The organism is Bacillus sp. 22190 (genome assembly GCF_052045575.1).
Taxonomy (GTDB): domain Bacteria; phylum Bacillota; class Bacilli; order Bacillales; family Bacillaceae; genus Bacillus; species Bacillus altitudinis.
Window position 1 is genome coordinate 1 of the sequence record NZ_JBQEPF010000002.1, and the last position, 57,671, is coordinate 57,671.

The following is a 57,671-nucleotide window of genomic DNA, read 5'->3' on the forward strand; positions in this document are numbered from 1 at the left end:
TCTAAAAAGTGTTCTTCTACAAAGGTGTCGCCGCCAAAATTTGTATCATCAAGTGTCCCAGAAACACCTTCATGAAAGGCTTTTTGTTTATCAATGAAGCTAATAAACATGTCCACATTTCCGGCGAGTTCTTTGTAGAAGCTTTTAATGTTATCGGCACCTTTTCCAGTGAAGTCGTCACCGAGGTTGGCAACACCTTGTAATGCCTTTTTTAAATCTATCATTTGTTCGCGGAGTTCCTGATAGTGTTTTGCCCTTGTATCCATGGCACTGGTTAGTGCTTTTGCATCAAGTATCTTGCCCAGAAAGGTTCACTCCCTTCTCAAATAAGTATGTTTATTCTAACAATATAAAAAAATGTAATGAATAGGAAAAAAGTAGTGAGTGCTAAAGCTCTAAATACTAGATTGGTCAACACACTGCTGAAGTAATTTGACCTTTCCATCCTGGCAAAAAACGTGATGCCGGCGAAGGTCCAGGGTTTTATGAAATTGACGAGCATGACAACAACAAAGGTCCTTTTGAAAGTAAAAAGGACTATGTGGTATTCAACAACATTCTCATGTTCGAAGTGAATAAATATAAAAAGTAAAGTAACATCAAAGCCATCTAGTCCAACTAGGTGGCTTTTGCGTTAGTTCGACAGCTTTCAGCAATTTTAAGGTAAATTTAAGCTTCCATTTCATTTCAATTATATTAAATTTTTGTTACAATAAGACAGGTTTGCCCGAAGACACGTTCATACTTTGGACATCTTTTTTTCATCAATTCTTAAAATTTTTATGTTTTGATATGAAACTCTTTTGATGGTCCATGCGTCTTTATAAGTGTCAAAAGAAAAGAGGTTATCAATATGCTATTCAAAAAGCTATCAGAAAATAAGTCTGTAAAATGGATAGGATATACAAGCTTTTACTTACTTATTTTGCTATTATTGTTTTTTATTTACGGATTCCATACAGCAAATACGGGATCATTCATTTACAACGATTTTTAATTGGAGATTAAACTATGAAACTATTACACACGATTCATGAATACCAACAAACGAAACCGACACAGCCAGCATTTGTTTCTCAACATGCTTCGATCACATATGATGAGCTTTGGCGTCTATCAGACCAAATGGCTGGTGCGATCGATGCAGTCGCAACTGACAGTGCACCTGTCATTGTCTACGGTCATATGGAGCCAGAGATGCTGATTTCTTTCTTAGGCACTGTGAAATCAGGCAGACCTTATATTCCGGTCGACATCTCAATACCTGTCGAGCGCATCGTCTCAATCATTGAAAGCTCAAAAGCCAGTCTATTGATATGTGCAAATGAGCAGAATGTATTAGATGTAGAAGAACACATTGAAGTAAAGAGTGCGGCATCGCTGTTATCGCTTGAAAAAGAAGCACCGCCATCCACGCAGTGGGTTCAACAAGATGATGTTTTCTACATTATTTATACGTCTGGCAGTACCGGGAAACCGAAAGGCGTTCAGGTAACAGCCAGCAATTTAGAAAGCTTTACAGGATGGATGTGCCGCGATTTCCCAATTGGTGAGGGGCGCACGTTCTTAAATCAAGCACCATTTTCTTTTGACTTATCAGTGATGGATTTGTATCCAGCGCTTCAATCAGGCGGCACGCTGTACTGTTTAGTGAAAGATCTTGTGAATAAGCCGAAGGATATGTTTGCAGCACTTGGTCAATCTGACGTTGAAGTGTGGATATCAACACCTTCCTTTGTGCAAATGTGCTTAATGGACCCATCCTTTACAGGTGAGCTTTTACCAAAGCTAAACGTTTTCCTTTTCTGCGGTGAGGCGCTTCCTGTCTCTGTAGCAAGTGCGCTTCTTGAGCGTTTTCCTAAGGCGCAGGTTTTTAATACGTATGGTCCAACTGAAGCAACTGTTGCGATTACATCGATTGAAGTCACGCAGGAGATTCTTGATCAGCACGATTCTTTACCAGTCGGTTATGCCAAACCGGATACAGATATCGTCATTTTAGATGAAGAAGGCAAGACACTCCCTGATGGGGAAAAAGGGGAAATTGTCATCGTGGGGCCAAGCGTCACGAGAGGCTACTTAGGTGAACAAGCCTTAACGGATAAAGTGTTTTTTGAACATGAAGGACGCCCTGCTTACCGCACAGGTGATGCAGGTGTGGCGCAGGATGGTTTGATTACGTGCCACGGTCGTCTGGACTATCAAATTAAGCTACATGGATACCGGATGGAGCTTGAAGAAATTGAATATCATGTGAGCGAGACAATGTATGTCAATGCTTGTGTGATTGTGCCATTCCAGCCAAACGGTCATGTGGAGTACTTGATTGCAGCCATTGTTCCAGCAGCGCATTCCTTTGAAAAAGAATATCAGCTGACAAGTGCGATTAAGAAAGAAATGGCGGATTCACTTCCTGCGTACATGATTCCAAGAAAGTTTGTTTATCTTGAGCAGCTGTACATGACGCCAAACGGGAAGGTTGACCGTAAAAGAATCGCGAAAGAGGTTCTTCTATGATCCCGTTTAGTTCATTCTTTTTCTTCATTCTAATTGGTATTCTTCTTTTGCCGACGATGATTCTTGGTCTACGCGGCAAAAGAATGCAGGGCTACAACATGTTTGCAACGGTTGTGGCACTCGCGCTTATTTTCTCAAAGGATGCACATGGCGCTTTGTTGCTGTTCTTGTTTACAGTGTGGCAAGTCTTGATCATCCGCCTATACCTTGCGTACCGGCTGAAGGCGAACCGTGCGTCTGTCTTCTATATGGCAGTGGTGGCATCGATTTTGCCGCTTGTACTATCAAAGATTTTACCGTTCTTTTTAACTCATCAGCCGCATCAACCGCCGCCAATGAACTGGCTGAGCTTTTTGGGGATCTCGTACTTAACATTTAAAGGTGTTCAGTTAATTATCGAGACAAGAGACGGCTTGATTAAAAAGAAAATCCCGATTCACCGTTTGGTCTATTTCATCGTCTTTTTCCCGACGATTTCGTCAGGTCCAATTGACCGTTACCGCCGGTTTGAAAAGGATATGGATACACCGCCTGAAAAAGAAGTGTACAGTGATCTTTTATATGCAGGGATTCATAAAATTTTTATCGGGTTCTTATATAAGTTCATTATTGGTTATCTCATTCACACATATATTCTCATGAATATTCATCACATTAGCAGCAGTCACTTTGTTCAACAGTTAACGTATATGTATGCGTACAGTATGTATTTGTTCTTTGACTTTGCTGGATATACAGCATTTGCTGTAGGTGTGAGTTATATCATGGGTATTAAATCACCAGAAAACTTTAATAAACCGTTTATCAGCCGTAATATTAAAGACTTCTGGAATCGCTGGCACATGTCGCTATCCTTCTGGTTCAGAGATTATGTGTTTATGAGATTTGTGTTCTTTATGACAAAGAAGAAGTGGATCAAGAACCGGATGGCTGTATCAAATATTGGGTACTTTGTCCTCTTTCTATTGATGGGTGCTTGGCATGGTCTCGCCCTTCAATACATTATTTACGGACTATACCATGCAGTTGTGATGTCCGGTTACAATTTATTTGAGAAGTGGAATAAAAAGCACAAGTGGTGGCCGGATAATAAGGTCACAATGGTTGTGTCGATCATTATTACATTCCACGTCATTTGTTTCGGTTTTTATATTTTTTCAGGAAAACCATTTCATCATTAATGGATAAGGGAGTAGAAAATTATGGAATTTAAAAATCAAGTATTCGGTATTATTGCAGAGGTTTGTCAGGATGACGTTGTGAAAGAAAATCCAGAGATTGCGATTTTTGAAGAAGGTCTTCTTGATTCATTTGGTACAGTTGAATTGCTCATGGCAATTGAAAGTCAGCTAGGAATTATGGTTCCGATTACAGAATTTGATCGTGATGTGTGGGATACACCGAATCACATTGCTGAGCAGCTGGCAGAGATGAAGTAATGAAAAAGCGTTTTTTTGGGCCGCTTATTTTAGCGGCTGTTCTATTCATTGGTGTTCTTCTTGTACCAAATACATGGCTCTCACATCTGATCCCAAAAGACAAATTACAAAAGTCAGCCACAGAATTAGATCCAGGGATGTTCCAAGGGCTTTATTTACAAGATGAAATGCTAAAAGATCCAACTTATTTGCCGATCTATGGATCTTCTGAACTTTCCCGTTTTGATCCATATCACCCTTCGAATTTCTTTCATGAGAATCCTCAAGGGTTTACACCTTATCTTGTTGGAAAAGGTGGATCGCAATCATTAATTCATGCCATGAACTTTGCAGCGCATATGGATGAATTAAAAGGGAAAAAGCTTGTGTTTATCGTGTCCCCGCAGTGGTTTGTCAAAGGGGGATCAGACGAGAATCACTTTGCTCCTAACTATTCAGCGCTTCAGGCGCTTGATCTTGCTTATAATAAAGAAATTGATCCAGCTGTGAAAAAAAAGCTCATCAAAAGAATCATGAAGTTTAAGGCAGTAAAGAACGACATGGTCATCACAGAGCTTTTTAAAGCAGAGCTTTCTGGGAACAAATTCGCTTATGGCGCGATTTCTCCTATTGCAAAAATGTATTATGGCATGCTTCAAAAGAAAGACATGTACTATACAATCGGATCTGGGCATGAGCGCAAGCTTCGTCCGTCTCCTTCAGTGAAAGGGAAAACATGGACTGAGCTTGAAAAAGAAGCGAGTGTCTTAGGATCCGAAAAAGCAGGGGACAACCCGTTTTATATTGATCAGAGACTGTTTGATCGTAAGCTGAAGCCGATCATGAAAAAGATGAAGGATTCTCGTCGCGACAATTCTTATGCAGCATCACCTGAATATAAAGATTTCCAGATCATGCTGGATATTTTAAAACAGGCAGGGGCGAAGCCTTTATTTGTGACGATTCCCGTCAACGGAAAATGGTATGATTACACTGGTTTTCCGAAAGAGGGACGTACAGATTATTATCAAAAAATCAATCGTCAAATTCGAGATAATGGGTATGAAGTCGCAGATTTGACTTCGCATGAGTATGACCCATATTTCTTTAAGGACACGATACATGTGTCGTATAAAGGATGGGTATACATCGATAAGGCGATCGAAAAGTTTTACAAAGAGCAGTAGATTGCAGTAGATTGCAGCAGCTTTCTGCTGCTTTTTGTTTGTCGAATGAGTGGATTTCTTGTATAAATAAGGTGGAAGGGCTATGCTGAATATGGAGGCGATACGATGAATCGTTCTGAGAAAAAAGAACTATTAAAGCGTTCAAAGAAGCATTTTAATGATCATGCCTTTTGGGAAAAGTTAAAAAAGACGGCACAAAAAGCTGGAGTTTCTCTTGTCTATGCTGTGTTATTACTTTATTATACATTGCAAAAACCCGAAGTACCGGTTAAAGCGAAAACCCTCATCATTGGGGCGCTAGGGTACTTTATCCTTCCGATTGATCTGATCCCTGATACATTGGTGGGGATCGGCTACACAGATGATCTAGGCGCCATCACATTTGCTCTGCTTCAAGTGGCAATGTACATTGATGACGATGTCAAAGGAAAAGCGAAAGACAGACTGGGAAAATGGTTCGGTGAAAAAAGCGATACGTCTTTCATTGATCAAAAGCTTGAAGATGGCGGTATGCCGTCTGCTTAAAGAAAAGCCTCCTAAACGGAGGCTTTTTTCATTATCCTAAAAATTTCACGCAAACCGGATGCGGAACGGTGATGTCTGATTGTAAGACAGTGAGTCGACCGGTTTCTTTGTCACGTTTGTATAACACAAGGTTGCTAGATTCTTGGTTTGAACCAACGAGAAATTCTTCTGTTGGATCAAGGACAAAGTCTCTAGGCCAATTTCCTTCAGATGAAGTAATTTCAACGAGGCTTAGTTTGCCGTCATGATCTGCTTTGAAAATGGCAATGCTGTCATGTCCACGATTTCCTGCATACACAAATTGACCGTCAGAAGACACATGAATGGCGCTGCCTTGATTATTCTCTGTGAAGTCATTAGGAATGGTTGCGATCGTTTGGATCTCTTCGAAATGACCATCTTCAAAGTAACGAAGTACAATGACCTCTGAGCTGAGCTCTGTCATGACATATGCCACAGGTTTCGTTGGGTGGAATGTGATATGACGAGGGCCGCTGCCTGGTTTTGTTTCAAATGTATGGGCAAGCTCAAGTTTGCCGTTTTCTTTCTTATACGTATAAATACCGTCTGTGCCAAGGTCAACAGCCACTGCAAATTGTTCATCAGGTGTCAAACCCATAAAGTGAGTGTGCGGTTTTTCTTGACGGTCTTCGTTTGGTCCAGTGCCTTCATGCTGCGCCTGTGACAGCGTGCGGATCACTGAGCCGTTTTCAGCATCAATTTCATACATCTCTGCTGTTCCTTTATGATAGTTTGCTGTAAACGCCGTTTTTGTTTGGCTGTCCACGCTGACGTGACAAGGAGAAGCCCCATCGGCAAGCTCTTGGTTGATGAAACGAAGTGCGCCGGTGTCGGCATCAATTTGATACGCAGCAAGACCGCCCTGTGCTCCTTCTTTCACAACAGCATACACAAACTTTTGAGAATCTGAGACAGTTAAATATGTAGGATTTTCAAGTTCTGCAGCCACTTCTACTTGTTCAATCTGCTGCTTGTCCGTATTTAAAGTAAAAGAATAGATTCCTTTGCTGTCTCCTTTTGTATACGTTCCGATATAACCTCTGATGTTAGCCATGTATTGCCCTCCTTCTATTAGATGCTCTCATTCTATCACAAATTCATAGGAAAACGCTTTAGAAAGGCATGCTGAAGGAAAAAACAAACGCAATAAAATCTCACAATATTCTTCAAAAACCGTGTGAAAAAATATCACAAAAGCTTGTTCAAAAGAAAACCGTTCATGTAGAGTAAATAAATTGAAGAAAAAATACAAAAAATTTTAAGTTTTTTCATTCCTTGTCTAGCAAAGGTGTAAGCGTATACATTTTATTTTGATTAGTCTAAATTGTCTAATAATTTTAAAAATGCTGTTGACACTGTATGGAAAGCGGCGTAAGATGGGTTCAACAAAAGCAAACAAACACGAAAGAGCAAGCGTGAGACACTTCAATATAAAGTGTCTGAAAATTCAACTACTTTTTGTTTGAAAGAGAGGGTGCTCACTGAAGATGGAAGACCAAAAGGAACAGTGGATCTTTTTAAACGATGAACTCGTGAAAAAAGAGGATGCGAAAATTTCAGTTTATGATCATGGCTTCTTATATGGTGACGGTGTGTTCGAAGGAATACGTGTATATAACGGAAATATCTTTCGAATGAAAGAACACTTAGATCGCCTGTATGATTCCGCTAGATCCATTATGCTGAACATTCCATATTCACTTGAGGAGCTCACTGAAAAAATGATTCATACAGTTGAAAGGAACGGCCTAAAAGATGCCTATATCCGCCTTGTTGTCTCAAGAGGAGCCGGTGATCTTGGCTTAGATCCAAACAACTGCGGGAGAGCCAACACAGTGATCATTGTAGAACCGCTGGCCATCTTTCCAAAGCACCTATATGAAACAGGTATTGATATTGTGACAGTACCGACAAGGCGAAATCGTCCTGACGTATTGAGTCCGAAAGTGAAATCATTAAACTATTTGAATAACATTCTTGTCCGAATTGAAGCCCATATGGCCGGTGTCAGTGAAGCGCTCATGCTGAACGATCAAGGGTATGTGGCTGAAGGTTCAGCGGACAACGTGTTTATTTATAAAAAAGGCAAGCTTTATACACCGCCAGGTTATATCGGCGCACTTGAAGGCATCACAAGAAATGCCATCATGGAAATCGCAGAAGACTTAGGCTACGAAGTGAAAGAAGAACCTTTCACAAGGCATGATGTGTATACAGCTGAAGAAGTCTTCCTGACAGGAACCGCTGCCGAAGTCATCGCTGTTGTAAAAGTTGACGGCCGTATCATTGGCGAAGGAAAACCAGGGTTCCACACAAACAAACTTCTTGAACAATTCCGCAAGCGAGTCGTTGAAGAAGGAGAAAAAGTAGTCTTTACCGATGAGAACATTCACGCAAGCTAAATAGATATCGATAAACGTTGAAGAGGACTAGTAGCTTTAGAGTCAGTATCTACAGAGAGCCGGTGCTAGCTGGAAACCGGTGTTACTTTCTAAAGTGAACTCACCTCTGAGTGTCTGCTTGAAATGATAGTAGGGCAGACCGAGTGACATTGCATCACTCGTTACCAAAATGGATGAAAGATGTCCATGAGACGGCAGCATGATTTGCCGTGAACAAGGGTGGTACCGCGAAAAACAAAGCTTTTTCGCCCCTTTGACCTAGTGAAAAGTAGTGTCATTGTGGGGTGAGAAGGCTTTTTTATATGGTCTCATATCTCTATCTTGAATGGAAAAGGGTGAAAGGACTTGACTGAAGCAAGACAAAGAGGAGGAAATCAAATGGGGACAAATGTACAAATGGAGACGGAAAAATCAAATGCACCACAAACGATGAACGGTGCACTCATGTTAATTGAAGCACTCAAAAGAGAAAAAGTAGAAGTCATTTTTGGTTATCCTGGCGGAGCCGTTTTACCGATCTACGATAAAATTTACGATTCTGGTTTATTTCATGTCCTGCCAAGACATGAGCAAGGAGCGATTCACGCAGCGGAGGGATACGCAAGAGTATCTGGTAAACCAGGCGTTGTCATTGCCACATCAGGACCGGGGGCAACAAACCTAGTCACTGGAATTGCAGATGCGATGATTGATTCACTACCTATGGTTATCTTTACTGGACAGGTGGCAACCTCAGTCATTGGATCAGATGCTTTTCAAGAAGCAGATGTACTTGGTATCACAATGCCAATCACAAAACACAGCTATCAAGTGAGACGTCCAGAAGAGTTACCGGGTGTCATTAAAGAGGCATTTCACATCGCAACAACCGGCAGACCTGGTCCAGTCTTGATTGATATTCCAAAAGATGTCGCTGGCATTGAAGGGACATTTGAATACGATCAGCCAATCGATTTGCCAGGTTATCAGCCGAAAATTGAGCCGAATTATTTGCAAATTCGCAAGTTAGTAGAAGCTGTAAGCAGAGCAAAGAAACCAGTTATTCTTGCAGGAGCTGGCGTTCTTCACGGCAAAGCGTCGGAAGAATTAAGGCAATATGTAGAGCAGCAACAAATCCCTGTCGCTCATACATTGCTTGGACTTGGCGGATTCCCAGCAAAGCATGCTCTTTTCCTAGGAATGGCGGGTATGCACGGCACATATGCAGCGAACATGGCACTACATCAATGTGACTTACTCATTTCAATCGGAGCGAGATTTGATGACAGGGTAACCGGCAACCTCAATCATTTTGCAAAGCATGCGAAGGTGGCTCACATTGACATCGACCCAGCGGAAATTGGTAAAAACATTCACACCCATATCCCAGTTGTTGGTGACAGTAAGCTAGTGCTTCAAGAACTGATCAAGCAGGACGGGAAACAAGGTGAATCAGACGAGTGGAAGAGCCAGCTAAATCAGTGGAAGGAAGAATATCCACTCTGGTATGTCGAAAACGAAGCTGAAGGCTTTAAGCCTCAAAAGCTGATCGAATACATTCATCAATTTACAAAAGGTGAAGCCATTGTGGCAACCGATGTTGGGCAGCATCAAATGTGGGCTGCACAGTTCTATCCATTTGAAAATGCCGATAAATGGGTGACATCTGGTGGGCTTGGCACAATGGGATTTGGTTTACCGGCAGCGATTGGCGCGCAGCTAGCTGATCAAGAGGCAACGGTTGTGGCGATTTTAGGAGACGGAGGTTTCCAAATGACCCTGCAAGAACTTGCCGTTATCCGTGAGCTGAACCTTCCGGTGAAAGTGATTGTTCTCAATAATCACAGTCTTGGAATGGTAAGACAATGGCAAGAAATTTTTTACGAAGAACGCTACTCACATTCTAAATTTTCAGAGCAGCCAGACTTCGTGAAATTATCTGAAGCTTATGGCATTAAAGGGATCAGAATCTCATCAGACGAAGAGGCGCAAGAAAAGCTAGAAGAAGCATTAACGTCTAGAGAGCCTGTTTTCATCGATGTCAATGTAGCGAGAGATGAGAAAGTATTCCCGATGGTAGCACCGGGGAAAGGACTTCATGAGATGGTGGGGGTGAAACCTTGAAAAGAATTATTGTGTTGACTGTATTAAATCGATCAGGCGTACTGAACAGAATCACAGGCCTTTTTACGAAAAGACACTACAACATTGAAAGCATTACGGTCGGCCATTCTGAGATTCAAGATGTATCACGCATCACGTTCGTCGTCCATGTAGACCAGGAGAAAGACATCGAACAGCTGACAAAACAGCTGAACAAACAAATCGATGTTCTGAAAGTAACAGACATTACAAACCAATCAATCGTTCAGCGAGAGCTGGCTTTGATAAAAGTCGTATCTGCACCAGCATCTAGAATGGAGATCACGGGTGTCATTGAACCGTTTAGAGCTTCTATTGTAGATGTGAGCAGAGAAAGTGTCGTCATTCAGGTGACAGGTGAGTCTTCAAAAATTGAAGCACTCATTGAATTACTTAAGCCATACGGCATTAAAGAAGTCGCCAGAACTGGCACCACGGCCTTTGCGAGAGATAATCAGCAAAAGCCGCAAACAAATAAAACAATTTCAATTGTCTAAACAAAAGGAGAGAGTCAAATGGTAAAAGTATATTATAACGGTGATATTCAAGAAAACGTATTAAACGGTCAAAAGGTAGCTATCATTGGTTACGGATCACAAGGTCATGCACATGCATTGAACTTAAAAGAGAGCGGCGTAGATGTCATTGTCGGCGTAAGAAAAGGCGGATCTTATACAAAAGCACAAGAAGACGGTCATCAAGTATTCACAGTAAAAGAAGCAGCAGCACAAGCAGATGTCGTCATGGTATTACTTCCAGATGAGCAGCAAAAGAAAGTATATGATGAAGAAATCAAAGATCAATTAGAAGCAGGGAATTCACTTGTATTCGCACACGGATTCAACGTTCACTTCCATCAAATTGTTCCTCCAAGTGACGTAGATGTGTATCTTGTGGCTCCAAAAGGTCCAGGACATCTTGTAAGAAGAACATATGAGCAAGGCGCTGGTGTACCTGCACTATTTGCTATCTATCAAGATGTATCAGGTCAAGCGAAAGACAAAGCACTTGCTTATGCAAAAGCAATCGGTGGAGCAAGAGCGGGCGTTCTTGAAACAACATTTAAAGAAGAAACAGAAACGGATCTATTCGGTGAGCAGGCAGTTCTTTGTGGAGGTCTTACTTCATTAGTAAAAGCAGGTTTTGAAACATTAACAGAAGCTGGTTATCAGCCGGAGCTTGCATACTTCGAGTGTCTGCATGAACTGAAATTGATCGTTGACCTTATGTATGAAGAAGGATTAGAAGGTATGAGATATTCAATCTCTGATACAGCGCAGTGGGGTGACTTCGTATCAGGACCACGCGTTGTTGATGCAAAAGTAAAACAATCAATGAAAGCAGTCTTGACTGACATCCAAAACGGAACATTCGCGAAAGAATGGATTGTTGAAAACCAAGTGAATCGTCCACGTTTCAATGCGATCAATGCAAATGAAAATGAGCACCAAATTGAAATCGTCGGAAGAAAGCTTCGTGAAATGATGCCTTTCGTTAAACAAGGAAAGAAAAAGGAAGCGGTGAGCGTCGGTGCGAAAAATTAATTTTTTTGACACAACACTTCGAGATGGAGAGCAATCACCAGGAGTGAACTTAAATGCACAAGAAAAGCTAATCATTGCTAAGCAGCTTGAGCGCCTTGGGGTTAATATCATTGAAGCGGGTTTTCCCGCTTCATCCCGAGGGGATTTCTTAGGCGTACAAGAAATTGCAAGAACGATTAAGAACTGTTCAGTTGCAGGACTTGCACGATGTGTGAAAGGTGACATTGATGCTGCATGGGACGCATTAAAAGATGGAGCTCAACCAAGAATACACGTCTTTATTGCGACTTCTGACATTCACCTCAAGCATAAACTAAAGAAAACACGTGAAGAAGTGGTTGAACAAGCTGTTTCAATGGTGAAATACGCGAAAGAGCGCTTCCCAGTTGTTCAGTGGTCAGCAGAAGATGCATGCCGGACAGATCTTTCTTTCCTAGCAGAAATTGTAGAAAAAGTGATCGACGCAGGTGCAAGTGTCATTAACTTACCTGACACTGTTGGATACCTAGCACCAAAAGAGTACGGAAATATCTTTAAATATATGAAGGAACACGTTCCAAATATCGATCAAGTCATCTTGTCAGCACACTGTCATGATGATTTAGGAATGGCTGTAGCGAACTCACTTGCTGCCATTGAAAATGGAGCAGATCAAATTGAAACAGCTGTCAACGGTATTGGAGAGCGCGCAGGAAATGCTGCTTTAGAAGAAATTGCAGTTGCCCTTCATATTCGCAAAGACTTTTACCAAGTCGAATCAACCATTCAGTTGAATGAAATTAAGCGCACAAGTGATGTAGTGAGCAAATACTCAGGTATGATTGTACCGCGTAATAAAGCAGTCGTTGGAAACAATGCATTTGCCCATGAATCAGGTATTCACCAAGATGGATTCCTCAAAGAAAAAACAACCTATGAAATTATCTCTCCAGAGCTTGTAGGCGTCACAACAGATGTGCTTGTCCTTGGTAAACACTCCGGAAGACACGCGTTTAAAGACCGCTTAAAAACACTCGGCTTTAAATTGACTGAAGAAGAAATCAATAAGTTCTTCGAAACGTTTAAGAACTTAACAGAGAAGAAGAAAGAAATCACAGATGATGATTTAATCTCTATTATATTAGAAGAAAAAGTAGCAGACCGTAAAATCGGCTATGAATTTGAAAGTCTTCAAGTTCATTATGGGACAGAGCAAATGCCGACAGCAACAGTCTCTCTTAAAAATCAAGAAACGCAGGAAGTCATTCAAGAAGCAGCTACAGGTGCAGGCAGTGTAGAAGCTGTGTACAACACGCTTGAGCGCTGTATGGAGGAAAGAATTCATTTGCTAGATTATCGTATTCAATCCAATGGAAAAGGCAGAGACGCACTAGCGGAAGTATATGTCACTGTTTCAATAGAAGGAAAAGAAACAGCAGGACGCGGTGTAGCGCAAGATGTGCTGGAAGCATCGGCTAAAGCTTACGTCAATGCAGTGAATAGACATTTAATCTTTAAATCAAACCTAATAGAAATTGAGAAACATCACGCCATCTCATAAGAAAGGAGGAAGGGACTCATGAAAAAGAAAATTGCACTTTTGCCCGGCGATGGAATCGGACCGGAAGTCGTCACATCAGCCGTCGCTGTTCTGAAAGAGACAGCGGATCAATTTCAACACGAATTTGAATTCGAAACAGCTCTCATTGGCGGTATAGCGATAGATGAAAAAAACAATCCGCTCCCTAAAGAAACAGTAGAAGTGTGCAAAAGCGCAGATGCGATTTTATTAGGAGCCGTTGGCGGACCAAAGTGGGATCAAAACCCACCAGAGCTTCGCCCAGAAAAAGGCTTGCTCTCCATTCGCAAGCAGATGGACTTATTTGCGAACATCCGCCCTGTCAAAGTATTTGATAGCTTGAGTGAGGCTTCACCGTTAAAACAAGATCACATTAGCGGAGTAGATTTTGTCATCGTTCGTGAATTAACTGGAGGCCTCTACTTTGGCGAACCAAGTGAGCGCTACACGGATGATGAAGGAAAAGAAGCTGCGGTTGATACACTTCTTTATACAAAGGAAGAGATTGTTCGTGTATTAAAAGAAGCGTTCGACATGGCGTTAACGAGACGGAAAAAAGTAACGTCTGTGGATAAAGCGAATGTTCTCGCTTCGAGTAAATTATGGCGGGATGCGGTAGAAGAAGTTGCATCCCAATATCCAGATGTCGCATATGAGCACATGCTCGTCGATAATGCCGCGATGCAGCTTATTTATAAGCCCGCTCAATTTGATGTCATCGTGACAGAGAATATGTTTGGTGACATTTTAAGTGACGAAGCATCTATGATTACTGGCTCACTCGGCATGCTGCCATCTGCTAGTTTATCAAGCACCGGCCTTCATTTATATGAGCCGATTCATGGTTCAGCACCCGATATTGCGGGGCAAAATGTCGCAAACCCTCTGGCTACTATATTGTCAGCAGCCAGCTTGCTTAGAACATCCTTTGCTTTAGAAGAAGAAGCGGCTGCAATTGAAGCAGCTGTGGAAGCCGTTCTTGCCTCTGGCAAACGAACAAAGGACCTAGCATCAAAAGAGGGAACGTATGAAACGACTGATGATATCACGAAAGCCGTTGTAGATGCACTCAAACAACGTACGAAATCAATTGTATAAATAGAAATCTTGTTGAATTAGGTAGAGGGAGGAAAAAGGGTTATGCCTCGAACAATCATCGAAAAAATATGGGATCAGCATGTTGTCAAAAATGGCGAGGGAAAACCAGACCTTTTATATATTGATCTGCACTTGGTGCATGAGGTGACGTCACCTCAAGCATTTGAAGGATTAAGACAAAAAGGGCGCAAGGTGCGAAGACCACAAAACACATTTGCGACGATGGATCACAACATTCCGACTGTGAATCGATTTGTGATCAAAGATGAGATTGCGAAGAAGCAAGTCAGTGCTCTAGAGCGCAACTGTGCTGAATTCGGGGTCCGTCTAGCTGACCTTCACAGTGTAGACCAAGGAATCGTTCATGTCGTTGGACCAGAGCTTGGTTTAACACTTCCGGGGAAAACAATCGTGTGTGGAGATAGTCATACATCTACTCATGGCGCATTTGGTGCACTTGCCTTTGGGATTGGCACAAGTGAGGTTGAGCATGTGCTTTCCACACAAACACTTTGGCAGCAGCGTCCGAGGACACTAGAAATTAGAGTAGACGGAACGCTTCAAAAAGGGGTAACAGCCAAAGATGTCATTTTAGCAGTCATTGGCGCACATGGCGTGAAGTTCGGTTCAGGTTATGTCATTGAATACACTGGGGAAGTATTCAGAAACATGTCAATGGATGAGCGGATGACCGTTTGTAATATGTCAATTGAAGCAGGCGCAAGAGCAGGGTTGATCGCACCTGATGAAGTGACCTTTGAATATTGCCGCGGACGCAAATACGCACCGCAGGGTGAAGATTTCGAAGCAGCGATCAAAGAATGGAAAGAACTAAGAACAGATCCGGGTGCGACCTATGATAAAACCATTGTTTTAGATGGAAATCATATTTCACCAATGGTCACGTGGGGAATTAACCCAGGAATGGTGCTCCCTGTGGATGCAGCAATTCCAGGACCTGAAGATTTTGCACAAGAAGATGACCAAAAAGAAGCAAAGCGTGCTTATGAATACATGGGGGTTCACCCGCATCAGCGTATTGAAGATATTACGATTGAGCATGTGTTTATTGGCTCATGTACGAACTCAAGAATGACTGATTTACGCCAAGCCGCTTCTATGATTGAAGGACAAAAAGTAGCTGATCATGTCAGAGCGATTGTGGTTCCTGGCTCACAAAGTGTCAAACTGCAAGCAGAAGAAGAAGGTCTTCATGAAATTTTCCTAGAAGCAGGATTTGAATGGAGAGAATCTGGCTGTAGTATGTGCCTCAGTATGAATAACGATGTGGTCCCAGAAGGTGAACGCTGTGCATCTACATCAAACCGTAACTTTGAGGGACGTCAAGGGAAGGGTGCAAGAACGCATCTAGTCAGCCCGGCAATGGCTGCAATGGCTGCCATACATGGCCGATTTGTCGATGTCAGGAAGTTTAATCAAGAGAAAACAGTCGTGTAAGGAGTTGTGTCATAGATGGAGCCTTTAGTCACTCATAAAGGAAAAGCCGCTGTGCTTAACCGTATTAATGTAGATACAGATCAAATCATTCCGAAACAGTTTTTGAAAAGAATCGAACGAACAGGATATGGCCGATTTGCCTTTTTTGACTGGCGATATTTAGCAGATGGCAGTCCGAATCCAGATTTTGAACTCAATCAGCCGATTTATGAAGGAGCCTCTATTTTGATCGCAGGCGAAAACTTTGGCTGCGGATCATCAAGGGAACATGCGCCTTGGGCACTTGATGATTATGGCTTCAAAATTGTCATTGCCCCATCTTTCGCCGATATTTTTCATCAAAACTGTTTTAAAAATGGGATGCTTCCAATCCGCCTTGATTATGATGTGTGGAAAACGTTTGCTGCATCATATGAAAACAAAGGATATGAAATGACAGTTGATCTGGAAAAACAACAGATTCAAGACCATGAAGGGAATGTTACTCCTTTCGATGTAGATCCACACTGGAGAGAAATGCTCCTGAATGGCTATGATGAGATTTCATTAACATTGTTACTAGAAGATGAGATTCAGGCATTTGAAGAGAAACGTAGCAGCTGGCTGCGTGCATAAACAACGAGAAGCCGTCCCCGTGGTGTGACGGCTTCTTTTTTGCATGAAAACCTCTCGTTACTTGTGTTTACTAACCTTCGTTGGTAAACTGATAAAAAATATGCGCCCGAAAGGAACGTAAGCATGAAACATGACAAGAAGAAAGATAATGTCATTTTGTTTCCTGGTCTGAAAGAAAGACTGATTGAAAAAGGAATGGCAGCATTAAAAGATAAACAGTATCAAGAGGCGCTTCACTTATTTTCAGAAGCGAAATCGTATGATGACGATGAAGAATCCGATATTCATCTCGGTATGGCGATTTGTTTTCTAGAGCTTGGTGAGCTGCAGGATGCAAAGCGAGTATGTGAAAAGATGCTACATGAAGGATATGGACACTATTTCACTGTGCTTCAAGTGTATATGACCATCTTAATTCAGCTGAAAGAGTACGAGGAAGTCAAACAAACAATTGAGGCTGTCCTTGAAGAAAATCACCTTCCAGCAGAAAGCGCGGAGCATTTTTATAAGCTGCTTGAATTTAGCAGAAAGATGATTGAATCACCAGAAGAGATTTTAGACGAAGACGAGGAAGGCAGCGGAGAAATCAATATAGATGAAATGCTCGAGCGGCCAGAAGAGCAGGTGCAGTTCATCCATTCGCTGAAAGACCGAAACATCACGCCGCATATGGGTCTATTAAATACGATCCTACAAAAGCCTGATGGAAACCCTTTGGTCAAATCATTGATCCTGCAACTTCTGTCAGATCATGATGTGGCAAAGCCGGTTCATGTGACGAAGTTCGGTGATTCTTTAACGCTTGTTCCTTCTGAGGCTGTCAAGCCAGAGCAAATGCCACTGCTTCAGCAAGTCCTTCGAAAGCTCGATGACACACTCGGCAATGAGAACCCAACCCTTTACCAAGGGGTTGAAGAGTTATGGCGCCGGCACTTATTTGTGCTATATCCATTTCTTCCAAAATATACGGATCCGAATCTTTGGGCTGCGGCACTTCATAAAGTCGGCTATGAAATGCATGGAATCGAGATTGACCTCGAAGAATTGCATTTATTGTATGATTTTAACGAACGAGAGCTGAGAGAAGCTTGTACAATGCTGAAAGATATTGAAGAAATTTCTTATTTGTAATTTGTCGATTTAGTTGAAAGACGGACTTGTTATGTTATAATATAATGGTTGTATTTGTGCATATATCGTGCGGTTGTAAGATTCCAACGGTTGAAAGACGTTATGTATAATCAAGTCAAATGTTGTATACATAAGACCGCTTCTTTAGCGGAGTGCGTGGTTTTTGATTGGACGAAGTCTTTATGATGCTTTAGAATGTAACAACGCACAATCTGAATAGATTTTTGGAGGGAAACACACATGTCAGTAAAATGGGAAAAACAAGAAGGTAACGAAGGTGTCTTAACAGTAGAAGTTGACGCTGAAACATTTAACAAAGCACTTGATGATGCATTTAAGAAAGTAGTTAAGCAAGTATCAATCCCTGGATTCCGTAAAGGGAAAGTACCACGTGGTCTTTTCGAGCAGCGTTTTGGAGTAGAATCTCTTTATCAAGATGCACTAGATATTCTTCTTCCAGTTGAATATCCGAAAGCAATCGACGAAGCTGGTATCGAGCCGGTTGACCGCCCTGAAATCGATGTTGAGAAAATCGAAAAAGGCGAAAGCTTAATCTTCACTGCAAAAGTAACAGTGAAGCCAGAAGTAAAACTTGGTGACTACAAAGGTCTTAACGTAGAAAAAGACGACACATCTGTATCTGATGAAGATGTCCAAGAAGAGTTAAAAGCTATGCAAAACCGTCAAGCTGAGCTTGTTGTCAAAGAAGAAGGCGCAATCGAAAACGGCGATACAGTTGTTCTAGATTTCGAAGGATTCGTTGATGGAGAAGCATTCGAAGGCGGAAAAGCTGAGAACTACTCTCTTGAAGTAGGTTCTGGTTCATTCATCCCTGGTTTCGAAGAGCAATTGGTTGGTCTTGAAGCAGGTGCAGAAAAAGACGTTGAAGTGACATTCCCAGAAGAATATCATGCTGAAGACCTTGCAGGTAAACCAGCTGTATTCAAAGTGAAAATTCATGAAATCAAAGCAAAAGAACTTCCAGCACTTGACGATGAGTTCGCTAAAGATGTTGATGAAGAAGTAGAAACGATTGCAGAATTAACTGAAAAAACGAAGAAACGTCTTGAAGAAGCAAAAGAAAACGAAGCAGAAGGCAAACTTCGTGAAGAGCTAGTAGCAAAAGCTTCTGAAAATGCGGAAGTTGACGTTCCTCAAGCGATGGTTGACACTGAGCTAGACCGCATGATGAAAGAATTCGAACAACGTCTTCAAATGCAAGGGATGAACCTTGAGCTTTACTTCCAGTTCTCTGGACAAGATGAAGATGCGCTAAAAGAGCAAATGAAAGAAGATGCTGCTAAACGCGTAAAATCTAATCTTACTCTTGAAGCAATTGCTGCTGCAGAAGACCTACAAGTGTCTGATGAAGAAGTGGAAGAAGAACTTTCAAAAATGGCTGAAGCATACAACATGCCAGTTGAAAATATCAAACAAGCGATCGGTTCTACTGAAGCAATGAAAGAAGATTTAAAAGTTCGTAAAGCAATTGATTTTCTTGTAGAAAACCGTTAATATGGTGCATAATAATAAAACAGGGCGCGAGTGACTCGTGCCTTGTTTTGTACAATTTTTGACTTATCATCGCTTCTTTTGGAAACGATAGTGTAAGTCGCATCTTTCTGTCATACATATCTCAATGTGCAGTGTTACAAACACATCATTACCGTCTTTTAGGAAAGTATGGTAAAATGCATACATACTGGACCCAGAAGGGTAGCTGACTGTTAGCTACAGGCAAGTGAAGAAGAATAAGGGGTGAAAGAATGTTTAAATTCAACGAGGAAAAAGGTCAATTAAAATGCTCGTTTTGCGGAAAAACGCAAGATCAAGTGCGTAAACTGGTCGCAGGACCTGGCGTATATATATGTGATGAATGTATCGAGCTTTGCACGGAAATAGTTGAAGAAGAGCTCGGTACTGAGGAAGAAGTTGAATTCAAGGATGTTCCGAAACCTCATGAAATCCGGGAAATTCTTGATGAATATGTCATCGGACAAGAGAATGCGAAGAAATCCTTAGCTGTAGCGGTTTATAACCATTACAAGCGGATTAATTCCAACAGTAAGATTGATGATGTTGAGCTTTCGAAAAGTAACATTTCTATGATTGGGCCAACAGGAAGCGGTAAAACATTACTTGCTCAAACGCTTGCACGTATTTTAAATGTTCCATTTGCGATTGCAGATGCGACGTCTTTAACGGAAGCAGGTTACGTTGGGGAAGACGTAGAGAATATTTTACTAAAGCTGATCCAAGCAGCAGATTATGATGTAGAAAAAGCTGAAAAAGGCATTATCTACATTGATGAGATCGATAAAGTAGCAAGAAAATCAGAAAACCCTTCTATCACTCGTGATGTATCTGGGGAAGGTGTACAGCAAGCCCTTTTGAAAATTCTTGAAGGAACGGTCGCTAGTGTACCGCCTCAAGGTGGACGTAAGCATCCTCATCAAGAATTCATTCAAATTGATACAACAAATATCCTCTTCATTTGTGGTGGAGCCTTTGACGGCATTGAGCAAATCATCAAACGCCGCCTAGGTCAAAAAGTGATTGGATTCGGTGCGGAAAATAAAATTGAAGATCTTGAAAAAGAAGTCCTTCTATCAAAAGTTCTGCCAGAAGACTTACTTCGCTTCGGTTTAATCCCAGAATTCATCGGTCGTCTTCCGGTTATTGCAAGCCTAGAGCCGTTAGATGAAAAAGCACTTGTAGAAATCTTGACGAAGCCTAAAAATGCGCTCGTTAAGCAATATACAAAAATGCTTGAGCTTGATGATGTTGAGCTTGAGTTTGAAGAAGATGCTCTTAGCGAAATTGCGAAAAAAGCAATTGAGCGTAAAACAGGAGCACGTGGTCTTCGCTCCATCATTGAAGGCATCATGCTTGATGTGATGTTTGATCTTCCATCTCGTGATGATATTGAGAAATGTGTCATTACTGGTGAAACGGTTGCTGATGGTGAGCCGCCACGTCTTGTCTTAAAAGACGGTACAGTCGTGAATAAAGATACAAAAACATCGGCATAAGCCCATTTGAATGACTCCTGAATCTTTTGATTCAGGAGTTTTTTATTTATCGTGGAAGTTGTGTTTATTCCGTCCAGCTCTAGGAAATACTAGCAGACAGAAACCAATACATAACGATAGATGAAGGAGGGAGCACCGATTGAGCTGGACAGGAATCGTATTATTCATACAACTGTTCTTTGGTATCGTCATCGGGTTGTACTTTTGGAACTTACTGAAAAATCAGCGCACACAAAAGGTGACGATCGATAAAGAATCAAAGAAAGAAATGGAAGCACTCAGAAAGATGCGATCCATTAAACTGAGTGAACCTTTATCAGAGAGAGTCCGGCCAAAGGGGTTTCAAGATATTGTAGGGCAGGAAGACGGTATACGTGCACTTAAAGCTGCCCTGTGTGGACCGAACCCGCAACATGTCATCGTCTATGGACCGCCTGGTGTTGGAAAAACAGCTGCTGCTCGTCTAGTGATGGAAGAGGCGAAGCGTCACGCTGATTCACCATTTAAAAAAGATGCAGTATTTGTTGAACTTGATGCCACAACGGCAAGATTTGATGAACGAGGCATCGCAGACCCCTTAATTGGTTCCGTACATGATCCCATTTATCAAGGAGCAGGGGCCATGGGACAGGCAGGCATTCCGCAGCCGAAACAAGGAGCCGTCACACATGCTCATGGCGGCGTTCTCTTTATCGATGAAATTGGAGAACTTCATCCGATTCAAATGAACAAAATGCTCAAAGTGCTAGAAGATCGAAAAGTGTTTTTAGACAGTGCTTATTACAGTGAAGAAAATACGCAAATCCCGAATCACATCCATGATATTTTTCAAAATGGGTTACCCGCTGATTTTCGACTGATTGGCGCCACGACAAGAACACCAGACGAAATTCCGCCGGCTATTCGATCAAGATGTTTGGAGATTTTCTTCAAGGATTTGGATCAGCATGAGCTGAAAATTGTTGCAGCTAAAGCAGTCGAGAAAATACAGAAGGAATTAAGTGACGAAGGACTGAACCTGTTAACATCTTATGTGAAAAATGGACGTGAAGCGGTCAACATGGTACAGATCGCCGCAGGTATGGCTGTCACTGAAAACCGAAAAGATATTACGATCGCCGATGTAGAATGGGTCATTCATTCAAGCCAGCTGACACCAAGATATGAACAAAAAGTACCGGAAAAGCCAAAGGTAGGAGTAGTAAATGGTCTTGCCGTGTATGGACCGAACAGCGGGGCTCTGCTTGAAATTGAAGTGAACATTTGTAAAGCGCTTGAAAAAGGCAGTATCAATATTACTGGTATTGCGGAAGAAGAAAGCATCGGCAATCAGTCTAAATCGATCAGACGGAAAAGTATGGCGAAGGGCTCAGTTGAAAATGTATTAACCGTGCTTCGAAACTTAGGCATACGAACAAATGAATATGATATCCACATTAATTTTCCGGCTGGTGCCCCGATTGATGGGCCGTCTGCTGGAATTGCGATGGCCACAGCCATTTTCTCAGCCATTCATCAAATCCCGATTGATCATTTAACGGCGATGACCGGTGAGATTGGATTACAAGGTCAGGTGAAGCCGATCGGCGGTGTCATACCAAAAATCAAGGCAGCCAAACAAGCAGGTGTCAAAACAGTGATCATCCCTTATGACAATCAGCAGTCGATCTTAAAAGAGATTGAAGGGGTGACGATTGTGCCTGTGAAGCACTTCCAAGAAGTGCTGGATCAGTGTTTGGTGAATCCGCCAGATGAGAAGAAAGATGGACTAGAAGAAGAAATGAAAAGGAAATCTGTTTAATCCCCATCTCATATGGGGATTTTTTAGTGAAATAGATCTTTTTTTCTTTTTCAAGATAAAAAGAAAGGGTATACTACGGTAAGATCATCATTTCTCAAGTCTTTTACATTGTACAAGACTGAAACAGGTATATTATAATGATTCATACTAGTGACGGAGGTGTCTATCAACATGGCAGATGAAATCAAAAAGAATGTTCCGCTCCTTCCACTGCGAGGCTTGCTTGTTTATCCAACAATGGTCTTGCATTTGGACGTTGGGCGCGAAAAGTCTGTTCAAGCATTAGAACAGGCCATGATGAACGATCATATGATTTTTCTAGCAACACAGCGGGAAATTTCAATAGATGAACCAGGTGAAGAGGAAATTTTCAAAGTCGGCACCTACACAAAAATTAAACAAATGCTGAAGCTGCCAAATGGAACGATCCGTGTGCTCGTCGAAGGCTTAAATCGAGCGCAGATCGAATCCTACATGGAGCTAGAAGACTATACGTCAGTTGATATTAAAGAGTTGACAGAAGAAGAATTAAAGGACGCAGAAGCAGAAGCACTCATGCGCACTTTGTTAGATCACTTTGATCAGTACATAAAAATTTCAAAAAAAATCTCAGCTGAAACATATGCAACGGTGACGGATATTGAAGAACCTGGAAGAATGGCGGATATCGTCGCTTCCCACCTGCCTTTGAAATTAAAAGACAAGCAAGAAGTGCTGGAAACAGTCGATGTCAAAAAACGGTTGAACCGGGTCATCAGTCTCATTCACAATGAAAAAGAAGTGCTAGAGATTGAAAAGAAAATTGGCCAGCGTGTCAAACGTTCAATGGAGCGAACGCAAAAAGAATATTATTTGCGCGAACAAATGAAAGCTATTCAAAAAGAGCTTGGAGACAAAGAGGGGAAAACAGGCGAAGTCAGTACGCTTATGGCTAAAATTGAAGAGTCCGGCATGCCAGATTCCGTTCGTGAAACGGCTTTAAAAGAACTGAACCGTTACGAAAAAATCCCTTCAAGCTCTGCTGAGAGTTCTGTCATTCGCAATTATATTGATTGGCTGATCAATCTGCCGTGGGGCACATATACAGAAGATCGTCTAGATTTAAAGCTTGCAAGCGAAATTTTAGATGACGAGCACCACGGGCTTGAAAAAGTAAAAGAGCGGGTACTCGAATATCTTGCTGTTCAAAAACTAACAAATTCATTAAAGGGACCGATTCTTTGCTTGGCAGGACCTCCTGGGGTAGGGAAGACGTCACTTGCTAAATCCATTGCCAAATCACTCGATCGAAAGTTTATCCGTATCTCTCTTGGCGGTGTACGTGATGAATCTGAGATCCGTGGTCATCGAAGAACCTATGTAGGTGCGATGCCTGGCCGTATCATTCGCGGGATGAGCAAGGCGGGCACGATGAATCCGGTCTTTCTTTTAGATGAAATTGATAAAATGTCTTCTGACTTTAGAGGAGATCCGTCTTCTGCGATGCTTGAAGTGTTAGATCCAGAGCAAAATCATAACTTTAGCGATCACTATATTGAAGAGACATTTGATTTGTCTCAAGTGTTATTTATCGCAACTGCCAACAATTTAGCAACCATTCCAGGTCCACTTCGTGATAGAATGGAGATTATCACGATTGCAGGGTATACGGAAGTTGAAAAAGCAGAAATTGTGAAAGATCACCTTCTGCCGAAGCAGCTAAAGGAGCACGGATTAAAGAAAGGGAACTTGCAGCTTCGTGAAGCAGCGATTTACGATATGATTCGCTATTACACGAGAGAAGCAGGAGTCCGCGGATTAGAGCGTCAGCTTGCGGCGATTTGCCGAAAAGCGGCAAGAGCAATTGTGGCTGAAGACCGCAAACGCATCACAGTGACGGAAAAGAACTTATCTGAATTCCTCGGAAAAAGACTTTACCGTTATGGTCAGGCGGAAACGACCGATCAGGTCGGCGTTGTCACAGGCCTTGCATATACCACAGTTGGCGGAGACACCTTGTCCATCGAGGTCTCACTCTCGCCGGGTAAAGGCAAGCTTTTGCTAACAGGTAAGCTCGGTGATGTCATGAGAGAATCTGCGCAGGCGGCATTCAGTTATATTCGTTCAAAAGCAGATGAACTGAACATTGATCCTCAATTTAATGAAAAGCACGATATTCATATCCATGTTCCAGAGGGTGCGGTTCCAAAGGACGGGCCATCAGCTGGTATTACCATTGCGACGGCTCTTGTATCAGCACTCACAGGACGTCCTGTTTCAAAAGAGGTTGGCATGACAGGAGAAATTACGTTAAGAGGAAGAGTGCTTCCGATTGGCGGATTAAAAGAAAAAGCATTAGGCGCACATCGTGCAGGACTGAAAACGATTATTCTTCCAAAGGACAATGAGAAGGATATTGATGATATTCCTGAAAGTGTGAGAGAAGGATTAACTTTTATTCCGGTTTCACATTTAGATGAGGTGCTTGAGAAAGCGTTAGTAGGAGAGGGAAGATGAAAGTAACAAAATCAGATATCGTCATTAGTGCGGTGAAACCAGAGCAGTACCCGAGCGGGGGACTGCCTGAGATCGCACTTGCTGGACGATCAAATGTTGGAAAGTCCTCGTTCATTAACTCATTGATTAATCGGAAAAATTTAGCGCGTACGTCTTCTAAACCAGGAAAGACCCAGACGCTTAATTTTTACATTATTAATGATATGCTTCATTTTGTGGACGTCCCCGGTTATGGCTTTGCGAAAGTATCAAAAACAGAGCGCGAAGCATGGGGGAGAATGATCGAAACGTATATTACAATGCGTGAAGAGTTAAAAGCAGTCGTCCAAATTGTGGATCTGCGTCATAAACCATCCGCAGATGATGTGAACATGTATGAATTCCTTAAATACTATGGAGTTCCTGTGATCATTATTGCGACAAAGGCCGATAAAATTCCAAAAGGCAAATGGGAAAAGCATGCGAAAGTCGTCAAACAGACACTCGACATCGATCCATCAGATGAATTAATCCTTTTCTCTTCTGAAACAAAAAAGGGAAAAGATGAAGCCTGGAATGCGATCCTTGCGAAGATTAACAGCTAAAAAAAGGCATCTGCTATGTGCAGATGCCTTTTTATTGTATAAGTTATTTCCTTTTTAAAAATAATAAGAGGAGACTGACGGCAATCAATACATATGGCCAGTACAATTCAAAACCGGAAGTAGGGATCGAAAGTGTGCTAAGTTGCTTCGTAATTTGTTGAAAGAAATAAAGGAATAGACCGAGTGCAATGAGAACAATACTTTCTATTCGATATTCCTTTTTCTGTGATGACTTCATCAAAAGTGCAAGGCCGACGATGAACACAATCATCGTAAATGTATCTGGCCAGTGTTCTAATTTCGGCTGAAGGATAAAGTGTAGCGCAAGGCCTGTCATGAGCATACCGATAAACACATGAGAGGTTTCCTGTTCCTTCTTTCCTTGATATAAGAAAGCAAGGCCAAAAAGCAGTACAAGTGTATACCATTTCTCCTGATCTTTCCAAATGTCAAATTGATCTCCTGAGAGAATGGCATATAGCGCTACAGCCAGCAAAGTGAGCGGCAGCAAAATAGATTTCTTCTTCAAAGATGTCACCTTCTTATAAGCAGATCATTTGTCCGCACGCGCCAAATCTGATAAATTGCTTGAAGTGATGATATGGCATTCGATGTCGAACATTTTTCTACTATATCACAACATTTTTGAAATCTGTTCACAATTTTTATCCAGTTAAAAATGAATATATGTTATAATCATTATAAATAATAAATTCTATATTGTAATTATTATAAATTAGACAGGGCGTTGGGGGTGCAAGCTGAAGTTATGCATATTCTTGTTGTGGGTTTAGATTATAAAACAGCCCCTGTTGAGATACGGGAACAGCTGAGCTTTGAACCGAGCGAGCTCGGAACAGCGATGTCCAAGCTTAAAGAAGAAAAAAGCATTCTAGAGAATATCGTCATCTCAACATGTAATCGAACAGAGATCTACGCAGTTGTAGATCAGCTTCATACTGGTCGGTTTTATATAAAAAGATTTTTAGCAGATTGGTTCGGTTTAGAAAAAGAAGATGTCTCTCCATATTTGAAGTTTTATGAAAATGATGGAGCGGTTGAGCATTTATTCCGAGTTGCCTGTGGACTTGATTCTATGGTCATTGGTGAAACACAAATACTCGGTCAAGTGCGCTCAAGCTTTAAAGTCGCTCAAGAGGAGAAGACCATTGGTACCGTTTTCAATTATTTGTTTAAGCAGTCGGTAACAGTTGCGAAGCGCTCTCATGCGGAAACAGATATTGCGTCTAATGCTGTATCTGTCAGCTATGCGGCAGTGGAACTTGCCAAAAAAATCTTTGGACGTCTTTCTGATAAACATGTCCTTATTCTTGGTGCGGGTAAAATGGGCGAGCTGGCGGCTCAAAACCTTCAAGGTCAAGGGATTGGCCAGGTAACAGTCATCAATCGAACGTTCGAAAAGGCCAAAGAACTGGCCGGCCGTTTTTCAGGAGAGCCTAAGAGCTTGAATCAATTAGAAAAAACTTTATCTGAAGCGGATATTTTAATTAGCTCTACTGGGGCTAAACAATTTGTGATCACAAAAGAAATGGTCGAAAAAGCGAACAAACAGAGAAAAGGCAGACCTCTATTCATGGTGGATATTGCAGTACCACGTGATTTAGATCCAGCTATTTCTGAAGTAGAAGGTGCTTTTTTGTATGACATTGATGATCTTGAGGGTATTGTGGCAGCCAACCTGAAAGAGCGACGTGCAGTAGCTGAAGAGGTGGAGCTTCTCATCGAAGCTGAAATTGTGGAATTTAAGCAATGGCTTAATACGCTCGGAGTGGTTCCTGTGATTTCTGCTTTAAGAGAAAAAGCACTCTCGATTCAAGCGGATACGATGCAAAGCATCGAACGAAAGCTTCCAAACCTCACAAATCGTGAAATGAAGCTGTTAAATAAACATACGAAAAGCATCATCAATCAAATGCTGAAAGATCCTATCTTAAAGGCCAAAGAAATTGCCGGGGAGCCGAATGCAGAGGAAAAACTTTTACTCTTTAAAGAAATCTTTGATTTACAGGTTGAAGATGAAGAGCAAAAGGCAGAGCCGATGCAGGTGGAGCAAGGGGCATTTCAGCTGTTTAAAACAAATATGGCACAAGGCCTTGCTACAGTTGCCAGTGAGTGATTAGGCGATGATGGAATCCATTGTAGCGAGACTAGGTGAAGCGACGATCTTGATCTATGCACTCAGTGTCTTGTTCTATTTCATAGATTTTCTTCAACACAACCGGAAGGCTGGAAAAATGGCTTTCTGGTTGCTTTCTATTGTCTGGCTGCTGCAAACAGTCTACATGTTTTATATTATGATGGAAACAGACCGATTCCCTGTGTTGAATGTAGCAGAGGGGTTATATTTTTATACGTGGGTGCTTGTGACATTGTCACTTGTTTTGACAAAAGTATTACGTGTTGAATTTATTGTGTTTTTTACAAATGTGATTGGTTTTTCCATGATGGCGATTCACACCTTTACACCATCCGATCTTCATTCTGCCGAACTGACGGGAAAGCTGACGAGTGAGCTGCTCGTCATTCATATTACGATGGCCATTTTATCATACGGCGCTTTTTCACTTTCATTTGCTTTTTCACTCCTCTATCTATTTCAATATCGTTTGCTGAAAAAGAAAAAGTGGGGAAAATGGCTTTTGAGAATTGAAGACTTATCAAAGCTTGATCACATGGCGTATGTCTTAAATATTATTGGCGTGCCGATGCTCTTGCTTAGTTTAATTCTTGGCATTATATGGGCATATATTTCGTATGATACGTTGTACTGGACAGATGCAAAGGTGCTCGGTTCGTTTATTATGCTGTTTTTATACGGCTTTTACTTATACATTAGACTGGTGAGAAATATGCAGGGCAAAATCGTGGCGCGATGGAATGTCGCTTCATTTCTTGTGCTGATGATCAATTATTTTCTGCTTGGTAGCTTATCAACCTTTCATTGGTTTCAATAATGATGAGTCTTAAGGGCATTGTCGGGAGGAAGACGTAATGCGTACAATTAAAGTAGGTTCTAGACGAAGCAAACTTGCGATTACACAAACAAAATGGGTCATTCAAAAGTTGTCTGAACTAAACCCTTCTTATTCTTTTGAAATTAAAGAGATTGTGACAAAGGGTGATCAAATTTTAGATGTGACCTTATCAAAGGTTGGCGGAAAAGGTCTGTTTGTTAAAGAGATTGAACAGGCAATGCTGAACCATGACATTGATATGGCGGTACACAGCATGAAAGATATGCCGGCCTCTCTTCCGGAAGGTTTAGTCATCGGCTGTATTCCTGAGCGTGAAGATGTGCGGGATGCATTGATTTCAAAGGATCATCTTCGTCTTCATGAACTACCAAAGGGAGCGGTTGTGGGAACGAGCAGCTTACGGCGCAGTGCTCAGCTTCTTCAGGAGAGACCAGATCTTGAGATTAAATGGATCCGCGGAAACATTGATACGAGACTCGAAAAACTGAAAAATGAAGAGTATGATGCGATTATTCTAGCGGCTGCCGGATTGTCTAGAATGGGTTGGAGTCAAGAAGTCGTGTCGGAATTTTTATCTCCTGATACTTGCCTTCCTGCTGTGGGGCAGGGCGCATTGTCGATAGAATGCCGCGGAGATGACGAAGAGCTCTTGCAGCTGTTAGCTCAATTCACAAATGAGTATACAAAGAAAACGGTCCTTGCTGAAAGAGCCTTCCTTAAGAAAATGGATGGAAGCTGTCAAGTGCCGATCGCTGGTTACGCAACGATGAATGAGCGTGATGAAATTGAATTGACAGGTCTTGTGGCATCTGCGGATGGGCATACGATTATTCGAGAAACCGTAACAGGTACTGACCCTGAGGCAATCGGAACAGCATGTGCGAAGCAGATGGCTGATAAGGGAGCAAAGGATTTGATCGACAAGGTGAAAAAGGATCTGTCTTCCCAATGACGATAGCCAAATCGCTTTACGGACAGACGGTGCTTGTCACTCGAAATGAACGTCAAGCGGGTGCGTTTCAGCAGAAAATTGAAGCGCTGAACGGCCATGCTGTTTTAACCTCTCTTATCAGGTTTGAACCAACGCTGACAAAAGAAAAAGCGAAGGCATTTTTAGAAGATTTAGAAGCAAGCCATTGGCTTGTGTTTACAAGTGTAAATGGTGCGTCTTTTTTTCTCAGTTATATAGAGAAGCATCAATTACATCAAAGCTTATCCCACTTGAAAGTGGCGGCCGTAGGTGAAAAAACATCTGCCTATCTGATGCAGCACGGCTTAAAAGTGGATGTGGTTCCAGAGCGATTTATAGCAGAAGAACTGGCAGATGCTTTAATTGATCATGTACACCCAGAAGAATGTGTCTTTGTAGCAAAAGGCCACTTGTCACGAGATGTGGTGAAGAATACCCTCGTTCCGCTTGGCATTGACGTAAAAGAGTGGATTATATATGAAACAGTGAAGGATGAGGACGGAATTATCGCACTCAAGTCGGCAATGATGGAGCAATCATTTGATTTTATTACATTTACAAGCTCCTCCACTGTTCATTCTTTTATGCACGCCATGGAGGCTGATATCGATAGATTAGCTGCATCAGACACATGTTTTGTGAGCATCGGTCCTCTTACACAAGAGGCACTGCTTCAATACGGGATTTCTTCTGAAACCCCAGATACTTATACGATAGACGGGATGCTTGATTTGATGTGCCGTTTATCTGAAAGGAAGTTGAACCAATGATGAAATTTAACAGACACCGCAGATTGCGTACAAGCGCAGGAATGAGAGAATTGGTGAGAGAAACATTTTTAAGACCCTCTGATTTCATTTATCCCATCTTTTTTGTAGAGGGAGAGAATGTCCGGAAAGAAGTCCCTTCAATGCCGGGTGTCTATCACATTTCAGTTGATCTTGTGAAAGAAGAAGTCCAAGAGCTTGTTGACCTTGGGATTAAATCTATCATTGTTTTTGGGGTACCAGACCATAAAGACCATGTAGGCAGTGAAGCTTATCACGATCATGGGATTGTTCAAAGAGCAACGCTTGAAATCAAAAAGCATTTCCCAGAGCTTGTGGTCATTGCTGATACTTGCTTATGCCAATATACAGATCACGGACATTGCGGAATCGTTGAAGATGGAGAAGTTTTAAATGATGAATCTCTTCAGCTCTTAGCGAAAACTGCTGTCAGTCAGGCTCGTGCAGGTGCAGATATCATTGCTCCATCAAACATGATGGATGGCTTTGTTATCGCAATTCGTGAGGCGCTTGATGAGGCCGGCTTTGTTCATGTGCCTGTGATGTCATATGCTGTGAAATATGCAAGTGCTTTTTACGGTCCGTTTCGTGATGCGGCGCATAGCACACCGCAGTTTGGAGATCGTAAAACGTATCAAATGGACCCTGCAAACCGCTTAGAAGCACTGAGAGAAGCGCAGTCTGATGTAGAAGAAGGCGCTGACTTCCTGATCGTGAAGCCGTCACTTTCATACTTAGATATCATGCGTGATGTGAAAAATGAATTTACACTTCCTGTTGTTGCGTACAATGTGAGCGGAGAGTATGCAATGGTCAAAGCAGCAGCTCAAAATGGGTGGATTTCTGAAAAAGAGCTTGTTCTTGAAATGCTGACTAGCATGAAACGTGCAGGCGCAGAATTAATCATTACGTATCATGCAAAAGATGCAGCGAAATGGCTCTCAGAATAAAGAACGGATAGACAGGAGGACGTTGAAATGGGACGTAGCTATGAAAAGTCAAAGCAAGCATTTAAAGAAGCGCAGCAGTTAATGCCGGGTGGTGTGAACAGCCCTGTGCGCGCATTTAAATCAGTCAATACAGACCCGATTTTTATGGAACGAGGCAAAGGCGCAAAAATATACGATATTGACGGAAATGAATATATTGATTATGTCTTATCGTGGGGACCGCTTATTTTAGGGCATACAAATGACCGTGTGGTTGAAAGTATTCAACGAGTAGCTGAACATGGTACAAGCTTCGGTGCTTCTACTTTAGTTGAAAATGAATTAGCTAAGCTTGTATCAGAACGAGTTCCTTCTATTGAGGTCATTCGTATGGTCAGCTCTGGAACAGAGGCGACGATGAGTGCGCTTCGTCTAGCACGTGGTTTTACAGGCAGAAACAAAATTGTGAAATTTGAAGGCTGTTATCATGGCCACGGTGATTCTTTGCTTATTAAAGCTGGTTCGGGTGTGGCAACGCTTGGACTTCCGGATAGCCCTGGTGTCCCTGAAGGTACAGCAAGCAATACGATCACCGTTCCATACAATGATTTAGAAAGCATCAAAGTCGCTTTTGAAGAATTTGGAGACGACATTGCAGGTGTCATTGTAGAACCAGTTGCAGGAAATATGGGGGTTGTCCCTCCGCAAGAAGGTTTCTTGCAAGGATTGAGAGACATCACCGAGCAATATGGCTCTTTACTCATTTTTGATGAGGTCATGACAGGCTTCCGTGTGGATTATCATTGTGCCCAAGGCTATTTTGGCATTACGCCTGATCTGACATGTCTTGGTAAAGTCATCGGAGGCGGCCTGCCAGTTGGTGCTTATGGCGGTAGAGCGGACATTATGAGACAAATTGCGCCAAGCGGCCCGATATATCAAGCAGGAACGTTATCCGGTAACCCGCTTGCGATGACAGCAGGTCTTGAAACATTAAAACAGCTGACACCTGAGTCTTATGAAGAGTTTAGACGCAAAGGAGATCGTTTGGAAGAAGGCATTTCAAAAGCGGCGAAAGCACATGGGATTCCACTAACATTTAACCGTGCAGGTTCCATGATTGGATTCTTCTTTACAAACGAACAAGTCGTCAATTACGATACAGCGAAAACAGCTGACCTCGCTTTATTCGCTGAATTCTACAAGGAAATGGCTGATCACGGCATCTTCCTTCCACCTTCACAATTCGAAGGGCTGTTCCTATCAACTGCTCATACGGATGAAGACATCGAGTATACGATTGAGACAGTTGAAAAGGTATTTCAAAAATTAGCTCAGTAACCAAAAGCCGATATGGAGACATATCGGCTTAGATCGTTGACAAAGGGTTAAAATGAACTTTATTTTAGCCCTTTGTCTTTTTTTCAGCGTGAAAGAAAACCTTTGCAGTCTAGGAAGGACGAGTACTGGAGCGGAGCGAATTTGACATTCGTGAGCACCAGCGCGCAGGACTGACATCGAATGCGAGGGTTTGTCTACACGCTGAGCCGATATGGAGACATATCGGCTTTTTGCTTTGCATAAAACCAATCATATTTTCACCGCCTCTTTCATACACCTGTATTGACATCTAATTTTATTTTGAAGGATTAGATGAAAGGAGGACACCGACTTGTCTCAAAACAATCGATTACAGTTTTCGGTAGAAGAGTCCATTTATTTCAAAAACGGACAGGAAGTCAGTGAGCTGCTGTCAATTTCTCTCGATCCTGACATTCTCGTTCAAGAAGTGAATGATTATGTTTCCATTAGAGGTTCACTCGAGCTAACAGGAGAATACAACATAAATCAAGAGGAGCTAATGGGTGAATCCAGTTCCTATGCATCATACAGGCAGGCTGATGAGGTGAAGGTAAGAGAGGACGGAACGGCTGAGCTGCTGCATCAATTTCCGGTGGATATCACGATCCCCAAGAACAAAATTAGTCATTTAAATGATGTATTTGTGTTTATTGATGCATTTGATTACCAGCTGACAGAAAGCCGTTTGCTCACGATTCAGGCTGATTTGGCCATTGAAGGTCTGTTAGATGAAGGAACGCCTGAACCGCTTGTAGAAGAGCCATATGAATTTGTCCATCGTGCTGAAGAGGAATATGGCGATGTCACTTATGAATATCAGGCGCAGTCTGAATATGAAGAGCAAGAAATGCTGCCACGTGAAGAGCATGAAGAAAATGCAGAACAGCAGGCCGTTTTGCAACATGAAGCGCGAACTGAACAAGAAGAGGATGAAATAGACATCGAGACGGTGATGGTGGAAGAAGCAGAAGAAGAGGAGGAATATGAGGAAGAAGAAGCCGTGGCGCTTGGGTATCGTTCCTTCCCAGAAGCTCAAGTTCAAGAGCCGCCATTCTTTGACCCGCCTAAGCTGTTAGAAGAAGAGGAGCGGGATGATACGTTCTTTGAGGTGGAAGTGAGGAAAGACCCTGAAGCAGAGAGCAAGGAAGAAGAAGAGCCGCCAGCTTATCCAGCCTTTGAATCACCTGCTTATCAGATGGAACAGACGCAGGAAGAGCGGGATGACAGCTATCAGTTCGAACGATTATATGAACGTGAAGCACCAAAGGTGTATGAATCAGCTCAAGAAGCTGAGGAGTTTGAACATGACCAGAGAGAAGCGTCTGGCAGTGAGAATTCTCTTTATTTAACGAAGCTGTTCGCTAAGCAGGAGGAGGAAGATTTTTCTCGCATGAAAATATGTATAGTTCAGCAAGAAGATACGGTCGATCGTATTTGTGAGCGATATCAGTTGAATGTGCAGCAGCTCCTTCGAACGAATTCATTGTCGGTGGATGCAGAGCTTGAAGAAGGGCAGATTCTTTATATTCCTGAATATCAAAAAAGCAATGCATAGTATGAGATGATGGACCGAGAAAATGTGGTGAGAGAACGTGGATGAAATCCAATCTGTCCTATACGAATATGGGCTTGAGGCTGAATATATCGAACCTGTCAGTCCAGCTGTCGTTAGAGTGTATACAAAGCAGGGCGTATTTGCACTAAAGCGAGTAAAACCCCATCGACAAATGCAATTTACAGAGCAAATGCTTGAACTAGAATCAAAAGGCTATCGCTCCTTTGTGCCGATTTATCGCACGAAGAGCGGTTCCTTTTTCTCTAATCATCGAGAAAGCCAGTACACGTATTACCTCATGCCATGGCTGACGAATGAAAAGAGAGAAGAGCAGGACGATAAACATGAATATTTATTTCAAGAGATTGCAAGACTTCATAAACGAACAGAAGTCATGATGGACATTACTGAGCAGGAAATAGAGGCTCACTACACCCAAATGAAAAGCAAATGGGAAACAGAGAAAGACATGTATGAACGATTTATCGAGCGGGCAGAACAAACATGGTATATGTCGCCATTTGAGCTGGCTGCTGCTATGTATTTTTCAGAAGCGATGTCTGCAAGTGAATTTGCACTTGAACGTTTAGAGGATTGGCATGAGGAAATGAAAGACCAAGAGACGACACGTATTGTGTTAAACCATGGACAATTGTCGATCCATCACTTTTTGTACAATGATGTAGGTACAGGACATTTCACCAATTTTGAGCGGTCCAAAAAGGCTGCCCCCATTTATGACCTTTTGACCTTTTACTATCGTACATTCAAAACCTACCCTACTCCTTGTCCTGAATGCACATCTTTGTTTTATACGTATCAAAAGGGAAATAAACTTCGTGAGGAAGAGATTCATTTGTTCTTGAGCTACCTCGCTTATCCGCAGGGTTTGTTTGATACGGTGAAAGCCTATGAAGCAGGCGGACAGGATGAGATGGAAAGTTGTCAGGAGCTGTTAAGGGCGTATTGGCAAATGAAAAATTCTGAGCCGACCGTCATGAGAATACACGAAATTGAGCAAGCTAGACGCCTTGAAGAAGAACAAAATGCCTCGTCATCAGAAGAGTGACGAGGTTGTTTGCTGTCAAATGTCTAATATGGGGTAATCGTTACATAAGAGTGAGCCTGCAGCTTTCAGCTCTCTTAAAACCAATCAAGATGAAAGGCACAGGCGAGAAATATGAGAATTCCTAAGATGAGGACGTCAAATGTTGTGGGAAAAATGATCGTGCGAAAGCCTTGAAATATGGCAATCGGGAGAACGACTTGGGAGGCAACTGCCCGAATTTGTCTAAGCCATGGGGGGAGTGTGTAAGGATTGATCTTTTTCAAAATAAAACGCCCTCCTTCTTTATTTTGTTATTATCATATGGGCAATAAAGCAAAGGGTGCCTGCCCAATTTGTATAAAGAAGAAGAAAAGCGGAAAAGATGATTGACGAAAACAAAAGGCATTTAGTAATATTAATAAAAGATGAGTATAAGCTGATGAACGTGATATATCGTAAGCGTGGATCAGGAAGAGTACGAGCAAGACCCTAAAGAGAGGGAAACCAATAGCTGAAAGGTTTTCTAGGATGCACTTGTTTGGAAGGTCGCCTGTGAGCTTAATTTCTTGAAACATGTAGTAGAGAAATTCGGGAGATCCCCGTTATCCTTTAGAGAGTACGGGACACGTCTAAGTGTTTCGTGAAAAAAGGTGGTACCGCGAAAAAGCTTTTTCGTCCTTTTATAAGGATGAGAAGGCTTTTTTATGTTTCATCAGCCGAAAAAATGTGGAGGTAACACAAATGGAAACAAATAATCAAGAAATGCCAACAAAGTACGATCCAAATGCGATTGAAAAAGACCGCTATACGTACTGGCTTGAAGGGAAATTCTTCGAAGCACAAAATGACAAAACGAAAGATCCATATACAGTCGTCATTCCTCCACCAAACGTGACAGGAAAATTACACTTAGGGCATGCTTGGGATTCAACCCTTCAAGACATCGTGACTCGTATGAAACGGATGCAGGGCTATGATGTTTTATGGCTGCCAGGAATGGACCATGCGGGTATTGCAACACAAGCCAAGGTAGAGGCGAAGCTTCGCGAAGAAGGTGTGAGCCGCTATGATCTCGGACGTGAAAAATTTGTAGAAGAAACGTGGAAATGGAAAGAAGAGTATGCCGATTTTATTCGCAGCCAGTGGGCGAAAATGGGTCTAGGTCTAGACTATTCGCGTGAGCGTTTCACATTAGATGAAGGCTTGAATAAAGCGGTCCGCCAAGTGTTTGTTCAATTGTATGAAAAAGGATTGATCTATCGCGGAGAATACATCATTAACTGGGACCCAGCAACAAAAACGGCCCTTTCTGATATTGAAGTCATCTACAAAGATGTGCAAGGTGCGTTTTATCACTTGAGATATCCGCTTGCAGATGGATCAGGTTCGATTGAAATTGCGACAACAAGACCTGAAACGATGCTGGGAGATACGGCAGTCGCTGTACATCCTGAAGATGAACGCTATCAGCATTTGATTGGGAAAACAGTTGTTTTACCAATTACAGGCCGAGAGATTCCAATCGTCGGGGATGACTATGTCGATATGGAATTTGGATCAGGAGCTGTAAAAATTACGCCGGCTCATGACCCGAATGACTTCGAGCTTGGAAACCGTCATAACCTAGAGCGCATTCTTGTGATGAATGAAGATGGCACAATGAATGGAAACGCACTTCAATACAAAGGAATGGACCGCTTCGAATGTCGTAAACAGCTTGTGAAAGATCTTCAAGAAGAAGGCATTTTGTTCAAAATTGAGGACCACATGCATTCAGTTGGTCACAGTGAGCGCAGTGGCGCTGTAGTGGAGCCATATTTATCAACACAATGGTTTGTGAAAATGCAGCCGCTCGCAGATGAAGCCATCAATCTGCAAAAAGGTGATGAGCAAGTTCAATTTGTTCCAGACCGATTTGAAAAGACGTATTTACACTGGATGGAAAATATCCGTGACTGGTGTATTTCTCGTCAGCTATGGTGGGGACACCGCATTCCGGCTTGGTATCATAAAGAAACGAAGGAAGTATACGTGGGACTTGATGCGCCAGAAGATATTGAAAACTGGGAGCAAGATAACGATGTACTTGATACATGGTTTAGTTCAGCGCTTTGGCCTTTCTCTACAATGGGCTGGCCAGATGCAGAAAGTGAAGACTTCAAGCGCTACTACCCAACCAATCTGCTTGTAACAGGCTATGACATCATCTTCTTCTGGGTCTCTCGTATGATCTTCCAAGGTCTTGAATTCACAGGAGAAAAACCATTTAAAGATGTCCTCATTCACGGTCTTATCCGCGATGAACAAGGGCGTAAAATGAGTAAGTCACTTGGCAACGGAATTGATCCAATGGAGGTTATCGACAAGTACGGAGCGGATTCATTGAGATATTTCTTAGCGACTGGAAGCTCTCCAGGTCAAGATTTACGTTTTAGCTTTGAAAAGGTTGAATCCACTTGGAACTTTGCGAACAAAATTTGGAACGCATCCCGTTTTGCTCTCATGAATATGGATGGTTTAACGTATGATGAGCTTGATTTGACAGGAGAAAAATCAGTTGCTGATCAATGGATTTTAACACGCTTAAATGAAACAATTGAAAGTGTCACACAGCTTGCTGATAAGTATGAATTTGGTGAAGTGGGCAGACATTTATACAACTTCATTTGGGATGATTTCTGTGATTGGTACATTGAAATGGCGAAACTTCCGCTTTATGGAGAAGATGAAGCGGCGAAGAAAACGACTCGTTCGATCCTTGCGTATGTATTAGATCAAACGATGAGACTTCTACATCCGTTTATGCCGTTCTTAACAGAAGAAATCTGGCAGCATCTGCCTCACGAAGGTGAGTCTATTACGGTTGCGAAATGGCCTGAAGTGAAGCCTGAGCTTTCAAACGAACAGGCTTCTGCTGATATGAAACTGCTTGTTGAACTGATTCGTTCTGTTCGTAACATTCGCAGTGAAGTCAACACACCAATGAGCAAACAAGTTGAGCTTTACATTAAAGCATCTACGTCTGATGTTCAGGAACGTTTAGAGAAAAATCGTTCATATATTGAGCGCTTCACGAATCCAAGTGTTCTTGAAATTGGCACAGATGTCCCTGCTAGTGATAAAGCGATGACAGCAGTTATTTCTGGAGCAGAACTCATTCTGCCGCTTGAAGGCTTAATCAATTTAGACGAAGAAATTGCCCGTCTGCAAAAAGAGCTTGATAAGCTGACAAAAGAAGTTGAGCGCGTACAGAAAAAACTTGGGAATGAAGGCTTTATGAAAAAAGCGCCTGAAAGCGTCGTAGAAGAAGAGCGTGCGAAAGAACGTGATTATGTCGCAAAACGCGAAGCTGTTCAAAAGCGTATTGAAGAGCTGAAAGCATAAGAGTGAAAAGACGGCTCCTAATAAATTGGAGTCGTCTTTTTTGAAAATTTCGTATGAAATGAGAGATGACATTGTTTACAACCTATCATGAAGCCATTGAATGGATTCATAGCAGACTCGCCTTCGGTGTCAAACCGGGACTTGAACGAATGAAATGGCTGATGGACAGACTAGACCATCCTGAACAAAAAATAAAAGCGGTGCATGTAGCTGGAACAAATGGAAAAGGATCAACGATTGCATTTACTCGATCCATTTTACAGTCAGCGGGCTATTCAGTTGGAACCTTCACCTCACCATTTATTTTAACGTTCAATGAACGAATTAGTGTTAATGGGGAGCCGATTTTGGACGAAGAGTGGCTGAGTTTGGTGAACGAAATCAAGCCTTTAGTTGATGAATTAGATGATACAGAGCTTGGTGCAGCAACAGAGTTTGAGATCATTACAGCCTGTGCGTTTGCTTATTTTGCCCATGTGCACCAAGTAGACTTTGTCCTCTTGGAAACAGGGCTTGGCGGAAGACTTGATTCTACAAATGTGGCAGCGCCCATCTTAACAGCAATTACGTCGATTGGTCACGATCATATGGCCATTTTAGGCGACACACTTGATCAGATTGCAGCAGAAAAAGCTGGCATTATTAAAACTGGGATTCCGATGATCACGGCCGTTCATCAAGCGGATGCTCTTACTGTGATACAACACAAAGCCGAAGAAAAGAATGCGCCGTTTATCTCGTTATATGATACTTGTACCTTTAAGGACCAGCAGCCGACAGAAACAGGTGAACGCTTCACATTCACTACCCCAAAAAGGGAGTACTCGCAGCTAGAGACAGGGTTAATCGGAACGCATCAAAGGCAGAACGCCTCCCTTGCCGTTCTACTGATCGAATGGCTGGAGCAAGAAGGATATATCCATGTGCTAGATGAGCAAGTGTATGAAGGAATTCGGCAAGCGGTGTGGGCTGGAAGATTTGAAAAAATCCAAGATGAGCCTCTTGTTTATTTAGATGGTGCTCATAACGAAGAAGGAATGGACCGTTTAATCGAAACTGTACAAGCTCATTTTTCCAGTAAAAAGGTTCATGTATGTTTTAGTGCGTTAAAAGATAAACCTTACAAACAAATGATCGAAAAACTTGAAAGGATTAGTTCATCGATTCATTTTGTTTCCTTTGACTTTCCAAGGGCTGAGTCAGCGGAAAAGCTTTATGATTGCAGTCATTTAGAAGCAAAATCGTTTGATGAAGACCCTCGTGCAGTGCTTGAGTTCATTCAGAAGAAAAGAGATGACCCTTCAGCAATGATTCTGGTGACAGGTTCCCTTTATTTTATCTCAGATGTACGAAGTCGTATTTTACAGTAAGGAAAAGACGCACATTGCTTCTATGCAGTGTGCGTCTTTTTTCTTTTGATATGTAGGAGAGGGGGAAAATCACTTTTTCGCAAGGTGATCAAAGGTGAATCGCTATGGTACAATCCGGTCTATTCTATTTACGGAAGGAGTCACCTAATTTGATTGATTTTTTTATGTTTTTCACAGGCATGGTCATGGGGTCATTTTTTCATCTAGTTGGTGAGAGGCTTCCAATGAAGCGGTCTATTCTTTTTCCTCGTTCACACTGCGGAGCTTGTAAAGAGCCGCTTTCTTTTCACGACATGCTCCCGCTTGTTTCTTATATTGTATTGAAAGGGTCATGTAAGCATTGTGGAACCCGGCTCTCTTTGCTTTATCCACTGGTTGAGCTGTTGACAGGTGGCCTTTTTTTCCTCGTTTATAGACATGCTGGTTTCTCTTTTGAGGGCCTTTTTCTTGTGAGTCTATGTAGTTTATTCGTGATTGCTGTCGTGAGCGATCTTTTTTATATGAGAGTACCCAACGAGCTCTTTCTCTTCTTTTTTCCTCTTTTCGCCATATACCGCACGCTAGAACCGCTTTTTATTTGGTGGGAAGCAGCGGCATCTCTTCTTATTTGTTTTCTTTTGTTTTATAGTTTAGAACATTTCAAGCCAAATAGTATGGGGGGAGCGGATGTCAAACTATTTGGTGTGCTTGCATTTTGCTTCGGATTTAAGCCGTTTCTGATCATTCTTTTTCTTTCGTCTGTCACGGGAATGGTTTACGCAAAGGTGTTTTCTTACAAGGCAAATGAACCCTTTCCTTTTGTTCCTGCCATCGCTTGTTCTTTCTGGCTTTATCTTTTTTGTGGTGATTTGTTAAGCCCAATTCGCGATTTTTTTGGATGAGAAAATTGGCGAACACTTTTTGAACCTGCCGACAAAAGTCTTGTTCTTTTTTTTATTGGCTATGTTAAAGTGTGAAACAGAAAGAAGGACGGGTTACATTCGCGCTATTTCATTGGACAGAAAGGTCTTTCTTACAAACAATGTCAGAAAGCGGGGAATGACAGTGAAAAAAAGGCAGGCAAAAAAACAAGGGTTAAAGGTCAATATTAATGGCAAGGAAGAAATGCTGCATGGAGAAGAGCATCAGCCTCAAAAACAGCAAGAGGATCAAGTGATGTTTTCGAACTGGGAGGAAAAGAGGCAGTCGGAACAGGAGACAGCCGCTTCCGGGGAAGAACCGTCTAAACCGAAAGAAGAAGATTTTCAATGGGACGATGCGGCTGATCACATTTATCATTCGGATCCAAAGGTCGTCACACCTTATCAAAAGAAAAAAGGTTCTTTTGAACAGAAGTTCAGTAAAAATCGCGGTCCCTTCAAACGAGTGATGACAACGATTGTGTTTGCAGTCGTTCTAGGGACAGGCCTCGGTGTATTTGCACTAAGTTTAAGTAAAGATGGGTCTGCCAATCCATCAGGAGGCGATCATATCAGCGTCTCAGCATCTGGAAGCGGACCTTCGGCGAAAGCTGGGGGAGATGCACCATCGGCTGATCTTGCAAATACGTCAAAGGACAATGAAGGTGAAAAAAGTGCATCAGGTCATTTTTCAACCTTTGTGGTGCAGGCTGGAAAGTTTTCTTCTGAAAAAGGAGCAGATGACTTAGTTGACAGTTTAAAAGAGGCTGGATATGCAGGTAAAAAGGTATCAATGGATGATGGATATTATGTGATTGCCGGACTTGCCACAGAACAAGGCATGACAAGTGCCGTTGGGAAAAAATTGATCGACCAGCACTTTGAAGCATGGGGAGGAAAAGAGCTCTCGTTTCAAGTGCCGGATGAGCTGACAGGTTTAATAGAGAAGGCATCTGTCTTATCCTCTAAGATGATTGCAGGAGATGATGTGGATCAAAAAGAAGTCACTCAGTTGATTTCTGAGCTTGAAAATGCCAAAACAACCGACGCACCAGCTAAAAGCAGTTTGCTGAAAGCTGTAAAGCTTTTAAATGACCCATCTGCTGAAAATGGCTGGAAATCTCAGCAAGCGCTATTAGATCAACTAAATACGTAAAATCATGTTTTTAACAGCCAAACTAGTCAAAAAAATGACTAGTTTTTTTCTTTTGCTTCCAACATAATGATGGAGGAACATGAAAATGGCATTTTCGTTAATTGTCGGTAAGATGTTCATTTGATAGGATGAATGGGTATCTTACTTCTTAGGCTAAACCCTGAAAGGATGAACAAACATGAACCAGTTAATACTCGCATCTCAATCACCTAGAAGAAAAGAATTGCTTGATTTAGCAGGGTTTTCTTATGACATTCAAGCAAGTGATTTAAAAGAAGAAATAAATCGAAACCTTTCTCCTGCTGAGAACGTCCAATGGTTGGCAGAACAAAAAGCAAATGATATTCAAAAAATACATCCCAAAGCTGTGATCATTGGTGCAGATACAATTGTTGCAATTGATGGCAAATGTCTTGGAAAGCCAAAAGACAAGGAAGATGCAGCCTCAATGCTTCAATTATTGTCAGGTAAGACACATCAAGTCTTGACTGGTGTCACGATTCAATCAGAGAATAGAAAAGAAACATTTTATGAACAGACAGACGTGACATTTTGGCCGCTTACACATGATGAAATAGACCGCTATATTGAAACCGGTGAGCCTCTTGATAAAGCTGGAAGCTACGGCATTCAAGGAAAAGGTGCCCTGTTTGTACAAAAAATAGACGGTGATTATTTTTCCGTTGTAGGACTCCCTATTGCTAAAACAGTCAGAGTGCTTGAAACATTTGGTATCACCCCTTTTTGATGACGGGAAGGAATCAAAAAAGGAGTGTAGATCTTGAATCATTTCCCTATACTGCTGAAGCATTTTCCTCATGATGAAAAGCCGCGCGAACGATTTGTCAAATATGGCCCAAGCAGCTTATCAAACCATGAACTTGTCGCGATTCTTTTGAGAACAGGCACAAAAAAGGAATCAGTTCTTCAAGTGTCCGCAAGACTTTTACAAACATTTGGTGGTCTTCGTTCTGTGAAGGAAGCTTCGATTGAAGAATTGTCAAAGATTCGAGGAGTTGGAAAAGCGAAGGCGATCTCTCTTTTAGCTGCTTTAGAACTCGGCACTAGATTACACCATCAAACGACGGACAATCGTTATGTGATCCGCACGCCGGAAGATGGTGCGAATTTTGTGATGGAAGATATGCGATTTTTGACGCAGGAGAATTTCGTTTGTCTTTATCTCAATACCAAAAATCAAGTTCTTCATAAACATACTGTGTTTATCGGAAGTCTAAATTCATCGATTGTTCACCCGCGCGAAATTTTTAAAGAGGCCTTTAAACGTTCGGCCGCTTCATTTATATGTGTGCACAACCATCCATCTGGAGATCCGACGCCCAGCAGGGAAGATATTGAAGTCACACAGCGACTTTTTGAATGTGGGAAGCTGATTGGAATACAGCTGCTTGATCATCTAGTGATCGGTGATCAAAAATTTGTGAGTTTGAAGGAAAAAGGGTATTTGTAACACTTTTTTTTTCAATGTTTTACGATATAATAGAGTTTATGAGTTTTTCCCTAAAGGGAATTTTGGTTTAAGAAAGGAAGATACATACATATGTTTGGAATTGGTACAAAAGACCTTGGAATAGATCTTGGAACAGCGAATACGCTTGTTTTTATTAAAGGAAAAGGCATTGTTGTGAGAGAACCTTCGGTCGTAGCTTTGGAAACTGATACGAAGTCTATAGTGGCGGTTGGAAATGACGCTAGAAACATGATCGGCCGTACACCTGGTAATGTTGTGGCACTGCGCCCAATGAAAGACGGAGTCATTGCAGACTACGAGACGACAGCAACAATGATGAAATATTACATTAATCAAGCATTAAAAGGTAAAGGGCTTTTTGCTCGTAAACCGTACGTGATGGTGTGTGTACCATCTGGTATTACAGCAGTAGAAGAGCGTGCAGTCATTGATGCAACAAGACAAGCTGGTGCTCGTGACGCATACCCTATTGAAGAGCCATTTGCTGCGGCGATCGGTGCTAACCTTCCTGTATGGGAGCCAACTGGAAGCATGGTTGTAGATATTGGCGGCGGTACAACAGAAGTAGCCATTATTTCACTTGGCGGTATTGTGACATCTCAATCGATCCGTGTTGCAGGAGACGAGATGGATGATGCGATCAGCAGCTACATTCGTAAAACGTATAATCTTATGATTGGTGATCGCACGTCAGAAGCGATTAAAATGGAAATCGGTTCTGCGCAGCCTGACGTACATGATGAGATGGACATTCGCGGCCGTGACCTTTTAACAGGTCTGCCAAAAACGATCTCTATTACGGCAGAAGAAATTGCAAAAGCGCTTCGCGATACGGTGGAAACAATTGTCGATGCGGTCAAAATGACACTTGAAAAAACGCCACCTGAGCTAGCAGCAGATATTATGGACCGTGGAATTGTGTTAACAGGCGGCGGTGCATTGCTACGTAATCTTGACAAAGTCATTAGTGATGAAACAAAAATGCCGGTCATTATTGCTGAAGATCCGCTTGACTGTGTGGCGATCGGAACAGGGAAAGCACTAGAACATATTCACTTGTTCAAAGGAAAATCTAAAGATAATCGATAATTGGGCGTAAATAAAGAGGTGTAAGACATGCCGCAGTTTTTTATGAATAAAAGATTAATGTTGCTCCTTGTCTGTGTCATCGTACTGGTGGCCATGATTGGTTTTTCAGTGAAAAGCGGCAGAGGTGCTTCATGGCCGGAAAAATTAGTGGGGGATACGACAGGCTTTTTTCAAGGTGTCTTTCATAAACCATCACAATTTATTGCCGGTATTTATGGGAACGTACAAGATTTAAAGAACACATATGATGAAAACGAGCGTCTTCGAAAAAAACTTGATGGACAAACCCAATATGAGGCGAAACTTCAAGAACTAGAAGATGAGAACAAAAAGCTTCGCAAGCAGCTCGGATATGTGAACTCTATTCGTGACTACACGCCCATTCTTTCAACAGTCATTGCGAGAAACCCATCCCTTTGGGATAGTTTTGTCATGATTGATAAAGGGAAAAAACAAGGCGTTGAAAAAGATATGGCGGTCACCAATGAGAGTGGTGCGTTAATTGGGAAAATTGAAAGTGATAAGCTCAACAATTTTACGTCGACTGTAAGGTTGCTAAGCTCTACAGATCAAAATAATAGAATTTCAACGAAAATTTTTGCGAAAAAGGGCAAAGAAGAACTCAATGGAATTATTAACGGTTATGACAGCAAGAAAAAAATGCTGACAATGAACATTTTAAAATCCGATGCTGATGGGGATGTCAAAAAAGGAGATCTTGTTGAAACATCTGGAGCAGGGGGCGTATTCCCGCAGGGCTTGACGATTGGGAAGGTAAGCGAAATTGAGCCGGACCATTACGGACTGACAAAAATTATTTATGTAGAACCAGCTGCTGAACTCAATAATTTAGACCGCGTGATTGTTGTGAATCGCAGCACAAGTACGGCAGATGCATCTCAATTAACGAAGGAGGAAGGCTCGTGAAACGTGTCCTTCTTGCTTTCGTCATGTTGTTTATTTTCGTATTTGACAGTATTTTTGTCGATTTAGTGAAGCTCCCATTTGTTTCAGACAATCAAATTTTAGCACCTCATTTCATCTTACTCGCACTTGTATTTATGACAGCTTTTGTGAATCAAAAATATGGTGTGATTTATGGATTTATCTTTGGACTTTTATATGATATTTCGTATACAGGTATTCTTGGTGTTCATATGTTTGGCTTTGGTGCGCTCTGCTATTTGTTAGCAAAAGCCTTCAAAGTCCTCCAAACGAATATGTTAGTCGTTGTCTTTCTATCGATGATTGCTGTTGCAGTGATGGAGTTTTATGTGTACGGTGTTCAAGCGACGATTCAACCAAATATTATGCCTTTTAATACGTATGTCATCGAACGCTTTATTCCAACGATTCTTTTAAATACTGCTGCGTCTCTCATACTTGTTGTGCCGCTTAGGCTCTTTTTCATCAATGTGAAACAAGGACTGATCGACGAATAAAAGCAGGAGTTTGTCCAATTACGGCGAAATGAGTATGTTGTTGAGGTGAGCATCTTGAAAACTCAAAAACAGCAGTATGTGACAATAAAAGGTACAAAAAACGGATTAACATTACAGTTAAATGATGACTGTTCGTTTGAAGACCTTCTTTCTGGCTTGCGAGAGGTTCTTTTACTTGAGCAATATACAGACGGAAGAGAAGGACATAAAGTCAATGTGCATATTAAACTTGGTTTTCGATATTTAACAGAGGATCAAGAGGCGCGTTTAACTGAAGCGGTGTCTGAAAATGAACATCTTGTCATTCACTCTATTGAAAGTGACGTCATGTCAACTGAAGAGGCGAGACGTTTAAAAGCAGAGGCTGAGATTACTTCTGTAGCAAAAATTGTACGCTCTGGACAGGTGCTTTATGTCGAAGGGGATCTCTTATTAATAGGAGATGTCAACCCTGGCGGAACCATTCGTGCAGGGGGGAATATTTTTGTGCTCGGTGCGTTAAAAGGTGTAGCGCATGCTGGATGTAATGGAAACAAGCAAGCTGTGATTGCAGCATCTCATATGATTCCAACCCAGCTTCGCATCGCACAGGTGTTTAACCGTGCACCGGATCAAAAAGAAGATGGAAATGAAATGGAATGTGCTTATTTAGATATAGATGGCAATATGATCATTGAACGCCTGCAGCAATTGGCTCATATAAGACCTAATCTGACAAGGCTTGAGGGAGGAATGTGAAATTGGGCGAGGCTATTGTGATTACCTCAGGAAAAGGCGGCGTTGGCAAAACAACAACATCTGCAAACTTAGGCACAGCACTAGCAATTCAAGGAAAAAAAGTGTGTCTAGTTGATACCGACATCGGCCTTCGGAATTTAGATGTCGTGATGGGGCTTGAGAACCGCATTATTTATGATCTAGTCGATGTAGTAGAAGGAAGATGCAAGATTCACCAAGCGCTTGTGAAGGATAAGCGGTTCGAGGATCTTTTGTATCTTTTACCTGCTGCTCAAACAAGCGATAAAACGGCGGTAGAGCCGGAGCAGATCAAAGAATTAATTCAATCATTGAAACAAGACTTTGATTATGTTGTCATTGATTGCCCTGCTGGAATTGAGCAAGGCTTTAAAAATGCTGTATCAGGTGCTGACAAAGCGATTGTGGTCACGACACCTGAAATCTCAGCTGTGAGAGATGCAGACCGAATTATCGGCTTGCTGGAACAAGAGGATATTGAACCGCCTCGTTTGATTGTGAACCGCATTCGTACACACATGGCGAAAAATGGCGATTCGATGGATGTGGATGAAGTTGTCCATCATTTATCAATTGATCTTCTCGGCATTGTAGCCGATGATGATGATGTCATTAAGGCTTCAAACAATGGTGAACCGATTGTCATGGATGCTAAAAATAAAGTTTCCATTGCGTATCGCAATATTGCTCGCCGCGTACTAGGTGAATCTGTTCCTCTTCAATCCTTTGAAGAAGAAAACAAAGGGATGTTTGCAAAGCTGAAAGCATTTTTCGGTGTAAGAGCATAATGATTTACTTGAGATGAGACCGATTCGATGAGAATCGGTCTTTTTGTTGCATATCATATGATGTCGCCACATAAAATGTACAAACTGTTTGTATGTAAAGGGTGATCTTATGAAAAGAGTGGACGAGTATCGAAAGAAAATAGCGCAGCGCCGTAAAATGAAGCAGCCAGCTGCTGCCCCTAAGAAGGCAGCTTTCAAGAAGAAAGATGATATTCCACCATGGGTCATGTTGACAGAAGAAGAAAAGCATTCTGGCTCGGCTTCCTACGAGTCAAATTCTCATCAGTCGAAAAAATTTCGCCATCCGTTATTTCATTCAAATACATTTGTGCTTAAATGTTTACTTTCTGCCTCTCTTGTACTGATTGCCGCTATTTCATTTAAAGGGCAGGCGGGGCCTTTTCAGCAGCTGAAGCCGATGATCAGTCAAACGTTTGAACAAGATTTCCAATTTGCCGCCGCCAACCGGTGGTTTGAGAAAACTGTCGGAAACCCACTTGCCTTTTTAACCGATAGAAAAGAAGGGCAAAAGGACGTACAAGCCAATCAAGAGCTGGCTGTCCCTGCCTCTGGAAAAGTGCAGGAATCCTTTACGCAAAATGGTGCCGGAGTGAAAGTTGAAACATCTGCTGAAGCCATCGATAGTATGAAAGAAGGCTATGTCGTAGAAGTGAAAAAGAAAAGTGATACAGGGCTCACCGTCGTGGTGCAGCATGCAGATAACAGCTACAGCTGGTACGGCCAACTAAAAGAAGCTGATGTGGCTTTATACGATTTTGTCGATAAAGGGGAAAAAATTGGTCAAATTGCGCTTGATGAACAAGGCAAGGGGACATATTACTTTGCCATTAAGCAAAATGAACAGTTTATTGATCCCATTCAGGTGATGACCTTTGAATAGATGGCTGCTCATGCTGACAAAGGTCCATGTTCACCCGCTCCTTTGGATAGTCATGGCATTTGCCATGCTATCAGGTCAAATTAAGCCGCTGCTTTGTCTGCTCATTATCGTCTGTGTCCATGAGCTTGGACATGCAGCGGCTGCTTGTTATTATCACTGGCGGATTCGGCGGATTTTTTTACTGCCATTTGGCGGGGCGGTAGAAGTAGAAGAGCACGGGAACCGTCCGCTAAAAGAAGAGCTGGCGGTCATTTTATGCGGACCGCTTCAGCATGTCCCGCTCCAGCTCGTCGCCTGGCTTCTCATGGAAGCCTCACTTATCTCATATGACGTCTTTACGATGTTTACTTTTTATAATGTAGCGATTTTTCTAGTGAACCTTTTGCCCATTTGGCCACTTGATGGCGGGAAATTATTCTTTTTGCTCTTATCTGTTTTTTACCCTTTTCAACAGGCACATGCCCTTGCAATAAAAGGCTCTCTCATTTTTTTCGGTCTTTTGACAGCAGGGTTGCTCTGTTTTGCTCCGCTGCAATTCAACGGCTGGATCCTGCTCACTTTTTTAGCCTACTCGCTTGTGATGGAACACCGGCAGCGGCATTATATCAGGGTACGTTTTTTACTAGAACGTTATTATGGTAAAAAAGAGCAAAAGGTAGAGAAACTCATTCCACTGAGAGCGGGTGCTGAGGAGAAAATATATGAAGTGATGGCGCGATTCCAAAGGGGCTGTAAGCATCCCATTATTATCGAACGGAATGGTGTGAAAATGAGCCAGCTCGATGAAAATGAATTGCTCCATGCTTATTTTTCAGATCGAAGAACCACCTCTTCCATGGAAGATCTTCTTTTACCGTACTAATGGTGAAAATACATTGACATTCAGCGTCTAATTTGATATATTTTTTAATGTTATGGATATGTAGCACCCGTGCTACAACCGCGCGGAGCAGGTGTAAAGTGCCTATTGGCCCCCTGTATTCGGCGAGTCTGAGTTTATTAGGAGGTGCAGAGATGTACGCAATTATCGAAACTGGTGGTAAACAAGTAAAAGTTGAAGAAGGTCAAACTGTTTATGTTGAAAAACTAGCTGCTGAAGCAGGTGAAACAGTTACTTTCGAAAACGTATTGTTTGTCGGCGGAGACACTGTCAAAGTGGGTAACCCTTCAGTTGCTGGAGCAACAGTAACGGCTAAAGTTGAAAAACAAGGTCGCGGTAAGAAAATTACTGTGTTCAAGTACAAACCGAAGAAAAACAACCACAAGAAACAAGGTCATCGTCAACCTTACACTAAAGTTGTTATCGAAAAAATCAACGCTTAAGGCGTGTGAGTGATATGATCAAAGCAACCATTACTCGGTCGCCAGCAGATGAAAGCATTACGTCTTTTCAAATGACTGGACATGCCGAGTTTGCTGAAAAAGGTCAGGATCTCGTTTGTGCAGGTGTATCTGCTGTTGTTTTCGGGTCAGTCAATTCAATTATTGCACTGACAGGAATGGATCCACTGCTTGATATTGGAGATGAAGGCGGGTATTTCTCTTTTGAACTGCCAGCTGATACAGATCCAGTCACCTTTGAAAAAGCCCAGTTGCTTTTAGAAGGCATGGTCGTTTCCTTAGAAACAATTGAACGAGATTATCACGATTATGTGAGAATATCTACAAAAAAATAGGAGGTGAACTTCATGCTTAGATTAGATCTTCAATTTTTCGCATCTAAAAAAGGGGTAGGTTCTACAAAGAACGGACGTGACTCTGAGTCTAAACGTTTAGGCGCTAAACGTGCTGATGGTCAATTCGTAACTGGTGGTTCTATCCTTTATCGTCAACGTGGAACGAAAATCTATCCAGGTGAAAACGTTGGACGCGGAGGCGACGACACTCTTTTCGCTAAAATCGACGGAACGGTTAAATTCGAACGTTTCGGTCGTGACCGTAAAAAAGTGAGCGTATATCCTGCGGCACAATAATTGCTAAAAACTCCGGTCATTGACTGGAGTTTTTTTCACTATTCAGGGAGCTTTTGCGCTTTTTACAAGTAGTACCGAAGATGATAAAAGAAGATGCACTCCATAAATATCAAAGAATGTTTGCTGACTTTGCCTCATTTTCTCCTATACGATCAGAAAAAACAACCTTTCCTCACATAACTAGTGTTTTTCTATGCTGTCTTCTCTGTTATAATTCAGGGAGACATATTGATGATAAGACTCCTAAAAGAGAGACCAAACGATTGGGAGTGCGATAATGGAAGAGATACCAAGTAAACAAAACGAAAAATTAACTCACGTTGCATTAACAAATGAATTGATCTATCTGCTTAGTCGTTCAAGACACGACTGGATGAATAAATTGCAGTTAATCAAAGGCAACTTGACATTAGAAAAATATGACCGAGTGTTCGAAATAATAGAAGAAATGGTCATTGAAGCACAGCATGAATCCAAACTCTCAAATTTAAAAATTCCCCAATTGGCCTATTACTTTCTAACCTTTAATTGGGAGTCGCATTTTATCACCCTAGAATATGAAGTGCTTGGTGAAACCCGAGACTTATCAGCATATGAATCGCAGCTGCTAACGGTATCACGGGAGTTGTTTTCGATATTCGATCAATCAGTTTGCCAAAAAACTGAAAATCATTTAACGGTCACTTTCCAAACGGATCATGAAGAGAATGATGTGATCTTATATGTTGATTTCAAAGGAAAATTAACAAGTTTGGATGCGTTAAATGCGTTTCATGACGCAAACTATCCATGTATGAGTATAACGCAATTTCATGTGACGAATCATGAGTCCATGATTGAGCTTTGTTTGAGGCAAGAACGAGATATGTGATGCAGAGAAACGGAGGAAGTTATGTTTGTAGATCAGGTTAAAGTGTATGTTAAAGGCGGTGACGGCGGAAACGGTATGGTGGCGTTCCGTCGTGAAAAATATGTGCCAAAAGGCGGGCCAGCAGGCGGCGACGGCGGAAATGGTGCAGATGTAGTATTTGAAGTAGACGAAGGACTCAGAACGTTAATGGACTTTCGTTATAAGCGTCATTTCAAGGCGGACCGCGGTGAGCATGGAATGAGTAAAAACCAGCATGGCCGAAATGCGGAAGAAATGATTGTTAAAGTTCCGCCGGGTACAGTTGTGACAGATGCTGAGACGGAACAAGTACTAGCTGACTTGACAGAGCATGGACAGCGGGCTGTGATTGCCAAAGGTGGACGTGGCGGACGTGGAAATTCACGCTTCGCAACACCAGCAAACCCTGCACCACAGCTGTCTGAAAACGGTGAGCCAGGTAAAGAACGTGACGTCATCTTAGAATTAAAAGTACTTGCAGATGTTGGACTTGTTGGTTTCCCAAGTGTCGGGAAGTCAACGCTGCTTTCGATTGTCTCTTCTGCGAAACCAAAAATTGCGGATTATCATTTTACAACGCTTGTGCCAAACCTCGGAGTGGTTGAAACAGACGATAACCGAAGCTTTGTCATGGCGGATCTGCCAGGACTGATCGAAGGAGCGCACGAAGGTGTTGGCTTAGGTCATCAATTTTTACGCCACATTGAACGTACACGTGTCATTGTCCATGTCATTGATATGTCTGGACTTGAGGGGCGTGACCCATACGAAGATTACGTGACGATTAACGAAGAGCTTGAGCAATACAATATGAGATTGACAGAGCGTCCGCAAATCATTGTAGCGAACAAAATGGACATGCCGGATGCAGCTGACAATCTAGCGGCATTTAAAGAAAAATTAACAGATGACTATAAAGTGTTCCCAATTAGTGCGATCACAAGAGAAGGGCTTCGTGAGCTCTTATTTGAAATCGCCAATCAGCTTGAAACAACACCGGAATTCCCGCTCTACAATGAAGAAGAGCTCTCTGATAACCGTGTGATGTACAAGTTTGATGAAGGAGAAGCAGCATTTGAGATCTCAAGAGATCCTGATGGTACGTTTGTCTTAACTGGTAAAGCACTTGAGCGACTGTTTAAGATGACAGATTTCTCAAGAGACGAGTCAGTGAAACGATTCTCTAGACAGCTGCGCGGAATGGGCGTTGATGATGCCCTGCGTGAACGTGGTGCAAAAGATGGAGACATCATTCGTCTGCTTGAATTTGAATTTGAATTTATCGATTGATCAAAAGGAGGGTCCAGTTCATGGGCTCTCCCGTTTTTAAAAGGGGAGAAAACAGGTGAAAGAAGAAACGTTCTATTTAGTAAGAGAGGATGTACTTCCGGATGCGATGCGAAAAACGCTTGAAGTCAAAAAGCTTCTCGATCGCAAAAAAGCGGATTCAGTTGCCGATGCTGTTCAAAAAGCGGATTTAAGCCGCAGTGCTTTTTATAAATATCGAGATGCTGTTTTTCCATTTTATACGATGGTCAAAGAGCAGATCATCACATTGTTTTTCCACCTGGAGGATCGGTCTGGGGCTCTGTCTAGGCTGCTGCAAATTGTGGCTGACTCTGGCTGTAATGTGTTATCCATTCACCAAACGATTCCGCTGCAAGGAAGAGCGAATGTTACCCTGTCGATCAGTACGGCCGGCATGGCAGATGATATTAATACAGTCATGAATCAATTAAGAAAACTTGAATTTGTCGAAAAAGTTGAAATTCTAGGTTCTGGGGCGTAAAAGGAGAGATCATAGCAGATGAAGCAATTAACGGTAGGTTACTTTGGACCAGAGGCCACATTTACTCATTTGGCTGTCTGTTCTTGTTTTCCAAAAGATGCAGAGCAGCGGGCTTATGCAACCATTCCGCAATGTATGGATGCCGTGTCAAAGGGAGAAGTAGATTTGGCGGTCGTTCCACTTGAAAATGCACTCGAAGGATCTGTGAACTTAACGATTGATTATTTAATTCATGAGGACGCTTTGTCCATTGTGGGCGAAATGACAGCACCGATTCGCCAGCACCTGCTTGTCCATCCATCGAGAGCGGAGAGCTGGGAGACATTAGATGTGATTCAGTCACATCCGCACGCCATTGCGCAGTGTCATCAATTTTTGAAGAGACAGTTTCCTAATATCCCGCATCGGCCAGTGGAATCAACAGGCTATGCAGCGAAATACATCAGTGAGCATCCAGATGAAGCTGTTGGTGCGATTGCGAATGAAATCGCCGCAAAAACGTACGGATTGACGATTGCGAAAAAAGACATTCATGATTATCCGCACAATCATACACGTTTTGTCATTTTACATAAAGAGGCGAAGGCATCGTTCCCAATGAATTCTGGTTTTTCTTCAAAGCCAAAAACGACCATTGTTGTCAGCCTGCCAAAGGATGATCAGTCAGGTGCATTGCACCGTGTGTTATCAGCTTTTTCATGGCGGAATCTCAATTTGTCCAAAATTGAATCGCGTCCGACAAAAACAGGCCTTGGACACTATTTATTTATCATTGATATCGAAAAAGAGATGGATGATGTACTTGTCCCTGGCGCCATTCAAGAATTAGAAGCAATTGGCTGTGAAGTGAAACTACTCGGCAGCTATCAAACATATGAATTAACGAATGAAAAATAGTGTCCTCTTGGGGACACTATTTTTTTAGTCTTTAATGAGAAATCCAGCGTCATCAAGCGCTTGAATGGCTTGATCAAGCTGCTTTTGGCTGTATGAAGTAAGGGTATGTAAGTGTACGCCGTCTGTCAGCTCTGATAAGTAGGAGGCGCCCGTATTAGAAATATGATGAACGAAGTCAGCCACTTGTTTGCGCGTACTCACTCGAATAGAGGCCGTCAGCTCCCCGTAGACAGGGTGCTCAATCATCACGTCTTTCACCGTTACACCGTAGTCTACAATCAGTGTCAGCTCCTCTTCTGTACGATGAGGATCGTGCTTGCAAGCGATAATCTGTTCAATTTCAGTTTCCGGTGTATGCTGCGCCATATACACATAGCCTTGGCTTGTGGCAATAATGGGTTCGTTTTTTGCTTTGAGTAATGAAATATCTTGTACAATGACTTGTCGTGAGACAGCGGCTTTTTTAGCTAAAAAACTTCCGGTGAGTGGTGTATCAGTCTCTTGTAGCCACTTTAAAATGGCGTTTCTTCTATCTTCGCCAATGAGTTTTCTCTCTTGTTCCACGTTTTATGCTCCTTTCTTCTCCTTTTGCAAGCTCTCAAATGTATGCAAAAGCTGATCGATGTCATCCTTTGATGATCCTCGTCCAAATGATAGTCGAATGAATTGAAGGGCATCACGATCTGATACATGTAATGCCTTCACAGCAGGGGAAGGGTGGTGATAACCAGAAGCGCACGCACTTCCTGTGGATATACAAATCCCATGCCGGTTACAAGCTAACATTACATATTGTCCTTCAAACCCTTCAAAAAAACAACCAATAATATGAGGCAGCGTGCGGCGCTGGTCACTTTCTTGCAGCATGCGGACAGGCAGCTGCCTTTTTTTTAGCTGCTGAAGAAAATAATCACGAAGCTGAATATCTAGCTGTTGCTGTTGATCTATTTTCAGCATGATTTGCTCGCTTGCGGCTACAAAAGCACCGATGCATGGCACGTTCACTGTCCCTGGGCGTAGACCATTTTCCTGAACAGTATCTTGATATATAGGCTTCCAAGGGACATGTGCCCCCATATAGACAGCACCGGCGCCCTTAGGTGCATACACTTTATGACTCGAAATGGAGAGGGCATCAACCCCTAGTTCTTTAATCGACACATGCATTTTTCCGAATGTTTGCACTGCATCTGTATGAAAAAGAATGTCTCTTTCTTTTAAGAGCGTTGCTAATTCAGCTAATGGCTGAATAATCCCAGTTTCTGAGTTGGCATGCTGGATGGATACTAGTCCGGTTTCAGGCAATAGAGCCTGTTTGAGAATCTCCTTTGTGATAATTCCTTCTTGATTCGGTTCTATGACCGTCACCTTCACACCGAGACGCTGCAAGGCATTGACCGCATGATGAACAGAAGGGTGCTCTACTGATGTGGTAATGACATGCTGTTTATGTGGAGGCAGCGAATTTATGATCGATTGAATCGCAAGGATATTGGATTCAGTTCCGCCACTTGTAAAGTAAATACCCTCAGGTTCGCCCTCTAGAATCGCTGCAAGTGATTGTCTGCTGTAAGCCAAGATTTCATTTGCTCTTCCTCCTGCATCATGCAGGCTGCTCGCATTTCCGTAACATTCTTTGCTCAACTGCTGAAATACATGCAGTGATTCCTCAGAAACAGGTGTAGAAGCTGCATAATCTAAATAAATCAAATCCATCCATCTCCTGTGTGAAAATTTTTTCTTGTATTTATTGTAGTGTTGTGTAATGATATGTGTCAAGACAGGTGTAAATGACAGGAGGGGCAATTGTGTCATCTATCAAAAAAGTCATTGTGGTGGGGTCGGGCATTGCGGCTCTTTCCTTTGTGAATACGATCTCAGAGAACTGCCAAGTCATCATGATGACAAAAAAACAATTTTCCTCTAGTAATTCCATGCTCGCACAAGGGGGAATCGCTGCAGCCTTTTCCGCACATGATTCTGTCGATCAGCATGTGCAAGACACTTTAGCTGCGGGGTGTGGTCACAATGATGACAAAACTGTACAGGAGATCGTCCATCATGGAAAAGATCTTGTAAAGAAGCTCGTAGAAGAGGGCTGCCCATTTGATCGAGATGAAACGGGAATTCCGCAGTTAGGTAAAGAGGGAGCCCATACGACCCATCGTATTCTGCATGCAGGAGGAGATCAAACGGGAAAAACCCTCGTGCAGTTTTTGAAAGGGAAGCTCGGCTCACACATTCATGTATACGAAAATCATCATGTCATGGATCTATTAGTTCATGAAGGGGTATGTACCGGTGTTGTGTGGAAAGACGAAAAAGGTCATGTACATACAATGACCGCGGATGCAGTTGTATTATCCACTGGCGGCTGTGGATCCTTATATGAAACAAACACAAATGATCCGTCTGTGACAGGAGATGGTCTGATGATGGCCTATCGCGCAGGGGCACAGCTAGTAGATCTCGAATTTGTGCAATTCCATCCGACCCTTTTGACCACTTCAGGTAAAGCGATCGGTCTCGTATCAGAGGCAGTCAGGGGAGAGGGCGCCTATTTAGAAGATGAATCAGGCAGGCGGATCATGAAAGGAATCCACCCGCAGAGCGATTTAGCGCCTAGAGATGTGGTGGCAAGGACCATTTTCCATGAGCAGCAACTCGGTCATTCCATTTATCTTAACATCCGTGATATTCCGCATTTTTCTGCACGTTTTCCTGCGATTGCTTCGATGTGTCAGCGTGCGGGAGTTGATATGGCAAGCGGAAGGCTGCCAGTTTCACCCGGTATGCACTTTTTAATGGGTGGAATTAAGGTGAATGAACATGGAGAAACAACTGTTCCATCACTTTTCGCCATTGGTGAAGTAGCTTGTACAGGTTTACACGGCGCCAATCGACTGGCAAGTAATTCGCTCTTAGAAGGTCTCGTTTTAGGAAACAAGGCGGCACGGTATGTTGAGCGGTTGCAAGCCCAGCAAGATAAAAACCCTGCTCTTTCCATTCAAGAAGTATGGTCTGTCCCAACGGTGTCACAGGCTCAGCTCAGAAAATGGATGACAGCATATGCCGCAATTGTGAGAGATGAGAAAGGCTTACAGACTTTGCTCGATCATTTAGAACAAGTCTCTTTTCAGCAAATCAATGTGAAGAATATCACAAATGAACAGATCGAAATAACGAATCAATGGGCTTTAGCCATATGCCTTGTCAAATCCGCATTACTCCGAACAGAAAGCAGGGGCGGTCATTATCGCACCGATTATCCAAATCGGCACGATGCTTCGTGGCGAGCAAAACAGATTGTACATGAACAGGGCCATATTTATACCGTAAAAAATGAAAGGATTGGTGCCAAATGGAACGTTTACAGTTAAAGCAAATGCTCACTCATTTTTTAAAAGAAGATATTGGGTTTGGAGATGTATCCGCTGATGCCATCTTTGGAGACAAGAAAGGAACAGCTTACATCATGGCGAAACAATCAGGCGTATTGGCCGGGACACAAGTCATTGATATGGGATACAAACTGCTGAATGAACAAGTTCAAACTGAGCTGTTTTTCCAGGAAGGTGATTGGATTCATGAAGGGGCTGTACTGGCACAAATAACTGGTCCCGTCAACGACTTGCTGAAAGGGGAGCGGGTGGTGTTGAATATCCTGCAAAGAATGACAGGGATTGCTAC

55 protein-coding genes, 2 pseudogenes and 3 other annotated features (1 of these 60 running past the window's edge) are annotated in these 57,671 nt (G+C 42.2%); of the genes and pseudogenes, 51 read left to right on the forward strand and 6 right to left on the reverse strand.

The annotated features are described in order from the left end of the window. Nucleotides 1-266 (reverse strand): T7SS effector LXG polymorphic toxin (locus ACTJKA_RS02815; RefSeq protein ID WP_327859632.1); only part of this gene is annotated, 266 nt, incomplete at its 3' end. A gap of 185 nt (nt 267-451) precedes the next feature. On the opposite strand from ACTJKA_RS02815, the pseudogene ACTJKA_RS02820 reads away from it, so the two are divergent. The 7 genes and pseudogenes from ACTJKA_RS02820 to ACTJKA_RS02850 form a co-directional block, all read left to right on the forward strand. Beyond that, nucleotides 452-592 (forward strand): annotated as a pseudogene (locus ACTJKA_RS02820) (Kelch repeat-containing protein); the annotation flags it as partial. Between the two features lie 255 nt (nt 593-847). Further along, nucleotides 848-997 carry a teichoic acid D-Ala incorporation-associated protein DltX gene (locus tag ACTJKA_RS02825; RefSeq protein WP_024427820.1) on the forward strand — a complete coding sequence of 50 codons (150 nt, stop codon included), beginning with the start codon at nt 848-850 and terminating at the stop codon, nt 995-997. Nucleotides 998-1,011: 14 nt separating this feature from the next. After that, on the forward strand, nt 1,012-2,517 hold the full coding sequence (gene dltA / locus ACTJKA_RS02830; RefSeq protein WP_440607617.1) for a D-alanine--poly(phosphoribitol) ligase subunit DltA: 1,506 nt from the start codon (nt 1,012-1,014) through the stop codon (nt 2,515-2,517). Further along, complete coding sequence (gene dltB, locus ACTJKA_RS02835) at nt 2,514-3,698, forward strand: D-alanyl-lipoteichoic acid biosynthesis protein DltB (protein ID WP_041086497.1); 1,185 nt, start codon at nt 2,514-2,516, stop codon at nt 3,696-3,698. The genes dltA and dltB overlap by 4 nt, the downstream gene beginning before the upstream one ends. 21 nt (nt 3,699-3,719) lie before the next feature. Continuing rightward, nucleotides 3,720-3,956: a D-alanine--poly(phosphoribitol) ligase subunit 2 gene (dltC, locus tag ACTJKA_RS02840; protein WP_017358152.1), complete on the forward strand. Its 237-nt coding sequence runs from the start codon at nt 3,720-3,722 to the stop codon at nt 3,954-3,956. Next, on the forward strand, nt 3,956-5,122 hold the full coding sequence (gene dltD, locus ACTJKA_RS02845; protein ID WP_440607618.1) for a D-alanyl-lipoteichoic acid biosynthesis protein DltD: 1,167 nt from the start codon (nt 3,956-3,958) through the stop codon (nt 5,120-5,122). The genes dltC and dltD overlap by 1 nt, the downstream gene beginning before the upstream one ends. 105 nt (nt 5,123-5,227) lie before the next feature. Continuing rightward, nucleotides 5,228-5,647 (forward strand): YkvA family protein, encoded by a 420-nt coding sequence (locus ACTJKA_RS02850; RefSeq protein WP_008342863.1) that lies wholly within the window; start codon nt 5,228-5,230, stop codon nt 5,645-5,647. A gap of 31 nt (nt 5,648-5,678) precedes the next feature. Here ACTJKA_RS02850 and ACTJKA_RS02855 read toward each other — a convergent pair whose 3' ends face one another. Beyond that, nucleotides 5,679-6,722, reverse strand: coding sequence for a lactonase family protein (locus ACTJKA_RS02855; protein ID WP_265154170.1), 1,044 nt, complete (start codon nt 6,720-6,722; stop codon nt 5,679-5,681). Nucleotides 6,723-7,155: 433 nt separating this feature from the next. Between ACTJKA_RS02855 and ilvE the strand changes: the two genes are divergently transcribed. From ilvE to yihA, 14 genes are all read left to right on the forward strand, one after another. Then, nucleotides 7,156-8,070, forward strand: a complete 915-nt coding sequence (gene ilvE, locus ACTJKA_RS02860; protein WP_008342856.1) for a branched-chain-amino-acid transaminase — start codon at nt 7,156-7,158, stop codon at nt 8,068-8,070. 8 nt (nt 8,071-8,078) lie between these two features. After that, nucleotides 8,079-8,326 (forward strand) — a binding site (T-box leader). A 122-nt stretch (nt 8,327-8,448) separates the two neighbouring features. Next, nucleotides 8,449-10,173: an acetolactate synthase large subunit gene (ilvB, locus tag ACTJKA_RS02865; RefSeq protein WP_050827528.1), complete on the forward strand. Its 1,725-nt coding sequence runs from the start codon at nt 8,449-8,451 to the stop codon at nt 10,171-10,173. Further along, the gene (gene ilvN, locus ACTJKA_RS02870) at nt 10,170-10,688 is read left to right on the forward strand and encodes an acetolactate synthase small subunit (RefSeq protein ID WP_007501584.1); all 519 of its coding nucleotides are present in this window, start codon (nt 10,170-10,172) and stop codon (nt 10,686-10,688) included. Before ilvB ends, ilvN begins: the two co-directional genes overlap by 4 nt. A gap of 18 nt (nt 10,689-10,706) precedes the next feature. After that, a complete protein-coding gene (gene ilvC / locus ACTJKA_RS02875) occupies nt 10,707-11,735 on the forward strand; it encodes a ketol-acid reductoisomerase (RefSeq protein ID WP_138826195.1) in 1,029 nt (342 codons plus the stop codon). After that, entirely contained in the window at nt 11,722-13,275 is a 1,554-nt protein-coding gene (locus ACTJKA_RS02880; protein WP_008342850.1) for a 2-isopropylmalate synthase, read from the forward strand. Before ilvC ends, ACTJKA_RS02880 begins: the two co-directional genes overlap by 14 nt. A gap of 18 nt (nt 13,276-13,293) precedes the next feature. Then, nucleotides 13,294-14,391 carry a 3-isopropylmalate dehydrogenase gene (leuB, locus tag ACTJKA_RS02885; protein WP_440607619.1) on the forward strand — a complete coding sequence of 366 codons (1,098 nt, stop codon included), beginning with the start codon at nt 13,294-13,296 and terminating at the stop codon, nt 14,389-14,391. Between the two features lie 42 nt (nt 14,392-14,433). After that, nucleotides 14,434-15,849: a 3-isopropylmalate dehydratase large subunit gene (gene leuC / locus ACTJKA_RS02890; protein WP_268359694.1), complete on the forward strand. Its 1,416-nt coding sequence runs from the start codon at nt 14,434-14,436 to the stop codon at nt 15,847-15,849. Nucleotides 15,850-15,864: 15 nt separating this feature from the next. Further along, complete coding sequence (leuD, locus tag ACTJKA_RS02895) at nt 15,865-16,464, forward strand: 3-isopropylmalate dehydratase small subunit (RefSeq protein ID WP_008342843.1); 600 nt, start codon at nt 15,865-15,867, stop codon at nt 16,462-16,464. 123 nt (nt 16,465-16,587) lie between these two features. Next, nucleotides 16,588-17,595 (forward strand): DNA damage checkpoint antagonist DdcA, encoded by a 1,008-nt coding sequence (ddcA, locus tag ACTJKA_RS02900; protein WP_008342841.1) that lies wholly within the window; start codon nt 16,588-16,590, stop codon nt 17,593-17,595. 240 nt (nt 17,596-17,835) lie between these two features. Further along, nucleotides 17,836-19,110 (forward strand): trigger factor, encoded by a 1,275-nt coding sequence (gene tig / locus ACTJKA_RS02905; protein WP_017358146.1) that lies wholly within the window; start codon nt 17,836-17,838, stop codon nt 19,108-19,110. 251 nt (nt 19,111-19,361) lie between these two features. Then, entirely contained in the window at nt 19,362-20,627 is a 1,266-nt protein-coding gene (gene clpX / locus ACTJKA_RS02910; protein ID WP_017358145.1) for an ATP-dependent protease ATP-binding subunit ClpX, read from the forward strand. A 139-nt stretch (nt 20,628-20,766) separates the two neighbouring features. Beyond that, on the forward strand, nt 20,767-22,428 hold the full coding sequence (gene lonB, locus ACTJKA_RS02915; protein WP_007501566.1) for an ATP-dependent protease LonB: 1,662 nt from the start codon (nt 20,767-20,769) through the stop codon (nt 22,426-22,428). A gap of 171 nt (nt 22,429-22,599) precedes the next feature. Beyond that, on the forward strand, nt 22,600-24,924 hold the full coding sequence (lon, locus tag ACTJKA_RS02920) for an endopeptidase La (RefSeq protein ID WP_007501564.1): 2,325 nt from the start codon (nt 22,600-22,602) through the stop codon (nt 24,922-24,924). Next, nucleotides 24,921-25,508, forward strand: a complete 588-nt coding sequence (gene yihA / locus ACTJKA_RS02925) for a ribosome biogenesis GTP-binding protein YihA/YsxC (RefSeq protein WP_007501562.1) — start codon at nt 24,921-24,923, stop codon at nt 25,506-25,508. Before lon ends, yihA begins: the two co-directional genes overlap by 4 nt. Nucleotides 25,509-25,551: 43 nt before the next feature. Here yihA and ACTJKA_RS02930 read toward each other — a convergent pair whose 3' ends face one another. Then, the gene (locus ACTJKA_RS02930; protein ID WP_007501561.1) at nt 25,552-26,037 is read right to left on the reverse strand and encodes a hypothetical protein; all 486 of its coding nucleotides are present in this window, start codon (nt 26,035-26,037) and stop codon (nt 25,552-25,554) included. Nucleotides 26,038-26,277: 240 nt separating this feature from the next. Here ACTJKA_RS02930 and hemA point away from each other — a divergent pair, with 240 nt between their 5' ends. The 8 genes and pseudogenes from hemA to ysxE all read left to right on the forward strand — a co-directional run bounded on the left by hemA (nt 26,278) and on the right by ysxE (nt 35,177). Next, on the forward strand, nt 26,278-27,645 hold the full coding sequence (gene hemA, locus ACTJKA_RS02935) for a glutamyl-tRNA reductase (protein ID WP_322536442.1): 1,368 nt from the start codon (nt 26,278-26,280) through the stop codon (nt 27,643-27,645). A 7-nt stretch (nt 27,646-27,652) separates the two neighbouring features. Continuing rightward, nucleotides 27,653-28,483 (forward strand): cytochrome c biogenesis protein, encoded by an 831-nt coding sequence (locus ACTJKA_RS02940; RefSeq protein ID WP_008342830.1) that lies wholly within the window; start codon nt 27,653-27,655, stop codon nt 28,481-28,483. A 37-nt stretch (nt 28,484-28,520) separates the two neighbouring features. Beyond that, nucleotides 28,521-29,456, forward strand: a complete 936-nt coding sequence (gene hemC / locus ACTJKA_RS02945) for a hydroxymethylbilane synthase (protein ID WP_268359688.1) — start codon at nt 28,521-28,523, stop codon at nt 29,454-29,456. Continuing rightward, entirely contained in the window at nt 29,453-30,244 is a 792-nt protein-coding gene (locus tag ACTJKA_RS02950; protein ID WP_007501556.1) for a uroporphyrinogen-III synthase, read from the forward strand. Before hemC ends, ACTJKA_RS02950 begins: the two co-directional genes overlap by 4 nt. Continuing rightward, entirely contained in the window at nt 30,241-31,212 is a 972-nt protein-coding gene (gene hemB, locus ACTJKA_RS02955; RefSeq protein ID WP_046344140.1) for a porphobilinogen synthase, read from the forward strand. Before ACTJKA_RS02950 ends, hemB begins: the two co-directional genes overlap by 4 nt. Nucleotides 31,213-31,239: 27 nt before the next feature. Further along, the gene (gene hemL, locus ACTJKA_RS02960) at nt 31,240-32,532 is read left to right on the forward strand and encodes a glutamate-1-semialdehyde 2,1-aminomutase (protein WP_008342821.1); all 1,293 of its coding nucleotides are present in this window, start codon (nt 31,240-31,242) and stop codon (nt 32,530-32,532) included. A 331-nt stretch (nt 32,533-32,863) separates the two neighbouring features. After that, nucleotides 32,864-33,343: pseudogene (locus ACTJKA_RS02965) on the forward strand (LysM peptidoglycan-binding domain-containing protein); the annotation flags it as partial. An 802-nt stretch (nt 33,344-34,145) separates the two neighbouring features. Next, on the forward strand, nt 34,146-35,177 hold the full coding sequence (gene ysxE, locus ACTJKA_RS02970) for a spore coat protein YsxE (protein WP_171465633.1): 1,032 nt from the start codon (nt 34,146-34,148) through the stop codon (nt 35,175-35,177). Nucleotides 35,178-35,251: 74 nt separating this feature from the next. Here ysxE and ACTJKA_RS02975 read toward each other — a convergent pair whose 3' ends face one another. Continuing rightward, complete coding sequence (locus ACTJKA_RS02975; protein WP_003216497.1) at nt 35,252-35,440, reverse strand: hypothetical protein; 189 nt, start codon at nt 35,438-35,440, stop codon at nt 35,252-35,254. Between the two features lie 169 nt (nt 35,441-35,609). Next, nucleotides 35,610-35,839, forward strand: a binding site (T-box leader). A 58-nt stretch (nt 35,840-35,897) separates the two neighbouring features. Between ACTJKA_RS02975 and ACTJKA_RS02980 the strand changes: the two genes are divergently transcribed. The 20 genes from ACTJKA_RS02980 to pheA all read left to right on the forward strand — a co-directional run bounded on the left by ACTJKA_RS02980 (nt 35,898) and on the right by pheA (nt 53,981). Beyond that, nucleotides 35,898-38,540, forward strand: a complete 2,643-nt coding sequence (locus ACTJKA_RS02980; protein ID WP_017367728.1) for a valine--tRNA ligase — start codon at nt 35,898-35,900, stop codon at nt 38,538-38,540. Between the two features lie 65 nt (nt 38,541-38,605). Continuing rightward, a complete protein-coding gene (locus tag ACTJKA_RS02985) occupies nt 38,606-39,910 on the forward strand; it encodes a bifunctional folylpolyglutamate synthase/dihydrofolate synthase (RefSeq protein WP_440607620.1) in 1,305 nt (434 codons plus the stop codon). A 149-nt stretch (nt 39,911-40,059) separates the two neighbouring features. Then, nucleotides 40,060-40,791: a prepilin peptidase gene (locus ACTJKA_RS02990; protein ID WP_171465631.1), complete on the forward strand. Its 732-nt coding sequence runs from the start codon at nt 40,060-40,062 to the stop codon at nt 40,789-40,791. Nucleotides 40,792-40,948: 157 nt separating this feature from the next. Next, the gene (locus ACTJKA_RS02995) at nt 40,949-41,965 is read left to right on the forward strand and encodes an SPOR domain-containing protein (protein WP_322535898.1); all 1,017 of its coding nucleotides are present in this window, start codon (nt 40,949-40,951) and stop codon (nt 41,963-41,965) included. A gap of 178 nt (nt 41,966-42,143) precedes the next feature. Next, nucleotides 42,144-42,713 (forward strand): Maf family protein, encoded by a 570-nt coding sequence (locus ACTJKA_RS03000; protein WP_265154175.1) that lies wholly within the window; start codon nt 42,144-42,146, stop codon nt 42,711-42,713. A 48-nt stretch (nt 42,714-42,761) separates the two neighbouring features. Further along, nucleotides 42,762-43,436: a RadC family protein gene (gene radC / locus ACTJKA_RS03005; RefSeq protein WP_026050121.1), complete on the forward strand. Its 675-nt coding sequence runs from the start codon at nt 42,762-42,764 to the stop codon at nt 43,434-43,436. A gap of 90 nt (nt 43,437-43,526) precedes the next feature. Further along, nucleotides 43,527-44,546 (forward strand): rod shape-determining protein, encoded by a 1,020-nt coding sequence (locus ACTJKA_RS03010; protein WP_007501538.1) that lies wholly within the window; start codon nt 43,527-43,529, stop codon nt 44,544-44,546. A gap of 27 nt (nt 44,547-44,573) precedes the next feature. Then, nucleotides 44,574-45,473: a rod shape-determining protein MreC gene (mreC, locus tag ACTJKA_RS03015; RefSeq protein ID WP_007501536.1), complete on the forward strand. Its 900-nt coding sequence runs from the start codon at nt 44,574-44,576 to the stop codon at nt 45,471-45,473. Then, nucleotides 45,470-45,988 (forward strand): rod shape-determining protein MreD, encoded by a 519-nt coding sequence (gene mreD, locus ACTJKA_RS03020; RefSeq protein ID WP_440607621.1) that lies wholly within the window; start codon nt 45,470-45,472, stop codon nt 45,986-45,988. The genes mreC and mreD overlap by 4 nt, the downstream gene beginning before the upstream one ends. Before the next feature lie 54 nt (nt 45,989-46,042). Beyond that, nucleotides 46,043-46,726, forward strand: a complete 684-nt coding sequence (gene minC / locus ACTJKA_RS03025; RefSeq protein WP_007501533.1) for a septum site-determining protein MinC — start codon at nt 46,043-46,045, stop codon at nt 46,724-46,726. A 2-nt stretch (nt 46,727-46,728) separates the two neighbouring features. Continuing rightward, nucleotides 46,729-47,532: a septum site-determining protein MinD gene (gene minD / locus ACTJKA_RS03030; RefSeq protein WP_017358134.1), complete on the forward strand. Its 804-nt coding sequence runs from the start codon at nt 46,729-46,731 to the stop codon at nt 47,530-47,532. 109 nt (nt 47,533-47,641) lie between these two features. Beyond that, nucleotides 47,642-48,433, forward strand: a complete 792-nt coding sequence (locus tag ACTJKA_RS03035; protein WP_135226649.1) for a M23 family metallopeptidase — start codon at nt 47,642-47,644, stop codon at nt 48,431-48,433. Beyond that, nucleotides 48,426-49,295, forward strand: coding sequence for a M50 family metallopeptidase (locus ACTJKA_RS03040; RefSeq protein ID WP_041506793.1), 870 nt, complete (start codon nt 48,426-48,428; stop codon nt 49,293-49,295). The genes ACTJKA_RS03035 and ACTJKA_RS03040 overlap by 8 nt, the downstream gene beginning before the upstream one ends. Nucleotides 49,296-49,361: 66 nt before the next feature. Further along, nucleotides 49,362-49,435 (forward strand) — a sequence feature (ribosomal protein L21 leader region). Nucleotides 49,436-49,447: 12 nt separating this feature from the next. Next, nucleotides 49,448-49,756, forward strand: coding sequence for a 50S ribosomal protein L21 (gene rplU / locus ACTJKA_RS03045; RefSeq protein WP_003216781.1), 309 nt, complete (start codon nt 49,448-49,450; stop codon nt 49,754-49,756). 14 nt (nt 49,757-49,770) lie between these two features. Then, a complete protein-coding gene (locus ACTJKA_RS03050; RefSeq protein WP_007501524.1) occupies nt 49,771-50,109 on the forward strand; it encodes a ribosomal-processing cysteine protease Prp in 339 nt (112 codons plus the stop codon). A gap of 12 nt (nt 50,110-50,121) precedes the next feature. Further along, entirely contained in the window at nt 50,122-50,406 is a 285-nt protein-coding gene (gene rpmA, locus ACTJKA_RS03055; RefSeq protein WP_003216586.1) for a 50S ribosomal protein L27, read from the forward strand. A 277-nt stretch (nt 50,407-50,683) separates the two neighbouring features. Further along, nucleotides 50,684-51,277: a sporulation initiation phosphotransferase B gene (locus ACTJKA_RS03060; RefSeq protein WP_346394092.1), complete on the forward strand. Its 594-nt coding sequence runs from the start codon at nt 50,684-50,686 to the stop codon at nt 51,275-51,277. A 21-nt stretch (nt 51,278-51,298) separates the two neighbouring features. Then, nucleotides 51,299-52,585: a GTPase ObgE gene (gene obgE, locus ACTJKA_RS03065; RefSeq protein ID WP_007501521.1), complete on the forward strand. Its 1,287-nt coding sequence runs from the start codon at nt 51,299-51,301 to the stop codon at nt 52,583-52,585. A gap of 55 nt (nt 52,586-52,640) precedes the next feature. After that, entirely contained in the window at nt 52,641-53,084 is a 444-nt protein-coding gene (locus ACTJKA_RS03070) for an ACT domain-containing protein (RefSeq protein WP_008342790.1), read from the forward strand. Between the two features lie 18 nt (nt 53,085-53,102). Beyond that, nucleotides 53,103-53,981 carry a prephenate dehydratase gene (gene pheA / locus ACTJKA_RS03075; RefSeq protein WP_017358133.1) on the forward strand — a complete coding sequence of 293 codons (879 nt, stop codon included), beginning with the start codon at nt 53,103-53,105 and terminating at the stop codon, nt 53,979-53,981. Between the two features lie 24 nt (nt 53,982-54,005). On the opposite strand, the gene ACTJKA_RS03080 is transcribed toward pheA, so the two are convergent. Then, nucleotides 54,006-54,545 carry a transcription repressor NadR gene (locus tag ACTJKA_RS03080; RefSeq protein ID WP_440607622.1) on the reverse strand — a complete coding sequence of 180 codons (540 nt, stop codon included), beginning with the start codon at nt 54,543-54,545 and terminating at the stop codon, nt 54,006-54,008. Nucleotides 54,546-54,548: 3 nt separating this feature from the next. After that, nucleotides 54,549-55,697 carry an IscS subfamily cysteine desulfurase gene (locus ACTJKA_RS03085; RefSeq protein ID WP_440607623.1) on the reverse strand — a complete coding sequence of 383 codons (1,149 nt, stop codon included), beginning with the start codon at nt 55,695-55,697 and terminating at the stop codon, nt 54,549-54,551. A gap of 92 nt (nt 55,698-55,789) precedes the next feature. Here ACTJKA_RS03085 and nadB point away from each other — a divergent pair, with 92 nt between their 5' ends. Continuing rightward, complete coding sequence (gene nadB, locus ACTJKA_RS03090) at nt 55,790-57,361, forward strand: L-aspartate oxidase (RefSeq protein ID WP_080995739.1); 1,572 nt, start codon at nt 55,790-55,792, stop codon at nt 57,359-57,361. Next, nucleotides 57,343-57,671 carry the 5' portion of a carboxylating nicotinate-nucleotide diphosphorylase gene (gene nadC / locus ACTJKA_RS03095; RefSeq protein WP_017358129.1) on the forward strand. It continues 535 nt past the right edge of the window, so 329 of the gene's 864 nt are visible here — the first part of the coding sequence; its start codon is at nt 57,343-57,345; its stop codon lies off the right edge, out of view. Before nadB ends, nadC begins: the two co-directional genes overlap by 19 nt.

Coding starts and splice junctions, on each gene's coding strand:
- dltA (WP_440607617.1), top strand. CDS start 1,012: ATGAAACTATTACACACGATTCATGAATACCAACAAACGAAACCGACA.
- dltB (WP_041086497.1), top strand. CDS start 2,514: ATGATCCCGTTTAGTTCATTCTTTTTCTTCATTCTAATTGGTATTCTT.
- dltC (WP_017358152.1), top strand. CDS start 3,720: ATGGAATTTAAAAATCAAGTATTCGGTATTATTGCAGAGGTTTGTCAG.
- dltD (WP_440607618.1), top strand. CDS start 3,956: ATGAAAAAGCGTTTTTTTGGGCCGCTTATTTTAGCGGCTGTTCTATTC.
- ACTJKA_RS02850 (WP_008342863.1), top strand. CDS start 5,228: ATGAATCGTTCTGAGAAAAAAGAACTATTAAAGCGTTCAAAGAAGCAT.
- ACTJKA_RS02855 (WP_265154170.1), bottom strand. CDS start 6,722: ATGGCTAACATCAGAGGTTATATCGGAACGTATACAAAAGGAGACAGC.
- ilvE (WP_008342856.1), top strand. CDS start 7,156: ATGGAAGACCAAAAGGAACAGTGGATCTTTTTAAACGATGAACTCGTG.
- ilvB (WP_050827528.1), top strand. CDS start 8,449: ATGGGGACAAATGTACAAATGGAGACGGAAAAATCAAATGCACCACAA.
- ilvC (WP_138826195.1), top strand. CDS start 10,707: ATGGTAAAAGTATATTATAACGGTGATATTCAAGAAAACGTATTAAAC.
- leuB (WP_440607619.1), top strand. CDS start 13,294: ATGAAAAAGAAAATTGCACTTTTGCCCGGCGATGGAATCGGACCGGAA.
- leuC (WP_268359694.1), top strand. CDS start 14,434: ATGCCTCGAACAATCATCGAAAAAATATGGGATCAGCATGTTGTCAAA.
- leuD (WP_008342843.1), top strand. CDS start 15,865: ATGGAGCCTTTAGTCACTCATAAAGGAAAAGCCGCTGTGCTTAACCGT.
- ddcA (WP_008342841.1), top strand. CDS start 16,588: ATGAAACATGACAAGAAGAAAGATAATGTCATTTTGTTTCCTGGTCTG.
- tig (WP_017358146.1), top strand. CDS start 17,836: ATGTCAGTAAAATGGGAAAAACAAGAAGGTAACGAAGGTGTCTTAACA.
- clpX (WP_017358145.1), top strand. CDS start 19,362: ATGTTTAAATTCAACGAGGAAAAAGGTCAATTAAAATGCTCGTTTTGC.
- lon (WP_007501564.1), top strand. CDS start 22,600: ATGGCAGATGAAATCAAAAAGAATGTTCCGCTCCTTCCACTGCGAGGC.
- yihA (WP_007501562.1), top strand. CDS start 24,921: ATGAAAGTAACAAAATCAGATATCGTCATTAGTGCGGTGAAACCAGAG.
- hemA (WP_322536442.1), top strand. CDS start 26,278: ATGCATATTCTTGTTGTGGGTTTAGATTATAAAACAGCCCCTGTTGAG.
- ACTJKA_RS02940 (WP_008342830.1), top strand. CDS start 27,653: ATGATGGAATCCATTGTAGCGAGACTAGGTGAAGCGACGATCTTGATC.
- hemC (WP_268359688.1), top strand. CDS start 28,521: ATGCGTACAATTAAAGTAGGTTCTAGACGAAGCAAACTTGCGATTACA.
- ACTJKA_RS02950 (WP_007501556.1), top strand. CDS start 29,453: ATGACGATAGCCAAATCGCTTTACGGACAGACGGTGCTTGTCACTCGA.
- hemB (WP_046344140.1), top strand. CDS start 30,241: ATGATGAAATTTAACAGACACCGCAGATTGCGTACAAGCGCAGGAATG.
- hemL (WP_008342821.1), top strand. CDS start 31,240: ATGGGACGTAGCTATGAAAAGTCAAAGCAAGCATTTAAAGAAGCGCAG.
- ACTJKA_RS02980 (WP_017367728.1), top strand. CDS start 35,898: ATGGAAACAAATAATCAAGAAATGCCAACAAAGTACGATCCAAATGCG.
- ACTJKA_RS02985 (WP_440607620.1), top strand. CDS start 38,606: ATGACATTGTTTACAACCTATCATGAAGCCATTGAATGGATTCATAGC.
- ACTJKA_RS02995 (WP_322535898.1), top strand. CDS start 40,949: ATGACAGTGAAAAAAAGGCAGGCAAAAAAACAAGGGTTAAAGGTCAAT.
- ACTJKA_RS03000 (WP_265154175.1), top strand. CDS start 42,144: ATGAACCAGTTAATACTCGCATCTCAATCACCTAGAAGAAAAGAATTG.
- ACTJKA_RS03010 (WP_007501538.1), top strand. CDS start 43,527: ATGTTTGGAATTGGTACAAAAGACCTTGGAATAGATCTTGGAACAGCG.
- mreC (WP_007501536.1), top strand. CDS start 44,574: ATGCCGCAGTTTTTTATGAATAAAAGATTAATGTTGCTCCTTGTCTGT.
- ACTJKA_RS03035 (WP_135226649.1), top strand. CDS start 47,642: ATGAAAAGAGTGGACGAGTATCGAAAGAAAATAGCGCAGCGCCGTAAA.
- rplU (WP_003216781.1), top strand. CDS start 49,448: ATGTACGCAATTATCGAAACTGGTGGTAAACAAGTAAAAGTTGAAGAA.
- ACTJKA_RS03050 (WP_007501524.1), top strand. CDS start 49,771: ATGATCAAAGCAACCATTACTCGGTCGCCAGCAGATGAAAGCATTACG.
- rpmA (WP_003216586.1), top strand. CDS start 50,122: ATGCTTAGATTAGATCTTCAATTTTTCGCATCTAAAAAAGGGGTAGGT.
- ACTJKA_RS03060 (WP_346394092.1), top strand. CDS start 50,684: ATGGAAGAGATACCAAGTAAACAAAACGAAAAATTAACTCACGTTGCA.
- obgE (WP_007501521.1), top strand. CDS start 51,299: ATGTTTGTAGATCAGGTTAAAGTGTATGTTAAAGGCGGTGACGGCGGA.
- pheA (WP_017358133.1), top strand. CDS start 53,103: ATGAAGCAATTAACGGTAGGTTACTTTGGACCAGAGGCCACATTTACT.
- ACTJKA_RS03085 (WP_440607623.1), bottom strand. CDS start 55,697: ATGGATTTGATTTATTTAGATTATGCAGCTTCTACACCTGTTTCTGAG.